The organism is Actinoplanes sp. NPDC051470 (assembly GCF_040682035.1).
In the GTDB taxonomy this organism is placed as follows: Bacteria; Actinomycetota; Actinomycetes; order Mycobacteriales; family Micromonosporaceae; genus Actinoplanes.
The window spans coordinates 165,768-221,890 of the sequence record NZ_JBFBAA010000014.1 but is presented as its reverse complement, the minus strand read 5'-3'; the positions used below and the strand labels follow the sequence as shown (position 1 = coordinate 221,890).

56 protein-coding genes (2 of these 56 cut by a window edge) are annotated in these 56,123 nt (G+C 71.3%); 31 read left to right on the top strand and 25 right to left on the bottom strand.

Annotated elements, in window-relative coordinates:
• Positions 1–863: the 3' portion of a restriction endonuclease gene (locus AB0M54_RS25210; protein WP_364474085.1), read on the top strand. It extends 736 nt beyond the left edge of the window; the window shows 863 of its 1,599 coding nt (coding positions 737–1,599); the start codon falls outside the window, past its left edge; the stop codon is at positions 861–863.
• Here the strand turns inward: AB0M54_RS25210 and AB0M54_RS25205 are convergent.
• Together AB0M54_RS25205 and AB0M54_RS25200 are read right to left on the bottom strand one after the other, a co-directional pair.
• Positions 835–4,941 carry an AAA domain-containing protein gene (locus AB0M54_RS25205; protein WP_364474083.1) on the bottom strand — a complete coding sequence of 1,369 codons (4,107 nt, stop codon included), beginning with the start codon at positions 4,939–4,941 and terminating at the stop codon, positions 835–837. The genes AB0M54_RS25210 and AB0M54_RS25205 overlap by 29 nt on opposite strands.
• A 175-nt stretch (positions 4,942–5,116) precedes the next feature.
• On the bottom strand, positions 5,117–5,863 hold the full coding sequence (locus tag AB0M54_RS25200; RefSeq protein ID WP_364330367.1) for an SDR family oxidoreductase: 747 nt from the start codon (positions 5,861–5,863) through the stop codon (positions 5,117–5,119).
• A gap of 167 nt (positions 5,864–6,030) precedes the next feature.
• Between AB0M54_RS25200 and AB0M54_RS25195 the strand changes: the two genes are divergently transcribed.
• On the top strand, positions 6,031–8,232 hold the full coding sequence (locus AB0M54_RS25195) for a glycoside hydrolase family 9 protein (RefSeq protein WP_364474081.1): 2,202 nt from the start codon (positions 6,031–6,033) through the stop codon (positions 8,230–8,232).
• A gap of 314 nt (positions 8,233–8,546) precedes the next feature.
• Here the strand turns inward: AB0M54_RS25195 and AB0M54_RS25190 are convergent, their stop codons facing one another.
• Entirely contained in the window at positions 8,547–9,215 is a 669-nt protein-coding gene (locus tag AB0M54_RS25190) for a hypothetical protein (RefSeq protein WP_364330373.1), read from the bottom strand.
• A gap of 280 nt (positions 9,216–9,495) precedes the next feature.
• Here AB0M54_RS25190 and AB0M54_RS25185 point away from each other — a divergent pair, with 280 nt between their 5' ends.
• Positions 9,496–9,696 (top strand): hypothetical protein, encoded by a 201-nt coding sequence (locus AB0M54_RS25185; protein WP_364474079.1) that lies wholly within the window; start codon positions 9,496–9,498, stop codon positions 9,694–9,696.
• A 41-nt stretch (positions 9,697–9,737) separates the two neighbouring features.
• Here AB0M54_RS25185 and AB0M54_RS25180 read toward each other — a convergent pair whose 3' ends face one another.
• The 6 genes from AB0M54_RS25180 to AB0M54_RS25155 all read right to left on the bottom strand — a co-directional run bounded on the left by AB0M54_RS25180 (position 9,738) and on the right by AB0M54_RS25155 (position 13,798).
• The gene (locus tag AB0M54_RS25180) at positions 9,738–10,187 is read right to left on the bottom strand and encodes a hypothetical protein (protein ID WP_364474077.1); all 450 of its coding nucleotides are present in this window, start codon (positions 10,185–10,187) and stop codon (positions 9,738–9,740) included.
• A gap of 43 nt (positions 10,188–10,230) precedes the next feature.
• On the bottom strand, positions 10,231–11,457 hold the full coding sequence (locus AB0M54_RS25175) for a WXG100 family type VII secretion target (RefSeq protein WP_364474075.1): 1,227 nt from the start codon (positions 11,455–11,457) through the stop codon (positions 10,231–10,233).
• A complete protein-coding gene (locus AB0M54_RS25170; RefSeq protein ID WP_364474073.1) occupies positions 11,457–11,804 on the bottom strand; it encodes a type VII secretion target in 348 nt (115 codons plus the stop codon). The genes AB0M54_RS25175 and AB0M54_RS25170 overlap by 1 nt, the downstream gene beginning before the upstream one ends.
• The gene (locus tag AB0M54_RS25165) at positions 11,797–12,162 is read right to left on the bottom strand and encodes a YbaB/EbfC family DNA-binding protein (RefSeq protein WP_364474071.1); all 366 of its coding nucleotides are present in this window, start codon (positions 12,160–12,162) and stop codon (positions 11,797–11,799) included. Before AB0M54_RS25165 ends, AB0M54_RS25170 begins: the two co-directional genes overlap by 8 nt.
• 91 nt (positions 12,163–12,253) lie before the next feature.
• Complete coding sequence (locus AB0M54_RS25160; RefSeq protein ID WP_364474070.1) at positions 12,254–12,928, bottom strand: activator of HSP90 ATPase; 675 nt, start codon at positions 12,926–12,928, stop codon at positions 12,254–12,256.
• Positions 12,929–12,955: 27 nt separating this feature from the next.
• A complete protein-coding gene (locus AB0M54_RS25155) occupies positions 12,956–13,798 on the bottom strand; it encodes a bifunctional DNA primase/polymerase (protein WP_364474068.1) in 843 nt (280 codons plus the stop codon).
• 84 nt (positions 13,799–13,882) lie between these two features.
• Between AB0M54_RS25155 and AB0M54_RS25150 the strand changes: the two genes are divergently transcribed.
• Positions 13,883–15,181, top strand: coding sequence for an AAA family ATPase (locus AB0M54_RS25150; RefSeq protein ID WP_364474097.1), 1,299 nt, complete (start codon positions 13,883–13,885; stop codon positions 15,179–15,181).
• Here the strand turns inward: AB0M54_RS25150 and AB0M54_RS25145 are convergent, their stop codons facing one another.
• The 4 genes from AB0M54_RS25145 to AB0M54_RS25130 all read right to left on the bottom strand — a co-directional run bounded on the left by AB0M54_RS25145 (position 15,182) and on the right by AB0M54_RS25130 (position 18,981).
• A complete protein-coding gene (locus tag AB0M54_RS25145) occupies positions 15,182–15,739 on the bottom strand; it encodes a hypothetical protein (protein ID WP_364330393.1) in 558 nt (185 codons plus the stop codon).
• Between the two features lie 4 nt (positions 15,740–15,743).
• Positions 15,744–17,156 (bottom strand): hypothetical protein, encoded by a 1,413-nt coding sequence (locus tag AB0M54_RS25140; protein ID WP_364330396.1) that lies wholly within the window; start codon positions 17,154–17,156, stop codon positions 15,744–15,746.
• Entirely contained in the window at positions 17,153–18,199 is a 1,047-nt protein-coding gene (locus AB0M54_RS25135) for a hypothetical protein (protein WP_364330522.1), read from the bottom strand. Before AB0M54_RS25135 ends, AB0M54_RS25140 begins: the two co-directional genes overlap by 4 nt.
• Positions 18,200–18,276: 77 nt before the next feature.
• Complete coding sequence (locus tag AB0M54_RS25130; RefSeq protein ID WP_364474066.1) at positions 18,277–18,981, bottom strand: hypothetical protein; 705 nt, start codon at positions 18,979–18,981, stop codon at positions 18,277–18,279.
• A 152-nt stretch (positions 18,982–19,133) separates the two neighbouring features.
• Between AB0M54_RS25130 and AB0M54_RS25125 the strand changes: the two genes are divergently transcribed.
• A complete protein-coding gene (locus tag AB0M54_RS25125; RefSeq protein ID WP_364330401.1) occupies positions 19,134–19,418 on the top strand; it encodes a DUF427 domain-containing protein in 285 nt (94 codons plus the stop codon).
• A 47-nt stretch (positions 19,419–19,465) separates the two neighbouring features.
• On the opposite strand, the gene AB0M54_RS25120 is transcribed toward AB0M54_RS25125, so the two are convergent.
• Positions 19,466–19,846: a hypothetical protein gene (locus tag AB0M54_RS25120; protein WP_364330404.1), complete on the bottom strand. Its 381-nt coding sequence runs from the start codon at positions 19,844–19,846 to the stop codon at positions 19,466–19,468.
• A 61-nt stretch (positions 19,847–19,907) separates the two neighbouring features.
• Positions 19,908–20,387, bottom strand: coding sequence for a hypothetical protein (locus tag AB0M54_RS25115; protein WP_364474064.1), 480 nt, complete (start codon positions 20,385–20,387; stop codon positions 19,908–19,910).
• Positions 20,388–20,634: 247 nt separating this feature from the next.
• Between AB0M54_RS25115 and fxsA the strand changes: the two genes are divergently transcribed.
• The 3 genes from fxsA to AB0M54_RS25100 all read left to right on the top strand — a co-directional run bounded on the left by fxsA (position 20,635) and on the right by AB0M54_RS25100 (position 24,107).
• Positions 20,635–20,820: an FxSxx-COOH cyclophane-containing RiPP peptide gene (gene fxsA / locus AB0M54_RS25110; RefSeq protein ID WP_364330410.1), complete on the top strand. Its 186-nt coding sequence runs from the start codon at positions 20,635–20,637 to the stop codon at positions 20,818–20,820.
• Positions 20,821–20,899: 79 nt separating this feature from the next.
• Positions 20,900–22,387, top strand: a complete 1,488-nt coding sequence (locus tag AB0M54_RS25105; RefSeq protein ID WP_364474062.1) for an HEXXH motif-containing putative peptide modification protein — start codon at positions 20,900–20,902, stop codon at positions 22,385–22,387.
• A gap of 52 nt (positions 22,388–22,439) precedes the next feature.
• Entirely contained in the window at positions 22,440–24,107 is a 1,668-nt protein-coding gene (locus AB0M54_RS25100) for a bifunctional diguanylate cyclase/phosphodiesterase (RefSeq protein ID WP_364474061.1), read from the top strand.
• Here AB0M54_RS25100 and fxsT read toward each other — a convergent pair.
• Positions 24,093–26,510, bottom strand: a complete 2,418-nt coding sequence (gene fxsT / locus AB0M54_RS25095; RefSeq protein ID WP_364474059.1) for an FxSxx-COOH system tetratricopeptide repeat protein — start codon at positions 26,508–26,510, stop codon at positions 24,093–24,095. The genes AB0M54_RS25100 and fxsT overlap by 15 nt on opposite strands.
• Positions 26,511–26,578: 68 nt before the next feature.
• On the opposite strand from fxsT, the gene AB0M54_RS25090 reads away from it, so the two are divergent.
• Entirely contained in the window at positions 26,579–26,881 is a 303-nt protein-coding gene (locus AB0M54_RS25090; RefSeq protein ID WP_364474057.1) for an STAS domain-containing protein, read from the top strand.
• Positions 26,882–26,921: 40 nt separating this feature from the next.
• Entirely contained in the window at positions 26,922–27,455 is a 534-nt protein-coding gene (locus AB0M54_RS25085) for a GNAT family N-acetyltransferase (protein ID WP_364474095.1), read from the top strand.
• An 80-nt stretch (positions 27,456–27,535) separates the two neighbouring features.
• Here AB0M54_RS25085 and AB0M54_RS25080 read toward each other — a convergent pair whose 3' ends face one another.
• Complete coding sequence (locus tag AB0M54_RS25080) at positions 27,536–28,801, bottom strand: ATP-binding protein (protein ID WP_364474055.1); 1,266 nt, start codon at positions 28,799–28,801, stop codon at positions 27,536–27,538.
• A 118-nt stretch (positions 28,802–28,919) separates the two neighbouring features.
• Complete coding sequence (locus tag AB0M54_RS25075; RefSeq protein WP_364474053.1) at positions 28,920–30,281, bottom strand: MFS transporter; 1,362 nt, start codon at positions 30,279–30,281, stop codon at positions 28,920–28,922.
• Positions 30,282–30,300: 19 nt separating this feature from the next.
• Between AB0M54_RS25075 and AB0M54_RS25070 the strand changes: the two genes are divergently transcribed.
• From AB0M54_RS25070 to AB0M54_RS25010, 13 genes are all read left to right on the top strand, one after another.
• Positions 30,301–31,281, top strand: a complete 981-nt coding sequence (locus tag AB0M54_RS25070) for a helix-turn-helix domain-containing protein (RefSeq protein WP_364474051.1) — start codon at positions 30,301–30,303, stop codon at positions 31,279–31,281.
• 49 nt (positions 31,282–31,330) lie between these two features.
• Positions 31,331–32,998, top strand: coding sequence for a GspE/PulE family protein (locus tag AB0M54_RS25065; protein WP_364330431.1), 1,668 nt, complete (start codon positions 31,331–31,333; stop codon positions 32,996–32,998).
• A 119-nt stretch (positions 32,999–33,117) separates the two neighbouring features.
• Positions 33,118–34,248, top strand: coding sequence for a type IV pilus twitching motility protein PilT (locus tag AB0M54_RS25060; protein WP_364330530.1), 1,131 nt, complete (start codon positions 33,118–33,120; stop codon positions 34,246–34,248).
• Positions 34,249–34,254: 6 nt separating this feature from the next.
• Positions 34,255–35,487, top strand: a complete 1,233-nt coding sequence (locus AB0M54_RS25055) for a type II secretion system F family protein (protein ID WP_364474049.1) — start codon at positions 34,255–34,257, stop codon at positions 35,485–35,487.
• 104 nt (positions 35,488–35,591) lie between these two features.
• Complete coding sequence (locus AB0M54_RS25050; RefSeq protein WP_364330437.1) at positions 35,592–36,083, top strand: prepilin-type N-terminal cleavage/methylation domain-containing protein; 492 nt, start codon at positions 35,592–35,594, stop codon at positions 36,081–36,083.
• A 54-nt stretch (positions 36,084–36,137) separates the two neighbouring features.
• Positions 36,138–36,926 (top strand): prepilin peptidase, encoded by a 789-nt coding sequence (locus AB0M54_RS25045; protein ID WP_364474047.1) that lies wholly within the window; start codon positions 36,138–36,140, stop codon positions 36,924–36,926.
• A gap of 12 nt (positions 36,927–36,938) precedes the next feature.
• Entirely contained in the window at positions 36,939–37,964 is a 1,026-nt protein-coding gene (gene pilM, locus AB0M54_RS25040; protein ID WP_364330443.1) for a type IV pilus assembly protein PilM, read from the top strand.
• Positions 37,964–38,671 (top strand): hypothetical protein, encoded by a 708-nt coding sequence (locus AB0M54_RS25035; protein WP_364474045.1) that lies wholly within the window; start codon positions 37,964–37,966, stop codon positions 38,669–38,671. The genes pilM and AB0M54_RS25035 overlap by 1 nt, the downstream gene beginning before the upstream one ends.
• Positions 38,671–39,270, top strand: a complete 600-nt coding sequence (gene pilO, locus AB0M54_RS25030; RefSeq protein ID WP_364474044.1) for a type 4a pilus biogenesis protein PilO — start codon at positions 38,671–38,673, stop codon at positions 39,268–39,270. Before AB0M54_RS25035 ends, pilO begins: the two co-directional genes overlap by 1 nt.
• 155 nt (positions 39,271–39,425) lie before the next feature.
• The gene (locus tag AB0M54_RS25025) at positions 39,426–41,114 is read left to right on the top strand and encodes a putative Ig domain-containing protein (protein ID WP_364474042.1); all 1,689 of its coding nucleotides are present in this window, start codon (positions 39,426–39,428) and stop codon (positions 41,112–41,114) included.
• On the top strand, positions 41,114–41,749 hold the full coding sequence (locus tag AB0M54_RS25020) for a prepilin-type N-terminal cleavage/methylation domain-containing protein (RefSeq protein WP_364474040.1): 636 nt from the start codon (positions 41,114–41,116) through the stop codon (positions 41,747–41,749). The genes AB0M54_RS25025 and AB0M54_RS25020 overlap by 1 nt, the downstream gene beginning before the upstream one ends.
• A complete protein-coding gene (locus tag AB0M54_RS25015; protein WP_364330462.1) occupies positions 41,746–43,254 on the top strand; it encodes a ricin-type beta-trefoil lectin domain protein in 1,509 nt (502 codons plus the stop codon). Before AB0M54_RS25020 ends, AB0M54_RS25015 begins: the two co-directional genes overlap by 4 nt.
• On the top strand, positions 43,251–43,448 hold the full coding sequence (locus tag AB0M54_RS25010; RefSeq protein WP_364330465.1) for a hypothetical protein: 198 nt from the start codon (positions 43,251–43,253) through the stop codon (positions 43,446–43,448). Before AB0M54_RS25015 ends, AB0M54_RS25010 begins: the two co-directional genes overlap by 4 nt.
• On the opposite strand, the gene AB0M54_RS25005 is transcribed toward AB0M54_RS25010, so the two are convergent.
• Positions 43,445–44,770: a PQQ-binding-like beta-propeller repeat protein gene (locus AB0M54_RS25005; protein ID WP_364474038.1), complete on the bottom strand. Its 1,326-nt coding sequence runs from the start codon at positions 44,768–44,770 to the stop codon at positions 43,445–43,447. The genes AB0M54_RS25010 and AB0M54_RS25005 overlap by 4 nt on opposite strands.
• Before the next feature lie 60 nt (positions 44,771–44,830).
• Here AB0M54_RS25005 and AB0M54_RS25000 point away from each other — a divergent pair, with 60 nt between their 5' ends.
• Positions 44,831–45,478 carry a GntR family transcriptional regulator gene (locus AB0M54_RS25000; RefSeq protein ID WP_364330471.1) on the top strand — a complete coding sequence of 216 codons (648 nt, stop codon included), beginning with the start codon at positions 44,831–44,833 and terminating at the stop codon, positions 45,476–45,478.
• Here AB0M54_RS25000 and AB0M54_RS24995 read toward each other — a convergent pair.
• The 3 genes from AB0M54_RS24995 to AB0M54_RS24985 form a co-directional block, all read right to left on the bottom strand.
• Complete coding sequence (locus AB0M54_RS24995) at positions 45,475–46,365, bottom strand: LLM class flavin-dependent oxidoreductase (RefSeq protein ID WP_364474036.1); 891 nt, start codon at positions 46,363–46,365, stop codon at positions 45,475–45,477. The two genes, AB0M54_RS25000 and AB0M54_RS24995, sit on opposite strands and share 4 nt — an antisense overlap.
• 64 nt (positions 46,366–46,429) lie before the next feature.
• The gene (locus tag AB0M54_RS24990; protein ID WP_364330477.1) at positions 46,430–47,170 is read right to left on the bottom strand and encodes an ABC transporter permease; all 741 of its coding nucleotides are present in this window, start codon (positions 47,168–47,170) and stop codon (positions 46,430–46,432) included.
• Between the two features lie 11 nt (positions 47,171–47,181).
• Positions 47,182–48,084: an ABC transporter ATP-binding protein gene (locus tag AB0M54_RS24985; RefSeq protein ID WP_364474035.1), complete on the bottom strand. Its 903-nt coding sequence runs from the start codon at positions 48,082–48,084 to the stop codon at positions 47,182–47,184.
• Positions 48,085–48,251: 167 nt separating this feature from the next.
• Between AB0M54_RS24985 and AB0M54_RS24980 the strand changes: the two genes are divergently transcribed.
• Entirely contained in the window at positions 48,252–49,523 is a 1,272-nt protein-coding gene (locus AB0M54_RS24980) for an ABC transporter substrate-binding protein (RefSeq protein WP_364330481.1), read from the top strand.
• A 13-nt stretch (positions 49,524–49,536) separates the two neighbouring features.
• On the opposite strand, the gene AB0M54_RS24975 is transcribed toward AB0M54_RS24980, so the two are convergent.
• Entirely contained in the window at positions 49,537–50,580 is a 1,044-nt protein-coding gene (locus AB0M54_RS24975; RefSeq protein WP_364474033.1) for a substrate-binding domain-containing protein, read from the bottom strand.
• A 158-nt stretch (positions 50,581–50,738) separates the two neighbouring features.
• Here AB0M54_RS24975 and AB0M54_RS24970 point away from each other — a divergent pair, with 158 nt between their 5' ends.
• From AB0M54_RS24970 to AB0M54_RS24945, 6 genes are all read left to right on the top strand, one after another.
• Positions 50,739–52,649, top strand: coding sequence for an EAL domain-containing protein (locus AB0M54_RS24970; RefSeq protein WP_364330484.1), 1,911 nt, complete (start codon positions 50,739–50,741; stop codon positions 52,647–52,649).
• Positions 52,650–52,816: 167 nt separating this feature from the next.
• Positions 52,817–53,470, top strand: coding sequence for a Crp/Fnr family transcriptional regulator (locus tag AB0M54_RS24965; RefSeq protein WP_364330486.1), 654 nt, complete (start codon positions 52,817–52,819; stop codon positions 53,468–53,470).
• An 88-nt stretch (positions 53,471–53,558) separates the two neighbouring features.
• On the top strand, positions 53,559–54,254 hold the full coding sequence (locus AB0M54_RS24960) for a hypothetical protein (protein WP_364330487.1): 696 nt from the start codon (positions 53,559–53,561) through the stop codon (positions 54,252–54,254).
• A gap of 83 nt (positions 54,255–54,337) precedes the next feature.
• On the top strand, positions 54,338–54,529 hold the full coding sequence (locus AB0M54_RS24955; RefSeq protein WP_364474031.1) for a hypothetical protein: 192 nt from the start codon (positions 54,338–54,340) through the stop codon (positions 54,527–54,529).
• Between the two features lie 171 nt (positions 54,530–54,700).
• Positions 54,701–54,949 carry an Arc family DNA-binding protein gene (locus AB0M54_RS24950; protein ID WP_364474030.1) on the top strand — a complete coding sequence of 83 codons (249 nt, stop codon included), beginning with the start codon at positions 54,701–54,703 and terminating at the stop codon, positions 54,947–54,949.
• Positions 54,949–55,374: a type II toxin-antitoxin system VapC family toxin gene (locus tag AB0M54_RS24945; protein ID WP_364474093.1), complete on the top strand. Its 426-nt coding sequence runs from the start codon at positions 54,949–54,951 to the stop codon at positions 55,372–55,374. Before AB0M54_RS24950 ends, AB0M54_RS24945 begins: the two co-directional genes overlap by 1 nt.
• A 190-nt stretch (positions 55,375–55,564) precedes the next feature.
• Here AB0M54_RS24945 and AB0M54_RS24940 read toward each other — a convergent pair whose 3' ends face one another.
• Together AB0M54_RS24940 and AB0M54_RS24935 are read right to left on the bottom strand one after the other, a co-directional pair.
• Complete coding sequence (locus AB0M54_RS24940) at positions 55,565–55,987, bottom strand: type II toxin-antitoxin system VapC family toxin (RefSeq protein ID WP_364474028.1); 423 nt, start codon at positions 55,985–55,987, stop codon at positions 55,565–55,567.
• Positions 55,977–56,123, bottom strand: partial view of a type II toxin-antitoxin system prevent-host-death family antitoxin gene (locus AB0M54_RS24935; RefSeq protein WP_364474026.1) — the 3' portion only. The gene runs 123 nt beyond the window's last position; the window shows 147 of its 270 coding nt (coding positions 124–270); the start codon falls outside the window, past its right edge; its stop codon occupies positions 55,977–55,979. The genes AB0M54_RS24940 and AB0M54_RS24935 overlap by 11 nt, the downstream gene beginning before the upstream one ends.

Genomic DNA, 56,123 nt, shown 5'->3' with positions numbered 1-56,123 from the left:
TGCTGGTCGAGTACCACCTGCCGCCGGTCGAGGTGATCCCGGTGGTCAAGGACTACCGGTACGACCGGGTGCGCGACGACGTGACCGCGGTGCCGCGCGACGAGGCCGAGATCCGCCGCCGCTACACCGAGATCATCGCGCAGGTGTCGCTGCGGACCGTGCACGAGATCGTCGAGGCCGACCGCGGCGGACTGGTCCAGAACGTGTCCTTCAACGGCATCGTGGACACGATCGACCGGCGTACCGGCGAATTCGTCCGGCCCTGCCTGGTCTCCCTGCGTACCCAGCGCGAGGTTTTCGCGGCGATCAGGCTGCGCCGGGTCGATCCGGTGGCGTGCCTCAAACACCTGCAGGCGAACCTCTCCGAGTCGCCCGACGCGCTGGCCGGCGTGACCACGATCCTCGACTTCGACCGCGAGGCCGACCAGGACCTGACCGGCGAGTTCAACGTGCTGGCCGAGATCGACGAGCGGCCCAACCTGCTGGCCATGAGCGACGACGAGTTCGGGCAGACGCTGGCCGACCTGTTCGGCAACATGGGCCTGGAGATGGGCCCGGCCGGGCGGGAGGGCGCGGGGTCGCGCTGGTGGGTCGCGGTCGATCCGCGACCGGTCTTCGGCGGCACGATCGTGGTGTACGCGACCCGCGGCGTCCCGGCTGACGGCGAGACGGCCCGGGCGCTGGCCGAGGAGATGACCGCCACCGGCGCCACCAAGGGCATCCTGGTCACCACCGCCGGTTACGAGCCCGACGCGCTGGAGGTGGCCGCCGGTCGCCCGCTGGAGCTGATCGACGGCACGGCGCTGCTCACGCTGCTGTCCGAGTACAGCCGGCTCAAGGCGCGGCTGGAACCGCCGGACTGATCTCGAGCTCGGCGATGCGCTGCCAGACCGGGCGCATCGCCGCGTCCGGCTCACGGGCGAAGATGCTGCCCCGGATGCGGACGAAGACACAGTTGCCGACCCGCTCCAGCACGGCCTGCCGGCGCATGTCGCTCTCCCACTGCTCCGGCCCCTGGTACGCGTCCCCGTCGCACTCGATGGCCAGCCGCCGGCCGTCCGGCGCGTTCAGGACGAAGTCGATCCGGTACGCCCCGAGCCGGAACTGTGGCGTCGGCCGGTAGCCACGCTCGGTGAGCCGCCGGTGGACGTCGCGTTCGAAGTCGTTCTCCGGCTTGGCCTCCTGGACGGAAGCGGCGGCCGGCTCGTAGTTGAGCAGCAACGCCCGGGCGTCGTCGGCCACGAGTTGCGACGCTTGCACCGAGTGGTAGATCCACAGCTGGTCGCGGGCCCGGGACGCGGCGACGTTGATCCGCCGGTGGTACTCGCGCCGGGTGAACGCGGCCACCCGTCCGTCCTTCGCGGACACCACCATCGACACCAGCACCACGTCGCGCTCGTCGCCCTGGAACGTGTACGCGTCGCCGACCCGCAGCCGCCGCGCCTCCATCTCGTCCTCGCCGATCGCCTCGCGGATGCGCTCCAGCAGCAGGGCCGCCTGCCCGCTGGTGGACAGCAGGCTGATCACGCCGAGCGACTTGCCGCGGTAGGCGGGGTCGGCGACGATCGCGGCGACCTGCCCGACCAGCGCCTCGGCCTCGGCGAGATTCACCTCTCCGTACGGCTGAAGGGTCTGTCTCGTTCCGTCGACGGCGATCTTCCTGATCGGCGCCAGGGCCGGCCGGTCGGCGCGCAACGGCATGATCTTGCCGTCGTAGTAGTGCTTGGACGAGAACTCGATGATCTGCGGTACGCAGCGGAAGTGCTCGGTCAGCAGGATGCGCTCGGGCGAGCGGCGCACCGCGTGGTCGTACAGCGACGACTCGGGGTCGAAGTGTTCGGCCGACGGCACGTCTTGAAGATGACTGTGGATCAGGCCGGTCACCGAGCCGACGAAGCCGAGCTGCGGTCCGATCTGCTGGTCGTCGCCGACCACCACGGCCCGCTCGGCCAGCGCCAGCACCGGCAGCGCGAACAGGTCGGCCTGCGACGCCTCGTCCACGATGACCACGTCGAAGTGAGCCCCGCCGGCGAACTGCTCGATCGCCCGGTCGACCGACATGACCCAGACGGGCACGGCTTCGACGGCCGACTCCATGGCCCGCTGGGCGTGCGCCTGCCACGCCGCGGCCGTCCGGCCCGTACCCTTGCCGATCTTGCGAAGCGCCGTGGTCCAGTCGGCGAGGGCCGCGCGGCGCCGGTCGTCCAGCGCCCGGGACACCTCCAGCCAGGCCGAGGCGACCACCAGCTCGCCGGTCAGCAGGCGGATCTTCTCGCGCGCCGCCTCGACCCGCCGGCCCAGCACCGCCGGGTCCACGCTGCCGGCCACCACGTCGAACCAGGTCTGCGCCCGCCGCCAGGCCCACGCCCGCAGGCACGCGTCGCCGGACACCGCGGGCACCTCGCCGGCCTCGATCAGGTCGGCCCACTCGGGCGCGGCCTCGGCCAGCCGATTGCGCAGGCCGATGTACTGCTCGACCTCGGGGCGCAGGTCCAGCCGGCGCTTGATCTCCGCGCGCTGCTCGTCCCAGCCGTCGAGCTCCCGGAACGTGTGGCTGAACCGCGGCCAGCGTTCCAGCGCCCGGCTCGTCCCGGCGATCCGGGCGTCGACCTCGTCGAGATCAAAAACCGCGGGCCCCTCGCTGAGCAGGCTCTCCACGGCGGCCAGACGTTCGGCGTCCCGGTCCAGCTCTTCCTGGGGTACGAGCAGACGGAGCCGTGCCGACAGATCCGGCCAGTGCTTGGTGTCCCAGTCCAGCGACTGCGCGGCGTCGGCAAGCAGCGTGCCCGCCCACGACTCGGCGTCGGCGCCCTGCTCCGGGATGGCGAGCCGCTCAATCCACTCGGACCAGTGATCGGCCAGCCGCCGCCTCGCCTGCAGCCGCCTGACGTGATTTGTCGCGATGTCCACATCGTCGGTCGTGCGCAGCGGCTCGTCGTCCACCCGGGTTTCCGCCGCCAGCTTGTGCAGGCCCGGTTGCATCAGCCGGCTCACCGCTCGACCGGTCGCGAAACGCTGCCGTAGTTCGGCGAGCTGCGACAGCAACTGCTTCGGGGCCGCGACCTGCGCGGTCACCCGATGGCCGGCCAGGCCCCGGGACAGCTCGGCCAGCTCACCGAGCAGCACCGAGGTGGCGGCCACATGGTCGGACCACAGGCGCTGCCAGTGCGGGTCGTCGAGCAGGCGGCCGAGGCGGCCGGTCCACGAACCCTCCCGGCGGCGCAGCCACAGGACGGCCTCGTGCAGGTCGTTCAGCAGGTCGGCGTACGCGTCACGGCCGTGCTCGCGTACCGCATCGGGGTCGAGCCCTCGGGTCTCGAAGCTCTCGGTCTCGGCCAGGGCCGCGTCCCGCCGGTCTCGATCGTCCCTGGCCTCGCCCGCCGTCGGCAGCACCGCGACGTCGGGCAGGGGCCGCATGGCGGCGGCGCGATCACCCGCGTCGAGCCGGTTCGCGAGCTCCAGCAAGGTGGCGAACTCGTCGGCCCCCAGCGGCGGATCACCCGCGACCGGATCCGGGATGCCGCCGTCGGCCGGCGCGCGTTCCCGCAGCCAGGCGCCGACCTCGGCCGGCGACAGATCGGCGCCGTCGATCACATAGGTGGCCGCCTCGTTCTCGGCGATCGCGCGCAGGTTGCCCAGCGTCCGGGCCAGCTCGTCCTCGGCGTCCTCGAGCTTCCCGGTGAGCCGCTCGACCCGGGCCGCCTCGGCGCGTTTGTCCAGCGTGGCGGCCCGGTCGGAAAGCTCGCGGGCGGCCAGTTGCAGCTGCACGAGCTGGTCGGTGGTCCGCCCCAGCACGGCCAGGCACAGCGCGCGGATGCCCTCGGGCAGGCCGTCCCGCAGCACCCGCAGCGGATCCTCCTTCTGGGCCACGACCAGCACCCGCTTGCCGTTGGCCATGAGGTGGCAGATCAGGTTGCGGATGGTGTGCGTCTTGCCGGTGCCCGGCGGCCCCTGAACCGCCACGTTGCGGTGCTGGGCCAGCCGGCGGGCGATCGACTCCTGCGCCTCGTTGGTGGGCAGCGGCATGAGCAGCCGCTCACCGACCCGCGTCCAGTCTTCCGGCTTGTCGTCGGGCAGGACCAGTTTGGACGGCTCGTGCGCGACGATCGCGGACAGCGACCCCGGACTTCCACCGTTACGCAGCCGCTCACGCAGGTTCTCCAGGAACCCGCGAAGCTGCCGCTGCTTCGGCCGGGCGAAGATCACGCCGGTGTCGACGATCCGCGTCGTGCCCGCCGGCCCGTCGATCCTCTTGTCGTATCCCAGCCGGGCCATCGCCCGTTCGAAGAGCTCGCGGCGGTCCAGGTCGTTCCAGAGGTCGGCCTCGACGATGCCGCCCGGCCCCGCGATCGCGAGCAGCTGGGCCAGGTAGCGGTCGTCGGTCCCGGTCAGCGCATCCGTCTGGAGCCGGCTGGGCCCGTTCGGCGACACCGTGATCAGCGACCGGTCCGGCTCGTACTCGATCATCACCGGCGTGGCGACCAGCGGATAACGCACCTTCTGGTCACCGATCACGGTCTCCAGCACACCGTGCCCCCACACCAGTTCGGTGGTGGCGGCGCTCATGTCCAGCAGGTGCATCAGGTCGAACAGCCGCCGGTGCAGCACCCGGGTCTGCTCGATCTCGGCGGTCAGCTCCCGCCAGGGCCGCCAGTGCTCGTCCTTCCACCGCTCCAGCAGGGCGTCATCGGTGTCATTGCGCTCGAAGCCGTCGCGCAACTCAGCCGGCACGTCCACCGGCCCCGGCAGTTCCGGCAGCCCCACCCGCAGCCAGCTGGCCGTGCCCTCGGCGGGCCCACTCTCGACCCGCCCCGGCAACGCGTCGATCCAGACGGTGTCACCAGGCACAACGCGAGCCGGCCGCTCCATCGACGCCCGCACGGCCAGCAGGTAGTCGGCCACCGAAACGGCACGATCCCGAATGACCTGCGGCGACTCCATTCCCCCGAGGCTAGCCGACCGGGTCAGCCGCCTTCGCGGTGCCGGAGGCGGCCCGGCGGGCGCGGTTGACGTCGATCAGCTCGTCGAGGGACCCGAGCGTGCGGGTCAGCCCCGCGACATGGGTGGTGAGCCGTTCCTCGACCAGCCGCTCGAACGCCGCGTCCGACGAGGCCCGCTAGAGATCTTGTTCGTTCTCCTCCGGGTCGCGACCGACCGCTGAACGGCCGCCGTCGACCGGGAGCACGGCGCCGTTCAGGAACGAGGCGGCGTCGGACAGCAGGAAAGCCACCACCTCGGCGACCTCGGCCGGCGTGCCCATGCGGCCCAGCGGCTGGAGCAGGCGGATCTCGCGCTCGAAGGACGACCGGTCGGCGGCGCCCAGGGACGCCAGGTGGGAGTCGGAGCGGTCGGTCGCGATCGAGCCCAGGGCCACCGCGTTGGTGCGGATGCCGGACGGGCCGTAGTCGACGGCCAGCGCTCTGGTCAGGCCCTCGATGGCGGCCTTCGCGGTCGCGTAGGGCAGGGCGCCTCGGACGGGGCGCTGCGCCTGGTGGGACGACACGTTGACGATCGCGCCGGGGGTGCGCTGGGCGAGGAAGGCCTGGATCGCCGCGGCGCTGCCCACGGCCACCGGCGTCAGGTTGCGGGTGATCAGGTCCAGGACCGGGCCGGCGCCGTCGTGGAGCCAGGCGTCGTGAAAGACCGCCGCGTTGTTGACCCAGCCATGCAGAGGGGTCGCTGATCCGGCTGCGCGTGCGGCCACGGCCGGGTCGGAGGCGTCGCCGATCACCGGGGTCATCTGCTCGTGGTCCCAGTCCAAGGGCGAGACGTCGAGTACGACCACCGGCGCGCCGGTCTGCAGGAGGCGGGTCGCTATCGCTCGGCCGATACCGCGACCGCCGCCGGTCACCACGTATGCCATGGCGGCGGATTGTCGCAGACGCGTAGCGCCCGCGGGCCGGTTCGGCCGAAGACCGCCCTCCCTGGCGGCTGCCGTCACTGCGGTTCGTGCTCACCTCATGCCCTAGCGCTATATTGTGCCGGATCAATGGAAGCGCTCCCAAACCTCACTCGTCCTGAGGAGCAACTGTGATCCGGCATCTTCTTCTCGCCGCGGCCCTCGTCGTGGCGCCCGCCTCTCCCTCCACTCCGGCCTTCCTCGCCGCCGAGTCCGAGCTGGTCGTCAACGGCGCCTTCGACGGCACCGTCGCACCCTGGTATTCCAGTCCACCGAACGCCATCGACCTCTCCTCGGGGCACGCCTGCCTGGCCGCGCCCGGCGGCACGGCGAACCGCTGGGACGTCTCGATCGGACAGAGCGGGCTCGGCCTCGTCGAAGGCACCTGGTACCGCCTCCGGTTCTTCGCCAGCGGCACCTACGTCGCCCGCGCGATGGTGGGCCAGTCGGCCTCGCCCTACACCACCTACTTCGAGGAGAACGCGCTGCTCACCGAGGGCGGCGGCACGTTCGAGTACACGTTCCGGGCGCCCCGGATCCTCGACGGCGACTCTCAGGTCGCCTTCCAGGTCGGCGGCAGCCCGGAGCCGTGGCGGTTCTGCCTCGACGACGTGTCCCTGGTCGCCGGCGTGCCACCCGCGCCGTACGCTCCCGACACCGGCCCGCCGGTTCGCGTCAACCAGGCCGGCTACCTGCCCTACGGTCCGAAGAACGCCACCCTGGTCACCGAATCGACCACGCCGGCCACCTGGGAATTGCGTCGCGGCCGCGCCATCGTGGCCAACGGACGCACCAAGCCGCGCGGCGTCGACGTCTCGAGCGGCCAGAACGTGCACTCGATCGACTTCAGCCGCTTCCAGGGGCGTGGCACCGGCTTCACCCTGACGGCCGGCGGCTTCACCAGCCGGCCCTTCACGATCGACCCTTCCGCGTACGACCGGCTGAGCACCGACGCGCTGAAGTTCTACTACACGCAGCGCTCCGGCGTAGAGATCCGTGCCGACCTGCGCCCCGGCTACGCCCGCCCGGCCGGCCACGTCGACGTGCCCCCGAACCAGGGCGACGGCAACGTCCCCTGCCAGCCCGGCGTCTGCGACTACCGGCTGGACGTCACCGGCGGCTGGTACGACGCCGGCGACCACGGCAAGTACGTCGTCAACGGCGGCATCTCGGCGTGGCAGCTGATGAACCAGTACGAGACCGGGGCTTCCCGGGCCCGCTCCCTGGCCATTCCGGAGAGCGGCGACGGCGTACCCGACCTCCTCGACGAGGTGCGCTGGGAACTCGACTTCATGCTCGCCATGCAGGTGCCGGCCGGGCAGCCGCTGGCCGGCATGGTGCACCACAAGATCCACGACCGGAACTGGACCGGTCTCCCGCTCTGGCCGCACCTCGACCCCGAACTGCGCGAGCTGCACCCGGTGTCGACCGCCGCCACGCTGAACCTGGCCGCCACCGCCGCCCAGGCCGCCCGCCTCTACGGTCGCTTCGACCGCCCGTTCGCCGCACGGTCGCTGGCTGCCGCGCGCACCGCCTTCGCCGCCGCGGTCGCCAACCCCGACCGTCTCGCCTCCGACCAGGACGGCGTCGGCGGCGGCACCTACAGCGACGCGCAGGTGGGCGACGAGTTCTACTGGGCCGCGGCCGAGTTGTACCTGACAACCGGCGAGCAGCAGTACGCCGACCGGGTGCTCGCCTCGCCGTACCACACCGCCGACGTCTTCGGCCCCGGCGCGTTCGACTGGGGCAACACGGCCGCCGCCGCCCGCCTCGACCTGGCGCAGGTCCCGAGCCGGCTGCCCGGCCGCGCCCGGGTGGTGCGCTCGGTGGTGCAGGGCGCCGACAAGTACGTGGCCACGCAGAAGGCCCACCCTTACGCGGTCCCGTACGCGCCCCCGAACAACTCGTGGGACTGGGGTTCGAACAGCCTGGTCCTCAACAACCTGGTGGTGATCGGTTCGGCCTACCACCTGACCGGCCGCCCCGCCTACCGCGACGCCACCATCGAGGGCATGGACTACATCCTCGGCCGCAACGCCCTGAACATCAGCTACGTCACGGGGTACGGCCAGGTCAACGCCCACAACCAGCACAGCCGCTGGTACGCCCACTCGATCGAGCCGACCATGCCCAACCCGCCCGTGGGCACCCTGGCCGGTGGCCCCAACAGTTCCCTGCAGGACCCGTACGCCCAGAGCAAACTCACCGGTTGCGTGGCCCAGTTCTGCTACATCGACCACATCCAGAGCTGGTCGACCAACGAGCTGACCATCAACTGGAACGCCTCCCTCTCCTGGGTCTCCGCCTTCGTGGCCGCCCAGAACGGCGGCTGACCCCCGCACCACCCCGGGCGGTGGCCTCGCGCCGCCGCCCGGGCCGGCCCTTCCCTGCGAGCTCTTCGCGCTCTTTCCGCCGCGCCGCTCATCGCTCACCCCGGCGCTGGAACAGGACGCCCGTCGTCACGTAGGCGCCTACCAGGATTCCGCCGAACCAAGCTCGCTGGGCCGGCTCCTGGACAGCGGCGTGATCGACGCTCCAGCCGGGTACGACGAGGACGCGGGCCTGGGCTTCGGCCTCGAGAGCATGCTCGACGGCATGTCCCGCCTGGTCGACGGGATCACCGCGAAACAGTCCTGAGCCTTGCCCGTCAGGGGAACTGCATGCGCCGCGGGCGCGGGATCACCGGCGGGGGCAGCGGCAGGTCGTCGAGGTGGCTCCAGTTGAGGATGCCGTTGTCGGTCGACTTCACCTCGCCCAGGCAGGCGCGGAGCAGGCCGACGTGTGGCGCTCCGGCATAGCCGGCGATGACCACCTCGGGCTTGGGGTCGATGCCGGCGATGGCCGCGCAGATCTTGGCCACCTCACGCTCGTCGACCGCGTCGAGCGGCAACGGCGTCTCGGCGGGCGGCCGGCGCCACGGCGGACCGAAGCGGCGGAGCAGCTCGCGGGCGAGCCGGCCGAACGAGCGGCCGACCTCGGCGTCACGCATGGACTCACGAGCCGACTGGCCGTAGCACCAAGGCACCACGACATGTCCGTTGATCACCACGAGCTGGTAGATCGACTTCGGGACACTGATGATCTCGGCGCCCGGCAGCGTTCCGAGGAAGAGGACAAGCTCTTCGTACGGAAGCGGCCAACGCGGGTTGGCGAGGATCCGTTCGGTGGTCTGCGTGGTGTGGGGGTGAGCGTTCACTTCACGGTCGATCGCCGTGCTCAGCGCCTCGGGAACCCGGGTCCAGAGTTCGGCGGCGACCTTGTCACCGAACTGCTCGACCACCCATTCGCTCGGACCGACCAGAACGTCTGGACGCATTCCGTACCACCACCGTCCGTGTCGCTGGCGCTACTGCTGGCTAGAAGAGTTCCACCTCCGGTGATCGACTGGAAGAGGGAACCTGCGGCTTCCCAAAAACGCTCGTGAATGAAATCCAGTCGATCGCTCAATCCGCTGTTTCGACACTGGATCAGCAGGCCCCAGGGCCGCGAAACATGCAACTTGCACGGCGAACCGCTCGTGCAAGTTGCATGCCGGCTTCGCTATTCGCCCCAGCAGATCTATCCAACCGCACCCATATTTCACCATGGTGTCCAGCATGCAAACAAAGCTTCACCACCACTCTGCGCAGCACCAATGCTTCCACTATGCAATGATCACGAATCACTCAACCACCACAGTGGACAATGATCAAGGCGCCCGCGAGATCGCCGACCCACCGACGACCGACATCGACCGCTGTCACATTCCTGACACTGTGCATTTCCGGGCCGACATCACGCTCGCCAAGATCACTTGATAAGGCAATCAATTTCGGTCAGCCACAAGGCCCGGCAGCCATTAGGAAGGGTTCTTTCCGACCGGTAGATACGGCAGCCACAAGTCGCGGTCCTCCTCGTAGGGACTGGTGCCCGCCGGCATCGTGACCACCCCGGTACCGGGAATGCTGATGGCGAGGACGAAGTCGACCGCCTGGATCAGCGCCAGCAGCAGGGGCGCGGCCGTCAGCTCCCCGAAGAGCAGTCGCGCCTCGGCCAGTTGGACGTCCTCGTCACGGCCCGTGTACTGCACCTCGAACACGGTGGGGAAGGCGTCGAACATCGAACGCAGCGGGTTGGTGCGCCAGTCCGGCTCGCCGGTGTTGTCGAGGAGCAACTCGCCGCCGACGCGACCCGGTCCGAGCCGGGCCGACCGGCCGAGTATCAGCTGGTCGCGGCTTCCGCGCTGGATCTCCAGGCCGGCGAGCGGCGCGAGCACGGCGGCCGTCTCGGCCGGCGGTCGGTCGGTCATCACAAGGATGTTCTCCCACGACGACACGTGCCACACCCCCTCGTCACGGAAGCTCGATCATGGTGCCGTCGCCCAGAATGACACGGACCCGGTCGGGCATGGCGATGCCGTGCGCGGACTGCCGGCCGAGCGCGCGGGCATGGCCCAGCCTGGCCGTCTCCTCGGTCAGACCGACGGCTCGGCCGTCGATCACCACGTCGCCCCCGCCGGCGAACGCCACCTGCTTCCCGGCGTCGGTGATCCGGTGCGACACGGCCCCGCTCGACGCACTCTCCATGGTCTTGAACTCGGTCACCGTGCCGCCATCCCCGGGACCGGTGCGCACCATCGCATCCGGACTCTTGTCGCCTTCGACCTGACTGCGTACACGAGCGTGGACCATCTCGCCCTCAGCGGCGAGCCGCTCCGCCACCGCCGCCTCCTTCGGTTTGAAGCGTCCGTCCGGATCGCGAACGCCGGGTGCGAAGTCCTCGCCGAGTGGCGCCTTGTGCAGGCCACCGTCGAAGCCCGGATCGCCGGGACGCGGCCCCTTGGCTCCGCCCGACCCAGCGTCACCACCGAGCGTGCGCTTCAGGAAGTCGATCAACCCGCGTAACCGCTCACCGTCACCGATCAGCTTCCGCAGACTGGCCAACAGCCCTCGCAACCACCGAGCGATCCGCGCTCCCCACGCCGCGCAAAGGGTCGCCACCTGCTCGGCCACCAGCGGCGTCGCCAGCCCGCCCGTGGCGATCACCTCACCCGCGTACACCACCAGCCGCGACACCACGGTCGCCACCGCATCGCGGACCATCAGCCGAACCGTGCCGATCAGCGCCCCCGCACCTTCGGTGAGCAGCGCCATCGTCTCGGACGCCCGGCCCAGCGCCCGCAACGCCTGCTGCCGGCCCGAGGCCCAGCTCCGGTACGCGTCCCCCGCCGCGCCGGTCCACTCGGCGACCTCGTCCCGCACCGCCCGGCCGAGCGCCTCCGCCTCCCCGCCGAGCTTCGCCGCCACACCGCGCCACGCCTCCGCCTGCGCCGCGATCGCGACCGGGTCACCGGCCAGCCAGTCGAGCGCCTCAGAGAGCGGCTTGACGTGTTCGATCAGCCACGCGATGCCGTACTGGAGCAGCGCGCCGGCCGGATCCGACATCAGCGCGAGCCCGTCCAGCCCGGCGCTGACCACGCCGATCGTGCCGTCCACCCAGCTGCCGTCGCGCACACCCCGGGCGATCAGCTCGATGTCCTCGGCGATCCAGACACCGGCCCACGGACTCGGCTCGCTCATCAATCCGACCCGGCCGGCCCCACCGAGCGCGACCGGGACCACGTGCCCGCCGATCGCACCGCCGACGCGTTCCCGACATCTGCCGCCCGGTAGTCGGCGGCCGTCGCCCGCAGCCGGGAACCGGTGTCGCGCAACGACTCCGCCGCCGCGTCGATGCCGTCGACCAACGTGTCCCGCATGACGTTCAGCAACGCGGGCACCATCACGCAGAGCTGCCCGTACGCGTCATCGCCGACCCGCGTGGCCGCACCCGCCCGCGCCGCCGCGCCCACCTGCCCCGCGATCGTCTCCACGCGGCCGGCGTGGGCCACGAGGTCGCCCGGACGCACCCCGAACCGCTCAGACATCGCGCGCCGCGTACGCCCCGAGCACAGCCCGGCCGGTCTCCGAGTCGGCGCCGACCGTCTCCTCGGTGCACTCCGTGACGAGCGTGGCCAGCCTCGCCCGCGCCGCCCGCATGGTCTCGACGATCGCCGCCGCGGTCTGCGCCGCCGGCCGCTGCCGGATGCCCTCGGCCAGCTCGAGCGCGGTCACGCCGGTCGCGTTCACGGTCACCGTGATCAGCTTGTCGCGGCTCGCCGCCGATGCCGTCAGCCCGGTCAGCCGGGACGCCAGATCACGCGCCTCGGCCGCCCGTCTTTCCAGGCCGGCCTGCCACTCGTCCACCCGCCGCTCCGCGGCGTCCAGGTCGTCTCCGTCAAACATGCGCTCACGGTATTGAGCAACCATCCGACGTTCCGGTGCCCTGTGGACAGAAGCTGCCTGTGGACAACCCGCCCCCGCCGCGGGCGCCGTGCTATGCCGGGTCGGGCGAGCCGGCCACCGTGACCTTGGTGTTCTCGGCCGTGGCCGACCAGCGCTTGGCCCACCCGTCCCGGCAGGTCGCGAACTCCGCGTCGGACAGGCCATAGGTCGACACGATGACCTGCACGGCATTCGTCGTGGCGGAATCGAGCGGCCGGTTGCCCGCCGCCACGACCAGATGCCCATCGGGGTCGACGGTCCAGGCCACGCGGGCGCCGACCCGCTGCCAGTCCGTGTCGGCCAGGCCCAGGGCCTCGCGGCCGGTGCTCTCGCCGGTCAGGTAGATCGTCCGGCGTACACCCGGCGGGTGGTGTTCGAGCAGGAAGCGCAACTGCACCAGGAAGGCCTTCCAGCCCTCCTCGATCGCGTCGAAGTGGTCGGGCCCGGTCGCCGCCGGGCCCTCCCGCACCGCACGCACCACGCTGCCCGCGCCGTCCGCGACGATCTCCAGATAGGACCCGTCGGCCCAGCCCATCCGCTTCTCGCGGGCGACCTTGGTCACCGCTTTCACGAAGATCTGCTGGATCTCGGCGCCGAGCCCCACATAGTCCCAGCCGAACCACCGGTGCAGCACGGGCGGCTTGGTGACGGCCTCCCACACCCGGTCCCGACCGGCCCGGATCGGCATCTCGACCTCGTACGCCTTCAGTCTGCGCTCGTGAGTCACCCACCCATCCTGGCCAATCTCGATCGGTCACGCCACGCCGCGGCGGCCGGCGTCGATCGGCGAGCGCATCCCCGCCCGCAGCCCGGAACTGATCGTGGCCCGCGTCTCGACCCGCCCCAGGCCGCATCGCCACGCCGCCGTCCCCAGCTCGCGTCGCACGTCGGCCGCCGGCAGCAGCCCGGCGCCGACCAGCCGGCCCAGCCCGAACGCCGCCCGGTTGAGGGTGTCGTTGCGGGTGCCGATGGGAGCGTTGGCCACCCGCTCGACCGCCGCCGCCAGCGCCGCCTCGGCATAGCGTTCCGGGTGGCCGATCGCCTCGCCGGGCGGCTCGTAGGCCGGGCCCCGAACCAGATCGCGCAACGCCGCTGACGCCTCGGGCAGCGAGCCGCCCGGCCGCCGCAACCAGGTGTAGGCGGAGCCACTCGCGTGCCGCGACGGCGGCGCCACCACATAGCCACCGGCGCCACGCCAGTCGAGACCGGGCAACAGGCGCACCCGGTTCCCGTACCCCAGCGGCCGGAACCAGAAGTGCCAGCCGCCACCGCCCGTGCGGACCTGGGGACCCGGTGGCATCGCGCCGCCGAGGAGGTGGCGCAGCGCGTGCCACCCGGTCACCGAGTCGACGTCGGCGACATCCATCACCACGCCCGTGACCAGCCCGAGATTGGCTTGCGGCCAGCGCGAGAACCACAGCTCGATCTGGCGCGGGTCGGTGCTCGCGTCGCGCAGCCCGTGGCGCGGTAGCGGGTGCTTCCCGGGCCGGTCGCAACCGGGTCGGCCACATGAACAGCCTCCATCCGCGGCAGGGTTGTACACCGGCAGGACCGGGACGCCATGCCGGGCGTAAGCGAGAGCCGCGGTGAGGGACATTAGAACAAATGTACGACGCCGACAAGTTGTCCACAGGTCCAAGGGGAACTGTCGGACGTACGAGTTACGGTCTCGTCCGTGCCCATCGCAACGCTGCCCCTGAGCCCATCCGTCGAGGCCAACCAGGTCGTCGGCGCGGTCCTGGCCGACCTCGCCACCGGCGACCACCGCGGCGTGGTCGTCGACTCGCCACCCGGCGCCGGCAAGTCCACCCTGGTCGTCCGCGCGGCCGCCGAGCTGGCCGCGGCCGGTGAGCCGCTGATGATCGTGGCGCAGACCAACGAGCAGGTCGACGACCTCATCGACCGGCTCGGCGCCAGGTCGCCCGAGACCCCGGTCGGCCGGTTGTCGGCGGTCGACTACGCGCCATCCGACCGGGTCCGCGACCATCCGCGCTGCCGGGTGGGCGCCAAGGTCACCGACCTGGGCAGCCCGGCGGTGACGATCGGCACGGCCGCCAAGTGGGCCACGGTCACCGAGGGGCTGTGGCCGTGGGCGATCGTCGACGAGGCCTACCAGATGCGGTCCGACGCCCTGCTGAGGGTGGCGCCCCGGTTCGCGCGGGCCTTGTTCGTCGGCGACCCCGGCCAGCTCGACCCGTTCTCCACGGTCGACGTCGACCGGTGGACCGGCCTGTCGTGGGACCCGATGCAGAGCGCGGTCGCGGTGCTGCTGCGACACAATCCCGATCTTCCGGTGCACCGGCTGCCCGTCTCGTGGCGGCTGCCGGCGTCCGCGGCGCCCGTGGTGGCCGAGGCGTTCTACCCGTTCACCGGCTTCCGCTCGGGCACCGGGCCGGGCGACCGCACCCTGTCCTTCACCCGGCCGGCCTCGTCACCGCTCGACGAAGTGCTCGACACGGCCGCGGCGACCGGTTGGGGATTGCATGAGCTACCGGCCCGATTCACCGTGCGCACCGACGCCGAGGCCGCGGCCGCCTGCGCTCAGCTCGCCGCCCGGGCGTTGTCGCGCGACGGGCACACCGAGGCCGCTCCGGTGACGCCGGCCCGGGTGGCGATCGGGGCCGCCCACCGCGACCAGGCCGCCACGATCCGCGCGCTGCTCCCGCCCGAGGCCGCGGGGGTCACGGTCGACACCGCGAACCGGCTTCAGGGCCGCGAGTACGACCTGACGATCGTCCTGCACCCGCTGTCCGGCCGGCAGGACGCGACCGCCTTCCACCTGGAGTCCGGCCGGTTGTGTGTGCTCACCTCGAGACACCGCAACGCGTGCGTGGTCGTGGCCCGGGCCGGCATCGCCGACCTGCTCGACGCCCACCCCTCGACGGAGCCGGTCCACCTCAACGTCCCGGTCAAGTTCCCCGACGGCTGGGAGGCGAACCAGGCGATCCTGGCCCACCTCGCCGCCGTGGCGCGGGCCTGATCATGATGCTCGTGGCCGCGGCACCGTCGACCTCACCCGAACCCCGGTCTCGGTGATGGTCGCCGTCCACCGGCCGTCGCCGGAAACGATCGCCGCCTCGGGATCGCCACCGGCCACCGGGCGGGCGCCGTCGAAGCTCAGGCGGGTTGTCCGGGCCGTGCAGGCGTGGGGCGTCTGGTCGGTCAGCTCGCCTCGGCGCGACCAGATGCGCAGCGTGCCGTCGGTGCAGGCGGTGGCGATCCGGGTGCTGGTCTCGTCGATCGCCACGGCGGTCAGGTCGGCCGGGTGCTGGCGCTTGAGAATCAGGCGGCCGGTGCGCAGGTCGCGAACCTTCAGGTGCTCGCCGCCGACCGCGGCAAGCAGCGTGCCGTCGGGGGCGAAGGCGACCGCGCGAACCGGGCTGCCGAGCAGATCGTGCACGAAGTGGCGCAGCGGCCGGCCGGTGTCCACGCGCCACAGACCGACCAGGCCGTTCGAGCCGCCGATGGCGAGCAGGGTCGCGTCGGGGCTGAACGCCAGGCTCTCGCAGCGGCAGTCCTCGAAAGTGACGGCGAACACACCATCACTCAACCATCGCGCCGCCGTGAGTCCAAGGGGTCTGTGCCGGATCGGGGAAGGCGGCGCCGGGGCGGAAGGCCTCGCTGAGCGTCGTCAGCAGCAGGCGCTCGCCGACCGCGGGGACGCTGCCCGGCTCGGCCACCAGCTTGCGGCCCATGCCACCGGAGAGCTCCAGCAACACCTCGGCCCCGTCGGGCGTGTGCCTGACCGAGACGACCTTGGCCTTCTGGGCGGGCCGGGCCGGCGAGGTGAGCGTGGCGCCGGCCTCGACACGCACGGGCTCGGTGCTGGCGACCATGATCCGCGGCCGCAGCACCGGGCGCTTGCCGGTGTCGTCGACCCGGTCGTCCTTGGCCATCGTCACGACCGCGACGAAGGCCGCGCCGGTCAGCCGGTGCTCGGCCATCACCAGCGGATCGTCGAAGGCGCGCTGGACGGCGTAGCGGGTGGCCGCGTTCTCCAGGCGGTGCAGGCGCGACGCCGCGGCCACCGCCCCGTCCCGGCGGGGCTGGGGCGGGAGGCCCTCCTCGATCCCGGCGACGAAGGCGGAGTAGCTGTCCCGGTCGGCGTCCCAGCGCGAGGCCACCCGCGCGCCCGGCGGCAGGGCCCGGAGCAGCGACAGCGCGAGCCACATCTGATCCCACGTCGGCTGGAGCACGTCACGCAGCGCCTCGGTCAGGCCCGGCACGTCGTCCGCCTCCATCAGCGGCGCGAGCACCTTGTTGTCGAACTCGGGGTCGGTGGCCGGGCCGGCCGCAGCGCCCTCCGCGGCCCGGGCGGCATCCCGGCCCGACATCCCGCGGGGCGGGGAGATCCAGGCGAGCTGGGCGGCCAGTTGCGCGTCCTCGGCGCCGCTCTGCCCGGTGGCCCAGTGCAGTCCCAGCGCCTGCACGGCGTTGAGCAGCATCGACGCGCCGGGCACCTCGGCCGACTGGGCGAGGAAGGTGAGCCATCGCCCGAGCAACGGCACCCCCGGCGGCACCGGATAATCGCCGTCGATCTGCCGGAACCGGGTAGACCGGCCGAGCAGCCGGACGAAGTCGACGCCGCCGGTGTTCGGCACCCAGACCTGCGGGGCGTCGACGAAGCGGTACCGCACGTCCCGCCCGCGATCGACGGCGATCGGCTCGGCCATGCCGGTGAACGAGTCCAGGTAGGGCAGGAGCACCTCGGCCAGCTCGCCGGCGAAGCGGAAGCGCTGGTCCCGGTTGCGCGGCTGGGGCACGACGAGCAGGGTCGGCGACATCTGCGAGGCCCCGGCCAGGGCGGCCAGCGGCGCGTTGGCCTCGCCGGCCATGGCCAGCGGGACGAAGACGAACGGCCGCCGGTGCATGTGCAGGTGGCGCACGGTGGCGATCGGCTCGGCCTCACCCGAGGCGGCGGCCTGGGCCCGGGCCAGGGCGGTGAGCGTGCTCAATGGCCGAGTGCCTCGGCTCGCAGCCGTGCGGCGGTGCGGAGCAGGGCGGCCGCTTCCTCCTGGTCCTCGTTCGCCGGGCGGGCGCCGCCGGCCAGGGCCAGCGCCTCGGCCACCGTCGCGACGCCGCCGAGCGCGTCGCGGACCGGGCGGCCCAGGGCGGCCGTCGTTCCCGCGGCCTCGTGCCGGCAATAGGCGGCCAGCTCGCACGCGGAGAGACACTCCGGCGCATAGCGAGCCGACACCTGAGCCAGGCCGGCCGCCAGCGTCTCGGGCGGCAGCGCGAGGTCGAACGACACTCCCGGGGGAAGCGCGGCGACCAGCGACGCGGCCGAGGCCATGCGGGTGAGCTGGCGGCGGAGCGTGGCGAGTTGCTTGCGCACGTCGAGCACGACCGCCACCGGGCTGAACGAGAAGTTCTCCGGGCAGACCAGCACGACCTCGTGACTGACCAGGTCCGGGTCCTGACCGAGCGAGGAGAGGAGGTCGCGAAGGGCGAGCACATAAACAGCGGCCTGGGTGGCCGCGGCGGAGACCTTCGCGCTGTCCGCCTGGCCGTCGATGATCGAGAACGACTTGATCTCGACGACCTGGAGGCGGCCGGCCCGCTGGAAGGCGATCAGGTCCGGTTCGAGGAAGACGGTCTGGCCGGCCACCTGCAGCGTGAGCAGGGGGTGGTCGATCAGGGCGGCGCCGGCCGCGTCGCCGAGCAGCGCCCGGGTGCGGGCGTGTCGCTGGGCGAGCGTCTCGTCGGCGTCGGCGCCCAGGTCGTCGTAGCCGACCTTGAGCGACGGAAAGCCGAGCGCGGTGAGCAGCAACGCGCCGTCGTCGGCCTTGAGCATGGCCTCGAAGCCGTTGCCGCGGGCCAGCGCGAACCGGGACTGGCCGAACTGGCCGGGGAAGCCGACCCGCTCGGCGAGCCGGGGCTTGTCGATGCCGGCCGCGTCCAGCACGGCGCGCCGGTTGCAGCCGGGGTTGCCGGTGAGCGCGGCGATCGTGCGGGCGTTGTGCCGTTTCCGGGGCGACGAGCCACGGAGCTGCTCGATGGCGGGGTCGGTCGAGGTGGCGGCGCCCTGCCGCTGGATCTCGGGCTTCGGCGCCGGCGGGCGCGCTCGGGTGTCGGTCACGCGCCGCCCCGCTGGTGCGGCACCGACGGGACGCCGAAGAGGCGGCGGTGCTCGTCAAGGTGGTCGGCACGCGCGAGGGCGGCGGTGCGGGCCGGCTCTTCGGCAGCGGCGGCCGCGGCCAGGGCGGGGTCGTCCAGGGCGGCGCGCGCGGCCTCGGCGAGGTCAAGTGCCTCGGGACCGCCGGGCACCTCCAGGGCGAGGCGTTGCAGCAGCTCACGGGCGCTGGCACCGGGGCGGGCGGCGGCGAACTCGGCGATCCGCGCGGTCGCGACCAGGGCATGGGCGCGCGCGACGGCCGGCGTGATCAGCCGCTCGTCGAGCGACCAGGTCGACAGCGTGACGGTCCCCCCCGCCGGCGCGAGATCCGGGTGCAGAGCAGGACAGATGAGGTACGGGCGCAGCACAGTCCCGCCGTCGAACCCGGCCGAGTGCGTGGGCACGGCCGTAGCGGAACCATCCGGCCCGGCGGGTGATTCCGCGCGGGCGAAGAGACCGGAATCAAGCCCGGACGACGGGTCGGGGCCGGCTGCGAAGCGTTCGTCGTCGCGCATCAGGGCGGCCAGCGCCGGAACCGACAGGTCGCCGTCGAAGAAGGCCGCGTGCACGTCGACCACCAGCCGGGCCGGCGCGGGCACGCCCAGCAGGAGCAGAGCGTGCCGCGCCTGCTCTCGCAGGCCGGGCAGCGTGCTCTGGCGGGTCATCTCGGCAGCCTTCGTCGGGGGGTACGCCGGTCGACACTAGATCTTCGCGCACCGGACCGCCAATGTCCGTGCGACGCACCGCGATTCACCCCGCGGAGCTGAATAGACCCCGCATATCGGACCGCGGGCGTCGCACGCGCTACGTTCGAGCCATGCCGAAGGCCATCTGGAACGACGAGATCATCGCCGAGAGCGACGACACCGTGGTTGTCGAGGGCAACTACTACTTCCCGCGCAGCTCGCTTCGGGAAGACGTGGTTCGCCTCTCCGACACGCACACCGTCTGCCCGTGGAAGGGCAAGGCGTCCTACTACACGCTCGAGTCGGGCGACCACGTCACGCCGGACGCGGTCTGGTTCTACCCCGAGCCGAAGCCCGACGCCACGGCCGTTCGTGACCGGGTCGCCTTCTGGAAGGACGTCAAGGTCGTCGCCTGACGACCTTCGGCAGACCCGCCCTTGGACAACAACGACCGGAGGCCCGCTCACGCTATGCGCGGGTGGGCCTCCTCGATCTTGGTCACCTCGAGATAGTCGAGCATGTCCTTCTGCTCGGCCAGATCCAGCGCGTAGAAGGCCTCGTACGCCGAATTCCGCGCGTGTGGCGTCTCGGCCGCGAGCAGCGCGATGATTCCCGACCAGGCCAGTGACACCCGGTCGAAGAGCCGCGCCGCCCGCAGCGACGTCAGGCGGCTGAGCATCGCCACCTTCGTCGCCGCATCGTCGTCGTGGGCGATCCGGTCGGACAGCTCGAAGAGCGCCTTGCCCCGGTACGGATGTTCCGACTCGATCAGCCGGGCCAGCTCCGCGTTGTTCATGTGCTCGACCGGCGGCGCCGGTCCACGGCTCGGCAGCGGTGTGCTCACTGCTTCCCGTCCCCTCTCACGATGTTCCTCCCCCTGGACACCGACCGTATCGGTCGGAAGCTCAACGTGCTCGGCTGTCGCGCCCGCTCTCGAAGCCGTTGCCGGGCACCTGATGGGGCAGCGACGGCTGGTTGCGGAAGGTCGGGAACGGCTTGGCCGGGGGCATCACCGGCGCGGCCGGGCCGTCGTCGGGGACCGCCGGGAACCTCTGCGAGAAGCTCTCCAGGACGGCGCGTCCCGTTTCTGACTCGGGCCCGACGGTCTCGTTCACCGCCACCTCGACCTGCTCGGCCAGCCCGGCCTGGGCCCGGCGGATGGTCCGCAGGATCTCGGTGGCGAGCCCGGCGTCGGGCAGCTCGAGCGTGGTGATGGCGCCACCGCTGTCGACCCCGACCCGGATCACGCCGTCACCGCCGGTAGCCGAGGCGGACAGCCGGGCCACCCGGTCGGCCAGCGTGGCCGTCGCCTCCGCGCGCCCGGAAGGCGGCGAGTTCCAGGAACGCTCCGCCGCCTCCACGTCGTCCAGATTGCGACCAAGCACAGTTTTGTCCTCCGTTGCCGACTTTCTTCTGTGTTGGCGTCCTATGAGATCACGGACGCGCAACTCAGCGTGACCCGGTGTGCGGGCGCGCCACGAGGTCACCCGACCTGGCGACCGTCTCGTAATGTATGCGTGGTTTCACATCCACATTCGAGGCGCTCGATCTGAGGCCGAATTCGAAACCAGTCCGGGCGATACATTAACGGTTGCCGGTGGGCAAACATCCCGACCGGCAGGAGGAGCCGCGTTGACCGACGAGGAATACCCCGCGCAATGGCGGTCGGAGATGGTCGATGTCTCCGGGCTGACGCTGACGGAACTCGCCGACCTCACCCAACGTGACGACTCGGTTCTGAGCCGTACGCTTCGCCGCCTGTCCCACGACCTGACCGACCCGGACGAGCCGATCGCCGGCTTCAACTCGGCGCTCTGACGTGCGGAGGCACGCTCTCACCGACCGCGATTTCGCAGCGTTGGGAGCGGGCCGGCCGTCACCATCCGTCATCGATGAGTTGCGGCGTGGTCAGCACGGCCGGAATCTCCTGCTGCTGCGCGCGCTGCCCGGCGACCACGGCGCCGAGGCCGATCTCACCGATCCCCTGTTCGGCGCCTGGGCCGCCGCCCGCCTCCGCGACCGCGTCACCGGCCCGCCGCCGGCCGATCGCCCCGACGTCAGATTTCTGACCGCCGAGCACGACACCATCAGCTTTTCGGTACGCCTGGAGGACCGCGACGACCGCCGAGGCCTGCTGGGCCTCACGCCGTCCGCGCCGCTGACCGACGCCGAGGCCGCGCACTGGCAGGAGTGCTTCACCGACGCGTGGCGCCTGCTGGTCACCCGGCACCGGGCCGCCGCGCTGCTGCTGGCCGACGTGCTGACCTGCGTCGTCCCGGTCGAGTCGGACGCGGGCGCGGCCGGGATCAGCGCGACGTCGGCCGACGCCTTCGGTGCGGTCGCGATGTCCCGCCCGGCCGACGCCACCGGCCTCGCGGTCGGCCTGCTGCACGAGGCGCAACACAGTGTGCTGAACGCCACCTCGTACCTCTTCGACCTGCACCTCGACCCGCGCGACCGGGGCTATTCGCCGTGGCGGGACGACCCGCGCCCGGCCTCCGGCGTGCTGCACGGCGCGTACGCCTATCTGGCCGTGACCCGCTTCTGGCGCACCGAGGCCGGCACGACCGGCGACCCGCTGGCGACCTTCGAGTTCTGCCGCTGGCGCGAGGCCGTGGCCGGCACCGCCGAACGCCTGCTCAGCACCGGCCGCCTCACCGCCGCCGGCCGCCGCTTCACCGGCGCGCTGCTCGACGAGGTCCGCCCGTGGCCGGCCGAGCCCGCCGACCCGCGCATCGTCCACCTGGCTCGCCTGGCCAACGACGACCACTACGTCCGCTGGCGCCTGCGCAACCTGCGGCCCGACCCCAGCCCCCTGGTGGCCGCCTTCCACCGTGGCGACCCGCCCCCACCCCCGACGTCCCAGCTGCGGACGGACAGCCGCCGCGCCCTCTCCCACTCGCCCCGCCTCAAGGCGATCCACGACCTGCTCCGCCGCGGCGAAGTGGTCGCGAGGTTGTCCACAGGCGCGCCGGCGCCCGACAGCCCTGTGGACAACTCCGCGGAACTGTCGGACCCACGCGCTACGTTGCCGCCCACCCAGAGGGGTGGGGGAGGTGGCGGTGGCCGCGCCGATTTCAAGATCGAGAGGAGCGGGGGAGACGGCGGTAGCCGCACCGACTTCACGATCGAGAGGGACCATGAGCGCGGCGCGCGCCACCCGAGCTCCGAGCAGACACGCGAAAGTCGCCTCGCGGCCGTCGAGGCCGCTCTGCTCGCGGGTGATTACGGGACAGTTCGGCGCGCGTACACGGGCAAAGATCTTGATCTTGAATTGACGCCGTTGATCATCGCGGGTGGGGTGGGTGCGCGGGCCGAGGATGTTGCCGCGCTGGTGCGGGCCGGGTGTGCGCCGGGCCGGGTGATCGAGTGGATTGTCGGCTGACATCTCTCAGGTGAGCGCGACCGGGACCGATCTGGTCGCCTGGAGGTGAGCCATGGGGCAGAGCACGGGTATGAACCGGGTCCGGCGGGTGGTCGACGCCGCGATGGTCTTCGGCTCGTTGCTGGTGCTCACGTGGCCGGTGCTGTTCGCCGAGCGCACCAACCTGGCCGTACCGGTCGGTGTCGTGGCGTTCCTCGGGATCGGCGTGATTCTGCTGGCCGAGCGGTGGCCGCTGCTCCAGTACGCCCCGATCGCGTCCGCGGTGATCTGCGCCGGCTGGTGGCACTATCGGGACGGCGCGATCACGCCGGAGCTGACCGGGCTGCTCATCGCCGTGTCGGCGGTCATCCTGGTCCGGCAGTTCCTCGGCGCCCGCACCAACGACCGGCTGATGCGCGACCTCACCAAGCAGCGCGCGATCCTGACCCGGCAGGCCTACTTCGACCCGCTGACCGCGCTGGGCAACCGCAAGCTCTTCATGAACCACGCCACCGACGCGCTGTCCGACGCCGACGACACGATCACCGCGATGATCCTGGTCGACCTGGACGGCTTCAAGGAGATCAACGACACGTACGGCCACGCGGCCGGCGACGAGCTGCTGGTGAGGACGGCCGAGCGGCTCAACGCGAATGTTCGGGGCAACGACACCGTGTCCCGGCTGGGCGGCGACGAGTTCGTGGTGCTGCTCCCCCGGCTGGCCGACGACACCATCGCCGACACCGTGGCCAACCGGATCCTGCGTGACCTGGCCGTGCCGCTGACCGTCGGCGACACCGTGCTCAGCATCCAGGCCAGCGCCGGCATCGCCTTCGCCCGGGGCGGCGGGTGGGCCGTGGACGCGGTCATGCGTGACGCCGACGTGGCCCTCTACCAGGCCAAGGCGGACGGCAAGGGTGTCGCCCGGCGGTTCGACCCGGCCCAGTTCGCGATCGCCGAGCAGCAGCGCCGGGACGAGGCCGAGCTGCGCCGCGCCGTGGACGAGCACGAGTTCGAGGTGCACTACCAGCCGATCGTCGACCTCGACGGCGAGCACACGGTCGGCGTGGAGGCCCTGGTCCGCTGGCGGCACCCGTCGCGTGGCCTGCTCGCCCCGGCCGCGTTCCTGGATCTCGCCGAGGAGATCGGGCTGCTGCCGCGGCTCGGCGGCTGGGTGCTCGCCGAAGCCTGCGAGCAGGCCGCCGCGTGGCAGCAGGCAAATCCCGGCTTCGAGCTGAACGTCAACCTCTCCGCCTCCCAGCTCGGCCAGCCCGACCTGATCGACGAGGTGCGCGGTGTGCTGGAGCGCACCGGCCTGCCCCCGCACCTGCTGGTGCTGGAGCTGACCGAGTCGGTCGCGCTGACCGACCTGGCCGAGTCGGCCCGGGTGCTGGGCGCGCTCAAGACCCTCGGCGTACGCATCGCGCTGGACGACTTCGGCACCGGCTTCTCGTCGCTCAGCCACCTGGGCGCGCTGCCGGTGGACGTGGTGAAGATCGACCGCTCGTTCGTGGCCACGATGCAGGACACGGCCGGCGCCTCGGTGGCCGAGGCGGTGCTCCAGATCGCCCGCACCTTCGACCTGTCCCCGGTCGCCGAGGGCGTCGAGGACGCGTTGCAGGCGGCCCGGCTGCGCGAGCTCGACTGCGGGCAGGCGCAGGGCTACCACTTCGCCCGCCCGATGCCGGCCGCCGACCTCACCGCGCTGCTGACCCGCCAGGAAGCCCTACAGGGGCGGTAGGTCGATCTCGGTCTCCAGTCGCAGGCCGGCGGCGGCGCGGGCCAGGATCGGATGATTCTCCCCGTACGCCTTCGTCAGCGCCGTCATCTCCTGTTCCTGGGCGGTCTCGTCACCCGCGTCCAGCGCCACGTTCCAAGCGCAGGCGGCGGTGTCCGGATGGTCCGGGCCGCGCACCGTACGGGAGCGCATCAGCGTGTCCGCCGCGATCTCCCGCGCCTGCTGCCCCTCGCCGGTCTGCAACAGGTCGGCGACCATGCCGTTGGCACAGGACAGCGTGAACGGGTGGTCGGGCCCGACGCTGCGCCGCAGCCCGACCAGCGCCTCGGTGTCGATCGTGCGCGCCTCCGGGAACCGGCCGGTCGCCCGCACCACGCCGGCCAGGTTGGCCGACGCGGCCAGGGTGAACGGGTGGTCGTCGCCGAGCACCGCGTGGTAGCGGGCCACCACCCGTTCCAGCAGCCGGTGGGCCCCGTCCAGGTCGCCGTCGGCCCGGGCGCAGTTGGCCAGGCCGACGATCGCGCCGAGCGTTTCCACGTTCAGGTCGCCGAACCGCTGCCGGAACCGGTTCACGTTGGCCTCGGCCAGCTTGCGGGCGTGCGCGAGGCCGCGGCGGCGGGCGGCCAGCGCCACGAACCGGCGCAGCAGCAGCACCATCGGATGGTCGGCGTCCAGGGTGTGCGGCAGGACCAGGATCTCGGCCGCGCCACCGAAGTCGCCCATCCCGATCAGGTCGAAGGCCAGCGCGCCCCGCGACGAGATGATCTCCGGGTGGCTCTCGGCCAGCACCGCCGAGCGGTGCTTGAGGGTCTGCTCGTCGAGCGCCTTGGCCCCCCGGAAGTCGCCGAGCAGCCGCAGGTCGGCGGCCAGGTTGTTGGCGCAGCGCAGGGCGGTCGGATAGCTGTCGCCGTAGAGCCGGCGGTAGCGCACCAGGTTGTCCGTGTCGAGCAGCCGGGCCTGTTCGAAGTGGCCCTGCATGCGCAGGTCGGCGCCCACGCTGTTGGCCGTGGCCAGGGTGGTCTCGTCGTCGCCGCCGAGCGCCTCGCGCTGCAGCCGCAGCGTCTGCGAGTTGAGCGTGCGGGCGTCCGGGATCCGGCCCACCGCCCGCAGCGCGTTGGCCAGGTGGAAGGAGACCAGCAGGGTCTGCTCGTCGGCCTCGCCCACGGTTTCCCGCCACCGGGTGACCGCCTGGGTGGCGAGGTCGCGGCTGGAGTCGTAGTCGCCGCTCGCGTACAGATAGCGGACGCAGTGCACGACCAGCTGGCGGGACTCCTCGGAGGATCCGCCCAGGGCGTCCGAGTGCACCAGGTGCGGGACGATCTCGGCGTACCGCGGCCAGGCCGTGGGCGTGTCCGGGTCGCCCGGGTCGGCGGAGGCCAGCATCCCGCGGACGGCCCGGAGCTGCGCGGCGTGCCGGTCCGAGCTGAGCTCCTGGCTGAGCATGCCGCGGATCAGCGGGTGCACGAGCAGGCGTTCGCCGGACGGGTCGAGGTCGGCCAGCCCGTACCGGCCGATCAGCCGCATCGCGGCCCGCAGCCGGCGCTCCAGCCGGATCGTCGGCGCCAGTTCCTCGGGCAGCTCGCGCCCGCGCGCCGCCCAGAGCAGCTGCCACGAGACCGGCGCGCTGGCCAGGAACGCGCACAGCTCCAGCAGCTGGGCGGCCGGCGCCGAGGCGGCCCGCAGCGCGTCGGTGGCCAGGCCCCAGGCCACCCGGATCGGGGTCGGGAAGGCCAGTTCGGCGGCGCGCTGGTCGTACCTTCGCAGGTATTCCGCTGTGGACCAGCCGGCCGCCACCCGCACCGCGGCCGCCTGGTGCAACGCCATCGGCACGTCCTGGAGCCGGTCGGCCAGGCGCTCGGCGTCGGCCACGGAGGCCTCGGGCAGGCGCCGGCGGAGGAAGTCCACACTGTCGGCCCGGTCGAACACCGGCACCGGCACCGCCTGCGCGATCTCCGACGTCCAGCGCGGGTTGCGCGAGGTGACCAGCACGTGACCGGCGCCGCTGGGCAGGTACGGCTTGATGTCCTCGGGCCGGTTGGCGTTCTCGAAGACGACCAGCCAGTTCCGGTACGGCTCGCCTCGGCTCAGCGCGTCGCGCACCGCGCCCAGGGTGCGGTTGATGTCGCGGGCCTCGGGCAGGCCCAGCCGCTGCGCCAGCCCGACCAGCGAGGCGCGCATCCCGGCGGTCTGCTCCGCGGGAATCCACCAGACAAGGTCGTACGTGTCGGCGTACCGGTAGGCATACTCAATCGCGAGCTGGGTTCGTCCCGTGCCGCCAAGCTGGTGCTCCGGCGCCGGCAGCAGCGCCACGGGACCGTTGCCGAGCAGGCCGCGAACATCGCTGAGCAGGTCTTCCCGCCCGGCAAAACGCGGGTTGCGCGGTGGCAGTCCACCACGGATAGGCACGGCAGCCCCTCTCGCACAGGAATATTGTCACTACGAAAGGTAAGGCCTCTCCGTTGTCCGAGGAAGTAGTGGCCAGACTGGACCGTACGACCGACACCGTGACCGTGGTCCTGACCGGCGAGGTCGACGTGCTCACCGTCGACCAGGTGCGGTCGGCTCTGGCCGAGGCGATCGCCGCCCTCCCCCGCTCGATGACCGTCGATCTGTCCGACTTGTCGTTCATCGACTCCACCGGTCTGGGCGCCCTGGTCTTCGGCTTCCAGCGGGCCCGGGACGCCGGCATCACGTTCCGGCTGTCCCGCCCCACCTCCGGTGTTCGTCAGATCCTGGTGGTCAGCGGCCTGCTCGAGGTCGTCGAGCTGGAGGACTGACGTGCCGTCCCTCGTCGACCCGGTCGTCCGCCCCGGCACGATGAAGTCCCGCCTCCAGCCCGACATCCACGGCGCCGGCCTCACCCTGCGCCCCTGGCTCCCGTCCGACCGCGCCACCGTGGTCGGCGCCTACACCGATCCCGGCATCCGCCAGTGGCACGCCCGCTCGATGACCAACGAGGAGGCCACCGACTGGATCGCCCACTGGCCCGGCCGCTGGCGAGCCGAGTCCGGCGCCGGCTGGGCCATCCTCGACGAGGGCAAGGTGGCCGGCCAGATCAGCCTGCGCCGCCTCAACCTGCCCCTGGGCCTGGGCGAGGTGTCCTACTGGGTTCTCCCCGCCGCCCGCGGCCGCCGCATCGCCCCTCGAGCCCTGGTCACCGTGTCCACCTGGGCCTTCGAAACCCTGGGCCTGCACCGCATCGAGGTCGCCCACTCGACCGTCAACCAGCCGTCCTGCCGGGTGGCCACGACCGCGGGTTTCGCCCTGGAGGGCACCAAGCGCGCCGAGATGCGGCACGCCGACGGCTGGCACGACATGCACCTCCACGCCAAACTCTCCACCGACCCTTAAATCAAGATCAAATTCTGGATTTTCCCACGTCCGTCGTGGTCCAGACCGCTTGCTCCCGCGGGCTCCAGGTCCGTGCGTGGTCAGGCCGCCACAGGCGGCAGACCCACTTCCCAGAGCGCGCTGACCGGCACGGCCCGCAGCTTCTCACCGAACGGCAGGGTCGACGTGCCGGTGTGGAGCACCACGCCGGCGACGAAGTCGTCGCCGAGACGGCCGGCCAGCCGGCGCAGGCCGCGGAAGTCGTCCGGCCCGACGGTCGTGGCCGCCTTGACCTCGATGCCGACGACCTGCCCGGACCGGTTCTCCAGAACGGCGTCGACCTCGAACTTGCTGTGGTCGCGGTAGTGCGACAGGTCGACGGCCGACGCCGACCAGGTGAGCTGGCGGGCAAGCTCGGAGATGACGAAGGACTCGAGCAGCGGCCCGAACGGCGCCCCGGGCCGGAGCAGGGCGCGGGCGTCCACACCGACCTCGTTGGCGGCGATGCCCGAGTCGACGAACACCAGCTTCGGAGCGGCGGTGGCCCGGGTGCCGAGATTGCGGGACCAGCCGGGAATCCGCTTGATGAGGAAGATCTCTTCCAACGCCTGGAGGTAGCGCGCGATCGTCGACCGGCTCAGGCCCAGTGCCGACTCGAGCGCGTTGGCCGCGATGATCGTCGCCGACCGGGCCGCGAGCAGCCGCACGAGCTTGCGCAGCTCGCCCTTGTGGTGGATGTCGGACAGCTGCCGGACATCGCGCTCGATGAGCGACTGCACGTAGGCGTCGAGGAATCGCCGCCGGCGCTTGGCGTCGTCGCGGGACGTGGCCTCCGGCAGGCCGCCGCGCACGATGCGGGCGGCGTAGCCGGCTCGCGTGACCGTCGACTCATGCCGGAGTTCGGGTCCGAGCGTGAAGATGGCGTCGACGAAGCCGTCCGGCTGGCCATCGAGCTCGCCCTGGGAGAACGGCCAGAGCTCGACGGTCTCCATCCGGCCGGGCAGGGCATCCGGAGCGGCGACCATCCCGAACAACCGCGACGAGCCGGTGAGCAGGAACCGGCCGGGCCGCGGATCGGCGTCGACCGACGCCTTGATGGCGAGGAGCAGGTCGGGGGCTCGCTGGATCTCGTCGATCGCCAGGAGCTCGGCGGAGTCGACGAAGCCGACCGGGTCGGCCAGAGCGGCGGCACGGTCCTGAGCTCGGTCGAGGTCACGCCGCTCGGCCACGCGGTCCCCGGCGACCACTCGCACCAGAGTGCTCTTGCCGGCCTGACGCGCCCCGCTCACCAGAACGACACGTGTGTCGGCCAGGGCGGCGGCAATCTGCGACTCGACGCGGCGAGGGAGGAGATCAAGCGTGGACACACCCGATCCTAACTGTCGCGACCGCCAAACTTTACATATGCGGCGGCGTAACTCTACATATGCGGCGGCCTGATGCTACATATGCGGCGGGACGGCGCTCGATCTGCGGCGCCGTTTCTCAGGCCGGCTTGGCCGGGACGGCCAGGCCGATGCCCGGGGCGACCGGCTTGAGGTGGCGGCCGGCCAGGAGGGCGAGGCTCAGCAGGGCGGCGAGGATGGCCAGGGCGCCGGCGCCGTACCAGGCCAGGTCGTAGTCGCCGAGGCGGTCGCGGAGGGTGCCGGCCACGACGGCGGCGATGGCCGCGCCGACCTGGTGCGAGGCGAAGACCCAGCCGAAGACCACGGCGCCCCGGTCGCCGAAGTACTCGCGGCAGAGGGTGACGGTCGGCGGGACGGTGGCCACCCAGTCCAGGCCGTAGAACAGGATGAACACCACCATGCTGGGGTGGGCGGTGGCCGCGAACAGGGACGGCAGCACCAGCAGGGACAGGCCGCGCAGGGCGTAGTAGCCGCCGAGCAGCAGGCGGCTGTCGACGCGGTCGGTGAGCCAGCCCGAGGCGATGGTGCCGACGATGTCGAAGAAGCCGACCAGGGCGAGCAGGCCGGCGGCGGTCGTCACGGCCATGCCGTGGTCGTGGGCGGCGGGGATGAAGTGGGTGCCGACCAGGCCGTTGGTGGTGGCGCCGCAGATCGCGAAGCCGCCGGCCAGCAACCAGAACGGGCCGGTGCGGGCGGCCTGGGTGAGGGCGCTCAGGGCATTGCGGGCGGCGTTACCGGCGGGCGCGGCCGGCGGCGGCGAGGCGGACGCGGGCGGAGGCGGCGGGGCGACCGCACCGTAGGCGAGGACGCCCAGCTCGGACGGGCGGTCGCGCAGGCGCCAGACGACCAGCGGCACGACGGCCAGCGCGGCGAACGAGACGGTCAGGGCGGCGGTACGCCAGCCGCTGTGCGCCGACAGGTTGGCCAGGACCGGCAGGAAGATCAGCTGGCCGGCCGCGCCGCCCGCGGTGAGGATGCCGGTGACCAGGCCGCGGTGCTTGACGAACCAGCGGCCGGTGATGGTGGCCACGAAGGCCAGGGCCATCGAGCCGGTGCCCAGGCCGACGAGCACGCCCCAGCAGAGGATCAGCTGCCAGCTCGTGGTCATGAAGACGGTCAGCCCGGAACCGGCCGAGACCAGGAGCAGCGCGAACGTCACCACGCGCCGGATGCCGAACTGTTCCATCAGGGCGGCGGCGAACGGCGCGGTCAGGCCGTAGAGCAGCAGGTTCACCGAGACGGCGGCCGAGATCGTGCCCAGCGACCAGCCGAACTCGTCGTGCAGCGGGGTGAGCAGCACGGACGGGGTGGCGCGGAAGCCGGCCGCGCCGACCAGCGCGACGAACGCCACGACGCCGACGAGCCAGGCGGGATGGATACGACGAGTCACCAGGGAAGTCTGCGGAACCCGGCGACCAAAGACGAGTGGCCCGGAGGACATCATGCGCAAGAATCAGGCCATGACTCGTCATCATGTCGCCGTCCTCGCCCTCGACCAGGCCGTCACCTTCGATCTGGGCGTGCCCGGCCAGGTGTTCACGTCGGCCCGGGACGACCAAGGTCAAAGTCACTATTCGGTACGCGTGTGCGCGCCGCACCCGATCCGGACGACGGCCGGCTTCACCGTGACGGCCGACCACGGGCTCGAGGCGCTGGACGACGCCGACACGGTGCTCGTCCCGGGCGTCGGCCGGTCGTCCGATCCGGTGGAGCGCGGCTTTGTCGCACCTGAGGTGGCCGAGGCGCTCCGGAAGGCGTACGAGCGCAAGGCCCGGATCGTGTCCGTCTGCACCGGCGCGTCCGTGCTGGCCGCGGCCGGCCTGCTCGACGACCGCCCGGCCGCCAGCCATTGGGCCTACGCGGACCGGCTGCGAGAGCACTACCCGCGCGTCAAATGGGACTTCGACGCGCTGTTCCGGGACGACGGCGACGTGCTCACCTCGGCCGGGGTCGCCGCCGGCATCGACCTCTGCCTGCACATCGTCCGAAGCGACCAGGGTAGCGAGGTGGCCAACCGGGCGGCCCGCAGTTGCGTGGTGCCGGCCTTCCGGGACGGCGGGCAGGCCCAGTTCATCGAGCGCCCGGTGCCGGTCACCGCGGGCGCCGGCACCGCGCGCACCCGGGAGTGGGTGACCGGACGGCTCGGCGAGACGGTCGCCCTGGAGGAGATGGCGGGCCACGCGCGGATGAGCGTGCGCACGTTCACCCGCCGCTTCCGGGAGGAGACCGGACTGAGCCCGGCCCGATGGCTGCTCCAGCAGCGGGTGGCGCACGCCCGGCTGCTGCTGGAGTCGACCGACCTGCCGATCGACGTGGTGGCCCGGCGCGCGGGGCTGGGCAGCGCCTCCGCCCTGCGGCAGCATCTGCACACCGCGATCGGTGTGTCGCCCTCGGCGTACCGCCGGACGTTCCGGCTATCCACCACGCAAACGTCCGAATAACGGCAAGATTGAGCTAAGTACGCCGTATCGGCCGCCCGAAAAGGATGTCGTGGATCAGACCTTTCGCCCGCTGCTCGACGCCCTGAAGCAGATCGGCGTCGACCCCGTGGCGGTGGACGCCGCCGCGGAGGAGGCCCAGCGGAGCGGCCGGTCGGTGCGCGCGGTCCTGATCAACGACCAGGTGGTCACCGAGGAGCAGCTGACCGAGGCGGCGGCCAAGGCGTTCGGCATCAACACGCTCGACCTGGTCGGCTACAGCCCGGACCCGGTCGCGCTCAAGCGGATCCCGCTGCCGGTGGTGCTGCGGCACCGCGTGCTCGGCCTGTCGATGACCGACGGCGAGATCGTGGTCGGCGTGACCGACCCGGGTGACGTGGTCGCGCTGGACGACGTCCGGGCCGCGACCGGCCTGACCGTCCGGCCGGTGGTGGTGGCCCGCAGCGAGGTCCGGCGGATCATCGAGCGGCTCCAGCGCGAGGACAGCGACCTCGGCGACCTGGGCGACAACCTGCAGGACGACGCGGCCGGGATGGCCGCGCAGGCGGCCGGGGCCGACGACGTCCCGATCGTCCGGTACGTGAACAACCTGATCGAGCAGGCCGTCCAGAACCGCGCGTCCGACCTGCACCTGGAGCCCACCGAGGACGACATGCGGGTGCGCTACCGGATCGACGGCGTGCTGCACGAGGTGGACACGGTCCCGCGCAACGTCATGGCGGCGCTGATCTCGCGGCTGAAGATCATGTCGGGCGTCGACATCACCGAGAAACGCATCCCGCAGAACGGCCGGATCACCGCCCTGATCCGGGACCGGACGGTCGACCTGCGGACCGCGACGCTGCCCACCGTGTGGGGCGAGAAGATCGTGCTCCGGGTCCTGGACACCGGCGGCATCGACCTCGACCTGGCCAAGCTCGGGTTCACCGAGCACAACCTGAGCCGGTTCGCCGAGTCGTTCACCAAGCCGCACGGCATGCTGCTGGTCACCGGGCCGACCGGATCCGGCAAGTCGACCACGCTGTACGCGACCCTGGGCAAGATCAGCCGCCCCGAGGTGAACGTGATCACCGTGGAGGACCCGGTCGAGTACCGGCTCCGCGGCGTCAACCAGGTGCAGGTGAACGCCAAGGCCGGCCTGACCTTCGCCGCGGTGCTGCCGGCCATCCTGCGGTCCGACCCGGACGTCGTGCTGATCGGTGAGATCCGGGACGGCAACACCGCCCAGATCGCGGTCGAGGCGTCGCTCACCGGTCACCTGGTGCTCTCCACGCTGCACACCAACGACGCGCCGGGCGCGGTCACCCGGCTCACCGAGATGGGCATCGAGCCGTTCCTGGTCGGCTCGTCGCTGGACTGCGTGCTGGCCCAGCGGCTCGCGCGCCGGCTCTGCGACTGGTGCAAGGAGGCGTACTACCCGACCGAGGAGGAGCTGGTCGGCGCGCGCTGGCCGTTCCAGGACCTCAAGGTGCCGGACACCCTGTACCGCCCGGTCGGCTGCCGGAACTGCGCCAACACCGGCTACCGCGGCCGGATCGCGCTGCACGAGGTGATGCCGGTGTCGGCCGAGATCGAGTCGCTGACCATCCGGCGGGCGTCGTCCAACGAGATCCGCGAGGTCGCGGTCAGCCAGGGCATGTACGACCTCCGCGCCGACGGCCTGGCCAAGGCGTCGGGCGGCCTGACCAGCGTGCGCGAAGTCTCCCGCGTCGCGATCTGACGACGTTACCCGCTCGCTCCCGGTACCGCGCAAAAACGGCGGAATAGCTCCTAAACCTCGGTTCGGCCGTGCCGAATGAGGGGGGCGTCAGAACCCGCGAGAGATTGTCGGTGCCGCACATGTACCAGCTCGACCACGACGTGCCCCAGCAGGCGGCACCGGTGGACGCCGTGCCGGCGGACGACCTGGCCGTGCTCGACCAGATGCTCGTCACGCTGGTCGAGTCGCGTGGTTCCGACCTCCACCTGACGGTCGGCTCGCCGCCGATGATCCGGGTCGACGGCAGTCTGCGCCCGCTCCCCGGCTACGGCAAGCTCAACTCGGCCGACACCGCGCTGCTGGCCCGGGCCGCGGTCAACGCCGAACAGTGGGAGACCTTCCAGCGCGAGCACGAGATGGACTTCGCGCACAGCATCGTCGGCGTCTCCCGGTTCCGTGGCAACCTCTACATCCAGCGCAACTCGTGCGGCGCCGTCTTCCGGGCCATCCCGCACAAGATCAAGCCGCTGGACGAGCTGGGCATGCCCGATTCGGTGTCCCGCTTCGCCCATCTGCCGCGGGGCTTGGTGCTGGTCACCGGACCGACCGGTTCGGGCAAGACCACCACTCTGGCCTCGTTGCTCGACCTAGCCAACCGCAGCCGCGCCGCGCACATCATCACCATCGAGGACCCGATCGAGTTCCTCCACCCGCACAAGCGCAGCGTGGTGAACCAGCGCGAGGTCGGCACCGACACCGAGACCTTCGCCCAGGCCCTGAAGCACGCGCTGCGGCAGGACCCGGACATCATCCTGGTCGGTGAGCTCCGTGACCTGGAGACCACCGCGACCGCGCTGACCGCGGCCGAGACCGGTCACCTGGTGCTGGCCACCCTGCACACGCAGAGCGCCACGCAGACCATCGACCGCGTCATCGACATCTTCCCCCCGCACCAGCAGTTGCAGATCCGGGCCCAGCTCGCGGCGTCGCTCCAGGGTGTGGTCACCCAGGCCCTGGCGCCGAAGGCGGACGGCAAGGGCCGCGTGGTGGTCAGCGAGATCCTCACCGCCACGCCGGCCATCCGGAGCCTGATCCGCGAGGGCAAGTCCCACCAGATCCCGTCGTTCATGCAGGCCGGCGGCAGCGACGGGATGTTGTCCTTCGATCAGCACCTGGCCGAGCGCGTCCGGGAGGGGCTGGTCTCGATGCCGCACGCCCTGGAGATCTGCCACTCCCAGGAAGAACTCAAGCGCCTCATCGGACGGATGTGATCCGAAGTGCCCGCCACCAAGACGTTCCACTACAACAGCATCGACGCGACCGGGCGTAAGACGAAGGGCACGGTCGAGGCGGCCAACGAGGCCGCGGCGATGCACATGCTCAAGACCCGCGGCGAGGTCCCGCTCGAGCTGAGCGTGGCCGGCCAGGGCCTGAACATGGATCTGAAGATCCCCGGCCTGGGTGGCAAGACCAAGCTCAAGGACCTGGCGGTCTTCGCACGCCAGTTCGCGACCATGACCGCTTCCGGCATGTCATTGCTGCGGTCGCTGTCGATCCTGGAGGAGCAGACCTCGGCGCCGGCCTTGAAGAAGGCGGTCGCCGAGGTCCGCAACGACGTGGCCGGCGGTGTCTCGCTGTCGTCGGCGATGTCCAAGCACGACCGGCAGTTCCCCCGCCTGATGGTCGCCATGGTGCGGGCCGGCGAGGCGGGCGGCATGATCGACAAGGCTCTCGAGCAGATCGCGGACAGCCTGGAGAAGGACGCGGCGCTCCGCGGCAAGATCAAGAGCGCGCTGACCTATCCGGCGATCGTGCTGAGCTTCACGTTCGTCCTCATCGCCCTGGTCCTGATCTTCATCGTCCCGATCTTCGAGGCGATGTTCAAGAGCCTCGGTGGCGAGCTGCCGGGGATCACCCAGTTCCTGGTCGACACGAGCCACAACATGTGGTGGATCGGCCCGCTCTTCCTGATCATCACGATCGGCGGCTCGACGATCTTCAAACGCCGGCTGCGGTCGAGTGCGGAGTTCCGGTTGGGCTTCGACCGCTTCAAGCTCAAGATGCCGGTCTTCGGGCCGCTGCTGCGCAAGCTGGCGATGAGCCGCTTCTCGCGGAGCCTGGGTCTGCTGCTGAACGTCGGCGTGCCGGTCATGCAGGCGCTGTCGGTGGTCGGCGAGACCACCGGCAACGAGGTGATCAACGCCGCGATGAAGGACGTCCAGGCCGCCGTCCGCGAGGGCCAGCCGATGTCGTCCGCGCTGCGCCACCACAAGATTTTCCCCGAGATGGTCACACAGATGATCGAAGTGGGCGAAGAAAGCGGCCAAATCAGTCAGATGCTGGACAAGGTTGCCGATTTCTATGACAGGGAAGTCGACAGCGCCGCCGAGTCCCTGACCGCCTCGATCGAACCGATCATGGTCCTCGTCATGGGAGCCGTGGTCGGCGGAATGGTGATCTGTCTCTACCTTCCGATGTTCACCATCTACCAGAACATCCAGAGCAACTGACGCGCTGGAGCAGTGAAACGACCGGTCCCTCCGGTCGACGTCGGGCACCCGAGCCCGGAAGGTTTATCCCCGCCCACCCTGACGCCACACTGGAGGCACCCCCAATGCAGGACATCATCACCCGGCTGCGCGCCAAGAAGGACGACGACGGCTTCACGCTCATCGAGCTCCTGGTCGTCGTGGTCATCATCGGCGTGCTGGTCGCGATCGCCGTGCCGGTCTACCTGAACTACCGCCAGGGCGCGGCCGACAAGTCGGCCCAGTCGGACGTTCGCGGCGCCATCTCGGCCGTCGAGCAGTGGTACACGGACAACAACAACACGTACCCGGCCGGCCCGACCGCCAAGCAGAGCACCACGTACAACCTGAGCACCACCACCGCTGCCGGCGCCGCCGGCGCCGCCGGCAAGGTCACGTTGTCGGACAAGACCGAGATGGTGTACATCCCGCCGTCGGGCACGGTCACCTCGTACAAGCTCTGCGCCACCAACACCGGCGGCAGCGGCAAGTACTACATCTACGACAGCGCGTCGGGCGGTTCGGTGAAGTCGGCCACCACCATCACCGCAACGAACTTCACCACCTGCGGCCCCTGACCCGGCACGCCGCCGACGGCGTCCATCCACCCAACGCGAGCCGAGGAGGTCGACATGCCGCAGCCCATGCTGCTCTGCATCGCCGGCCTCCTCGGTCTCGCGATCGGCTCGTTCCTGAACGTCGTCATCCACCGGGTGCCCGAGGGCCTGTCCCTGGTCAAGCCCGGCTCGCACTGCCCGCACTGCGGCCACGAGATCCGTAACCGGCACAACGTCCCGGTGCTCGGCTGGGTGCTGCTGCGCGGGAAGTGCGCGGACTGCCGGGCGCACATCAGCGTCCGTTACCCCTTGGTCGAGGCGGGGACCGCGGCCCTGTTCGTGGCCGTGGCGGCTCGCTTCGGGCTCTCCTGGGAGCTCCCGGCGTATCTCTATCTGGCCGCCATCTCGATCGCGCTCGCCGCGATCGACCTGGACAAGCTGCGGCTGCCGGACGCCATCGTCAAGCCCTCGTACGCCGTCGCGCTGGCCCTGCTGCTGCCGGCCGCCGCGCTCGGGCACGACTGGCGCGCGATCGTCCGCGGGCTGATCGCCGCGGCCGCCATGTGGATCTTCTTCGAGATCGTCGCCTTCTTCGGCGCGATGGGCGGCGGCGACGTCAAGCTCGCCCCGCTGCTCGGCTTCTACCTGGGCTGGCTCGGCTGGAGCGCGGTGGCGATCGGCGCGTTCGCCGCGTTCGTCCTCGGCGGCCTGGTCGGGGCCGGCCTGATGGCGGCCCGGCTGGCCAAGCGGAAGACGCGCATCCCGTTCGGCCCGTACATGCTCGCCGGCGCGTTCCTCGCCGTGTTCGCCGCGGCGCCGATCGCGGACTGGTACCTGAACCTGCTCTCCACCCCCATCGCCTGAGAAAGGGAACCGATGGCTGGCATCACTCCGATCGGGCTGGACATCGGCTCGTCGTCCATCCGCGCGGTCGAGGTCCGCCGCGCCAAGGACGAGCACACCCTGACCAACTTCGGGCAGGTCCCGCTGCCCCCGGGCACCGTCCAGGGCGGCACCATCCAGGACCCGGTCGTCGTCACCACCGCGCTCAAGCAGCTCTGGGCCGCCTGCCGGTTCGACACCAAGAAGGTCATGCTCGGCGTGACCAACCCGCAGCTCGTGGTGCGGGAGATGTCGGTGTCGAACCTGCCGCCCAAGGAGATGCAGAAGTCGCTGCCCTTCCAGGTGCGCGACGCGTTGCCGCTGGCGGTGGAACGGTCGGTGCTCGACTTCCACCCGCTGGAGGATCCCGGAACCAATCCGACCGTACGCGGCCTGCTCATCGCCATGCCCAAGGACGCCGTGCTCAGCTCGGTGCAGGCGGTGGAGAAGGCCGGCCTGCACGTGGTCGGCGTGGACCTGGCCTCGCTGGCCCTGCTGCGCGCCGCCTCCCGGCTGGACGCCCAGGTCGAGGCCATTGTGGACATCGGCGCCGACGTGACCAGCGTGGTGGTGCACGTCGACGGCGAACCGCTGATCGTGCGGACCGTCCCGCGCGGCGGCGCCGAGGTGACCGAGAGCATGGCGACCCGGCTGGGCATCCCGGTGCCCGACGCCGAGGTGCTCAAGTGCCGCTTCGGCCTGCACGGCGACGGCACCCCGGACAGCGCGACCGCCGCCGCCGACGCGATCCGGCCGCTGGTCAACGAGCTGCGCAGCTCGTTCACCTATCTCGCCTCGGGCGAGCGGCAGAAGCAGGTCACCCGGATCTCGCTGTGCGGCGGCAGCGCGCTGATGCCCGGCCTGGCCGAGCACCTCCAGCAGTCGCTGAACGTCTCGGTGATGTACGCGGACAGCGCCGGCCGCCTGCGCGACACGCGGCGGGCCCGCCAGCGCGGCTTCGACAGTTTTGTGCCGTCGGCCGCCGTGTCGATCGGCCTGACCCTGGGAGCGGCAGCCTGATGGCCCAGACCACCCTGATGCCCCTGGACCCCGCGCTGTCACCGCAGCAGGTCACCCGGGTGCTCACGATCACCGCCAGCCTGCTGCCCGAAGAGGTCGTCGCGGCCCGCCGGGCCCGCCGGACCCGCGGCTGGGTGCTCGCCGTGGTCGGCGCGGTCATCCTCGCCCTGGCCGGCTGGTACGTGGTGGCCGACCGTGGCGCCCTCGACGCCTCGACCGAGCTGGAGTCGGTCACCGCCGAGCAGTCCCGCCTGCAACGCAAGCAGGCCGGCTACGGCGAGGTGGTGAACACCCAGAGCGAGAACATCACCATCACCAAGCAGCTGAAGACGCTGATGGCCAAGGACCTGCAGTGGGCCGGCCTGATCGAGACCCTGCGTGACACCGGCCGGCCCTCGAGCGTGTCGCTCCAGGGCATCACCGCCACCCTGGTCGCCGACAAAGCCGCCACGACCGCTCCGGTCCTGCCGAGCACCAGCGGCGCGGCCACGATCGGGACGATCACGCTCATCGGCACGGCGCCCGACAAGCCGTCGGTCGCCCGTTACGTGGAGACCCTGACCCAGGTCAGCACGCTGGCCAACCCGTACGTGACCACCGTGACCCAGAGCGGCAAGACGGTCACCTTCGTGCTGACCGTCGACGTCACCACCCGGGCGCTCTGCGGCCGGTTCACCACCAAGTGCAAAACCTCCGGAGGCAACTGATGGGTGCCCGCCACGCCGACCGGCTGTGGATCGCCGGCGGCGCCGCCGTCATCGTCGCCCTCGGGCTGATGACCTGGTTCTTCCTGGTCAGCCCGAAGTACGCCGAGGCCGCCGAGCTACACCAGACGACCGAGGACACGCAGGTCCAGATCGCGGTGCTGAACAAGCGGATCGCCGACCTGGAGCACGAGAAGTCGAAGCTCCCGCAGTACCGCGCCGCGCTGAAGGTCAGCCAGAACGCGCTCCCCTCGGGCTCCGGCGTGCCGGACCTGCTGCGGCAGCTGCAGAAGTCGGGCGACTCGCTGAACGTGACCGTGGGCGGCGTCAGCGTGAACGCCCCGGCCGCGGTCGAGGGGATGACCGACATCTACTCGCTGCAGATCGCGCTGACCCTGGACGGCACCGCCAGCAACCTGGGCAAGTTCCTCACCCAGCTCCAGACGACGCAGCCGCGGGCCGTCCTGATCGACTCGGCCACGGTGACCGGGACCGGGGACGGCGCCACGACGAAGACCACCATCTCGCTGTCCCTCCACGCGTTCGTCGCCGTGCCGACCGGCCAGGGTGCTCCGTCGATCACCACGACGCCCGCCAAGTAGCGCCGCCCGACGTCGAAACGCCGCGGCAACCGCTCAAGTCCGACCAATCGCGGCCGATGGGGCCGCGGACGGCTCCACCCCTCGCAGCCGCGACCCAGACGAATGGAACGGCCATGGCCCACCGACTCGTGTCGTACCGACCGGCACGCCGCCGCATGAGGCGGCGTGACGGCGGCTTCTCGCTGATGGAAACGCTGGTCTCGCTCGCGGTGATCGGCACCGTGATGGCCGGGACGGCACCGTTCCTGATCAAGTCGGTGGGCGTGGTCGCGCAGCAGCGCACCCAGCAGGTCGCGGTCGAGGTCGCGAACGACGCGATCGAACGGGCCCGCGCCCTGTCGCCCACGTCGCTGCTCGCCGGCCGCAGCCTCACCAGCGCGAAGGCCCAGCTGGCCTCCGCGCCGGCGCAGGTGCAGTCGGTGCTGGACGTGACCCAGATCGACGCCAACGTCCTGCTCACGACCCTCCTGGGCAGCTCACCCGACGTGACCGCGCCGCTGCCCCTGACGCCGCTGCCGGTGACCGTCGGCAACGTCACCTACCAGCAGAACTGGTACGTCGGCAGCTGCTTCCAGAGCAAGGCCGCCCCAGCCTCCCCCACGCTGCTGAACACCCTGGTCGGCCTGGGCGACTGCATCGGCACCAAGCCGGGGCTCGGCCTGATCGCGGTCCCGTACTTCCGGGTCGTGGTCGCCGTGACCTGGAAGCACAACGGCTGCAAGGACGACGCGTGCACGTACGTCACCTCGACGCTGGTCAGCCCGAGCGCCGACCCGGTCTTCGACCTCAAGCGGCCGCCGCCGGCCATCGTCGCCCCGCTCAAGCAGTCCCACTACGTCGGTGACAAGGTCGACCTCCAGCTCGTCGCGGCGGGCGGAACCCTGCCGCGCACCTGGACGCTGACCAACCTGCCGCCCGGCCTGACCGCCACCAGCGCCGGCGTCATCTCGGGCAAGCCGACGGCGGCGGGCACGTACACGGTGACCGCCCACGTGGAGGACCGTGACAAGAACAGCGACGACGCCACCTTCACCTGGGTGGTGGCCGACCTGCCGGTCCTCACCTCGCCCGGTGCGCAGGTGTTCCGCACCCTGACCGCGGTCTCGCTGCCGATCACCCTGACCGGCGGGCTCGCCCCGATGGTCTGGACGGCGACCGGCCTGCCCGCCGGTCTGCTCATCGACGCGGGCACCGGCGTCATCTCGGGCACGCCGCTGACCACCCAGTCGACGGCACAGACGGCCACCGTCAAGGCGGTCGACAGCCTCGGCAAGCAGACGGCCACGACCACCTTCACCTGGCGCACGTTCACGCCGGTGAACCTGGTCAGCCCGGGTGTGCAGAACGCCACCAAGGGCGACAACGGCGCCTACAACCTGGGGGCGGCGGCCTACGGCGGCCTGGCTCCGTACACCTTCTCGGCCACCGGGCTCCCGGCCGGCGTCACCATCCACCCGAACAGCGGCCAGACCACCGGGATCATCACCGCGGGCACCCGTTACCTGGTCACCGCCAAGGTGACCGACAGCCTCGGCGGCTCCGCCTCGGTCGTCGTCCTGGTCAACGTGGCCAACCGGATCGGCACCGACCTGCGGGTGACCGCGCCGGCCCCGGGGGCCCCGGACCAGACCACCGCCCTCAACGCCACGGTCTCGCTGACCGCGCAGGCGGCCGGGCAGTCCGGGCTGTCCTGGACCGCGACCGGGCTGCCGACCGGCCTGACCATGAGCGCCGCCGGCGTGGTCACCGGCAAGCCGACCGTCGCCGGCAAGTACACGACGACGTTCACCGTCACCGGTGGCGGCCAGTCGGCCTACCTGATGTTCACCTGGACGGTGAACTGATGCGGCGCCGGGAGCGGACCGACGACAGCGGCTTCTCGCTGGCCGAGGTGATGGTGTCGATGAGCGTGATGAGCGTCGTCATGGTCGTCTTCACCTCGGCGATCCTGCAGGCCTACAAGACCAGCGCCAAGTCCGAGTCGATCTCGATCGTGCAGGCCCAGCTGCAGAACGCTTTCCAGCGCATCGACCGGGAGATCCGGTACGCGTCCTGGATCAGCCAGCCGGGCCAGGTCGGCACCGCCTGGTACGTGGAGTACGCCGGGTACGACGGCAGCAGCTGCGGCCAGCTCCGGCTGGAGACCTCCGGGACCGCGGAGGGCCCGAACAACGCCGGCGGCGTGCTGCAGTGGCTCACCTGGCCCAAGGCGGCGCCCCCGGCGGCCGGCGCGGCGGGCCAGACGATCGCCTCCAACGTGGTCGCCCCGGACAGCGCCGGACCCTTCGAACGGCAGGCCGCCGGCACCGCCACGGGCACCGGCGCCACCGCCTTCACGCCCGACTACCAGCGACTGCGGGTGCGCCTCTCGGCCCGGCGCGGCGACAGCGTCGCGGCCGTCGACACCACCTTCACCGCGCTGAACACGTCCCGCGACACGCCCGCCACGAACGACTGCAGCAAGGGGAGGCCGTCATGATCGGCACCGGATTCTGGCGGAGCCGGCGGCGGGCCCGGCGATCGGACGAGGGCTCGATGCCCGCGGCGATGATCATCACCCTGGTCGGCATGACCCTGAGCGCCGCCATCGCGCCGCTCGTGGCCAACCAGATCGTCAGCACCCGCACGATCACCACGCGGACCGACGCGCTGCAGGCCGCCCAGGCCGGGATCGACGTCGCCCTCGGCCAGCTGCGGGCGGCCGGGACCGCCGGGTCGGGCGACCTGGAAGCCTTGCCGGCCTGCACGTTGACCGGCGCGTCGGAGACCGGCTCGAAGTACAAGGTGACCATCCTCTACTACAAGCTGTCGGCCGCCGGCGCGCCGGCGCCGCAGGACTGCCCGCCGACCGACGTGCCGGTGACGGCCAAGCTGACCGCGACCGGCGGCCCCGACGGGGTCACCCTGGCCCAGGGCACCCTCGGCACCCGCACGCTCGAGTCCACGTACACGTTCAAGACCAGCAACGAGAACATCAGCGGCGGCGCCGTCCAGCTCGCCTCGCCGGCCGCTCCGCTCGCGCTGTGCATGGACTCCGGCGAGGACTCGTACCCGGCCGCCGGATCGACCGCCAAGGCGCAGCTGTGCAAGAGCGGCGGCGCCAGTGACCAGCGGTTCGCCTACACCGCCGACCTGAATCTGAAGGTGGTCAGCTCCGAGACGGCGGGCGCGCCGGACGGCATGTGCCTGGAGGCGGCCTACCCGCGGGCGATCGGCAACGTCGTCAAGTTCCAGCCCTGCCTCAAGCTGACCGCCCGCCAGCAGTGGAGCCTCAACGACTCCTCGGAGTTCTCCGGCACGCGGGAGAACGAGGTCGTACTGAACGAGTTCTGCCTGAGCCTGCTGAACCCCGGCATCACGGGCAGCGACATCGTGCTGGGCTCGTGCGCCGCGGTGTCGAACAAGAACGTATGGCGTTCGCAGCCCGGCGTCGGCGCCGGCATGTCCTCGGCGGCGACCAACCAGCTGGTCAACTTCAAACAGTTCAGCCGGTGCCTGGACGTCACCAACTTCACACCGGGCTGGCCGTACATGATCGTCTGGTTCTGCAAGCAGGCCCCGAACGGTGTCCCGCCCTGGAACCAGGCCTGGTACATGTCGCCGGCCGGCAGCAACATCCTGCAGAAGCGGATCCGGACGATCAACACCAACGACGGTCAGGGCTACTGCCTGACCACGCCGGGGTCGACGGCCGCGGCGACCTACGTGACGCTCACCGCGTGCGCTGCGACCGGGATCCTCGACGACAAGATGGTCTGGACCGTGTACGGCGACACCGGGGTGTACGCCAGCAGCTACCGCATCGTCGACAAGAACGGCTTCTGCCTCACCCCCACCGACCTGACCGCCACGCCGGCCGACACGCACACCGACGGCACGGCCAAGGTCAAGCTGGCCGAGTGCACCAACTCGGAGCTCCAGAAGTGGAATGCCCCGGCCGACTTCAACAAGCCGACCGTGCTCACCAACACCCAAGAGAAGTGACGCCGGCCGACGAGGTCGAGGGCGCGATGCGGACGCCGGACGGGCAGTGGCGGGTGGAGATCGTCCGCCGCGGCCGCACGCGCTGGTACCGCGTCGTGCACGGCGACGAGGTCATCGACTGGTTGTCGATCGCCTCGGTGGAACGGATCCTGCGGGACGCCGGCGTCGACCGCGACCAACTGATCGAGGGCTAACGGCTCGGAACCCACCAGACCTTGGTCGGGCCGTTCAGGGTGGGGCAGGCCAGGTAGCGGTCGCGCTGTTCGCAGCCGTACGCGGCGCCCACCTCGACCACGCCGACCGGGCGCACCCGGCCGGCGTGGTCGTGGATCTCGACCCAGGTCCAGCCGGGCGCACCGGTGTCGGGGCGCAGCAGCAGGTCGCCGGCCCGGATCACGGGGCCGAGCCGCTGGGTCAGCCGGCCGGTGCGGGGGTCGCGCAGGGTCACCTCGGGCATCTCCTGGTCGTCACCGGCCAGCACGGTGTGCTCGTCGAAACGGAACGCGAAGGAGAGCTCCCGGTTCGTCCAGAGCGGGGCCCCGCTTCCCGGGTCGATCGCGCTGACGCCGACCGCCGACGGGTCGCCCAGGGCGCTGATCCCGGGCACCGCGCTGGACACGCACCAGACGTCGCCGCAGTCCTCGGCCAGCCCGGTCGGCCCGGAGGTGCGCTGCCACAGCCGGGCGAACGGCACCAGGGAGAAGGCGGTCATCGACGCCTCACCGGCCGCCTTGCGCCGGACCACCATCCGGTTGTCGCCGACCGTGCCGATCACCGTGCCCTCGATGTCCGGGAACTGGGCCGGGTGCAGCGGGCCGCCCAGGTCGCCGCGGGACAGCTCGCGCCCGGTCGCGTAGTCGAGGATCAGCACCGTGCCGTCGGCGCCGGCCAGCACCACCCGCCCGGGCTCGCCGTCAGCCGGCACCGAGGGTCCGAAGTAGACCCGGAAGCCGGCCGGTCGTTCCCAGATCGTCCGCCCGGTCCGCGGATCGGCCAGCCGCAGGACGGTCCCGTCCGGCCGGTCGGCGGTGAACAGCACACCCGCGCCGGCGATCATGATCGCCGCGGAGTTGGCCTCCTCGTGCGTCCACAGCATCTTGCCGGTGGCGGCGTCCAGGAAGCTGATCCGCGGGTCGCTGCCGGATCGGGCCATCAGCACGCCGGCCGCGTCGCTGATCACCAGGTTCTGCACACCCTGGATCAGGGCGGCCGCCCACACCTCCCGGCCGGCGGTCAGGTCGTACCGGCGTACCGCGGACTCGCTGTTGGGGTTGTTGATCCCGTAGTGGGCGGTATAGAGGGCGTCGCGGCCCAGCTCGAACGCCGCCGCCGCCGAGCCGCCGGCGGTCAGCACCTCGCGCAGGGCCCGGGGCGCCGGCCCGTCGGCGGTGAGCGCGGCCAGCAGGAGAGCGGCGAGGAGCAGGGCGATCAGCGAACGACGCGAACCACCGGCCCGGGAGCGTTCGGACGCCCGCGGCGGGTCCGCATCCAGGTCGATGACCGCCACGCCCACCATCGCCTCATCATGCTCCTGCCCCAACCGACACGGGTAGGTCACCGTGAGTAGGCTTACCGCATGTCTTATGCGGTACCGCCGACAAGAACGGCGGCCGTCGTCCGGCAGCTGCGCAACGAGATCGTCTCCGGTGAGCTGCCGCCCGGCACGCTGATCAAGGACGCCGAGCTGGCCGCCCGTCTGGGCGTCAGCATCACACCGGTGCGCGAGGCGATCGCCCAGCTCTCCGTCGAGGGCCTGATCGACATCGCGCCGAACCGGACCCGGCACGTCACCAAGGTGACACAGAAGAACGCGCTCGAGCTGATCGACGTGATGGGCGTGCTCGCCTGCGCCGGCTTCGAATGGGGCGTCGACAACCTCACCGAGACCCACCTCGACACGCTGCGCCAGCGGCAGAAGGAGTTCGTCGAGGCGCTGGCCGCCGGCAACGTGCTGGCCGCCGGCGCGGCCGGCGCCGACTTCAGCACCACGGTGATCCTGGCCAGCGGCAACCGCGAACTGCAGTCGATGGTCGACCTGGTGGTCGCCCGCACGATGCGCATCCTCGCGATGTCGGCCGAGAGCAACCTGTGGAGCACCTGGATCGAGGGCCACGACGCGATCATCGACCTGCTGGAAGCGGGCGACCGGCCGGGTGCGGTCGCCCGCTACAAGCAGATCTACGTCGACTACCGGGCGAAGGTCGAGCAGGAGCTCTTCGACTAGCCCAGGGCCTTGATCAGGGCCGGCAGGTGGTCGAGGGCGGTGCGGCGCAGGGCATATCGGGTGATGCCCCAGCGCCGCTCGTGTTCGCGGATCTGCGCCGCGATCTCCTCGATCGTGCCGACCAGGATGAACGGCACCTGCCGCAGCTCGTCGACGCCGAGACCGACGTCGTCGGCCATCTCCTCGAGCGCGGCCTCCGCGTCGTCGGTGACCTCGAACTGCTGCACCAGCGCCTCGAGCACCTTGCCGCGCAACGGCTCCACGTGCTCGTCGATCTGGTCGAGCCGCCAGCGAACCTCGTGATTGCGCCCGTCGGGCCTGGTCCTCCCGAGCCCGGACAGCCCGATGACGTCCGCCTCCTCGGCGGCCCAGCGCAGCAGCCGGGAGTTGCCGCCGCCGAACAGCAGCGGCACCTTCGCCTGCACCGGGCGCGGCTTCTCCAGCCTCGCCCCGGTCATGGTCAGCGCCGGAGTGTCCACTGTGACCTCCTCGCCGGCCAGCAGCCGCCGCGTCGCCTCGGCCACCGCGATGCATCGGTCGACCCGGCCGCGCACATCCGGCCGGGTCTGCCCGACCGACTCCCACTCGGCCGGGTTGTGCCCGGCCCCGATGCCGAGCAGCGCCCGGCCGCCGGACACCACGTCGAGCGTCGCCACGTCGGCGGCCAGCAGCATCGGCTCGCGGACGCCGGCGTTCACGACGTACGCGCCGAGTTTGATCGTGGTGGTCACCGCGGCCGCCGCGGCCAGGGCGACATGGGGCGCCGCGCACTGGCCGGGATGGTCGGGCGTGAGCAGCGTGTCGAAGCCGTTGGCCTCGGCCGTGCGGGCGGTCTCGAGCCATTCGGTGGCGTTCTGCGGTACGGCCTGGAAGGCGAATGCGGTCATGCCCAGCACCCTGCCCGCCGCGGCCCGGGGCGGGTAACCCCATTTCGCGGCGGGCGAAGGTTGTTCACAGCCAGCGGAAAAACCGGACGGCTCCGCCGGTGAAGACGCCGATGTACGCGAGGAGCGCGATCACCGGGAGCAGGGCCGGCCAGTGCCCCACCGAGGCCGCCTGCATCGCCGCCTGCCCGGCGCCGAGCGGGCTGAGCTCGCCGATCCGCTGGAGCCAGTCCGGCATCACCTCGCGCGGCGTCCACAGCCCGGCCAGGAACATCAGCGGGAAGAACAACGCCATGCCGATGCCCGACGCGGCCTTGCCGCTCGGCGCGACGGCGGCCACGAAGATCCCCAGGGCGAACACCGCCGCGCCGCAGAGCAGGAAGGCGACCAGGAAGAGCAGAAGGTGCCGGGGGAACGGCACGTCGAAGGCGAACCGGCCGACCAGCACGGCCAGCACCCCGGCGACCAGAGCGGTGACCGCGTTCATCACGAGTTGCGCGCCGAGCAGCATGACCGGCGAGGCCGGGGTGGTGGCCATCCGGCGCAGCACCCCTCGCTCCCGGTAGGTGGCGAGGACCTGCGGCGTGGACTGCAGGCCGAGCGAGGCCAGGGCCAGGACGAGCGCGATCGGCACGTACAGGTCGATCACCCGCAGGCCGCCCAGCTCGGGGCTGACCTCGCGGAAGGCCGGGATGGAACCGAGGATGCCGACCAGCACGACCGGGAAGAGCAGCCCGAAGAAGGAGAGCATCGGCTCGCGGAGGAAGAGCCGGAACTCGGAAGCGGTGAGTTTGCCGAAGGCGTTCATGGCGGTTCCTCTCAGGCGTCGGTGGGGCGGCCGGTCAGCTGGACGAACGCGTCGTCCAGAGTGGCCTGTTCGAGGCGCAGGTCGGCGGCGACGATCTGGTTCGAGGCGAGCACGCTGGTGACGGCCTGCAGCAGGGCGCCGGTGCCGACCACCTCGACGGCCGGCCCGTGCCGGCGCACCTCGCGGACCTCGGGCAGGGCCGTGAGCAGCTTCTCGTCCAGCGGCGCGGACGGCCGGAACCGGATGCGCTGCTCGACGGCCACCCGCTCGACCAGGCCGGCCGGGGTGTCCAGGGCGACCACGGCGCCGTGGTCGATCACCGCGATCCGGTCGCAGAGCCGCTCGGCCTCCTCCATGAAGTGGGTGACCAGCAGCACCGTGACCCCGCGGTCGCGGATCCCGGCGATCAGGTCCCAGGTGTCCCGCCGGGCCTGCGGGTCGAGGCCGGTGGTGAGCTCGTCCAGGACGGCGATCTCGGGCCGCCCGACCAGCGCCAGCGCGATCGACAGCCGCTGCTTCTGGCCGCCCGAGAGCTTGGCGAACGGGGTCTTGAGCTTGTCGCCGAGACCGAGGTCGCGAACCAGCTCACGCCACTCGACCGGGTTCGGGTAGAACGCGCTGAACAGCTCCAGGGCCTCGCGGACGCGCATCTTGTCGGGCAGCGCCGACTCCTGCAGCTGCACCCCGACCAGGCGGCGAAGGTCCGGGTCGCCGGGGGTACGCCCGAGCACCTCGATCGTCCCGCCGTCCGGCTTGCGCAACCCGGCGATCGCCTCGACCGTGGTGCTCTTGCCGGCCCCGTTCGGACCGAGGATGCCGAAGATCTCGCCGCGCTCGACGGAGAACGTCACGTCGGCGGCGGCGACGGTCGGCCCGTACTCCTTGCGGAAGTTTCTGACCTCGATGACTGGCATGCGTTCAGCGTCGCGGCGCGGCGGCCGGGTTCCATCAACCAGCGGCAGGCGACCGCGGTCCACCGATCGGTGGATGGGGATGAGCCAACCGGTTTTGGGGATCTCCGGCGCGGCGTACGCCTATTTTGCTAGCTTTCACCCGATTAGCGAGACCAGGAGGGCATGTCGTGCGAGTCCGGCGCAGAACCCTGCTCGGCGCCGTCGTCGCGGCCGCCGGGCTCTCCGCCTGCGGCGACACCGCGGAGAGCGGCGACGATGGCGGCACCACGACCATGTGGATCTGGCCCGGCGGGCTGGACGACGCCATGGTGGCCGAGGCGGTGCGGCATTTCGGCGGCACCACCAAGCTGAGCGTCAGCACGGTCGAGGGCAACTACCTGGAGCAGCTCACGCCGGTGCTCAACGGCGCCGGAGCGCCCTCCGTGGCCGGGATCAAGGGCGAGGACATCAGCTCGGTCCTCCCCCGCGCCGACCTCTTCGTCGACCTGAACACCCTCGGCGCCGGCGACCTGAAACCCGACTACCTCGACTGGAAGTGGCGGCAGGGCAGCACGCTGGACAACCGGCTGGTCGGCTTCCCGATCGACACCGGGCCGACCGCGCTGTTCTACCGGCACGACGTGTTCCGCAAGGCCGGGCTGCCGGCCGAACCGGACGATGTCGCCGACGCCGCCAAGGACTGGCCCGGCTACCTCGCCCTCGGCCGTCGACTGGTCCGGAAGCTGCCCTCGGTCCGGCTCTTCTGCAACGCGGCCGACCTGTTCAGCAGCTGCGTCGGGCAGAGCACCCGCCGATTCGTGAGCGAGACCAACAACTACATCGGTGACAGTGACGCGGTGCGTGGCGCGTGGGACATCGCGGTCGAGTCGGTCGGGATGGGCGTCAGCGCCGGCATCTTCAACGACGACACCAAACGATTCCCGGCGTACGAGGCCGGCACGGTCGCCAGCGACACCGGTCCGGCCTGGCTGGCGCAGGACCTGGCCGGCTCGGCCGCCGGATCGGCCGGCAAGTGGCGGGTGGCCAACGGCTGCGCCGACGGCGCCAACCAGGGCGGCTCGTTCCTGGCCATCCCGGCCGCGGGCGGCGGGCACGAGACCGCGTTCGAGGTGATCCGGTGGCTGTTGTCACCGGCCAACCAGGCCAAGATGTTCGCCGGCGCCAAACTGTTCCCGTCCGCGCCGGCCGCGTTCCAGATGGCTGAACTGCTCGCGCCCGACCCGTTCTTCGGCGGCCAGCGCACCACGAAGGTCTTCGCCGCCTCGGCCGGCCAGGCCAAGCTCTCCTACGAGGCGCCGTCGGACGCCGCCATCGAGCAGATCTTCCTCGGCCACCTGCAGAAGCTGGAGGCCGGCACGACGACCGCGGCCGCCGCCTGGACGGCCGCCGTCGACGAGGGCCGCAAACTGGCCGTCAGCAAGGGTGTCCTGGCCGACTGACCAAAGGCGTGTCTCAACGGGCGGCGCTGAGCGGCAGCAGGTGGCCGGCCAGGTCCGAGACGACGTCGCGGACGACCACGCGGGCGTCGTCGGCCCGCCGCTTGGTCGACGCCTGCCGGGCCATGATCATCTCTGCGTTCGAGGGCGTGACCGGGATCGCCGGGGTCGGTATCCAGCCCGCCGGCAGCGGGAAGTTCCGCTTGGCGTGCTCGGCCAGCAACCATCCGGCGATCGCGCCCTGCACGTACGGCTCCGGCGAGACCAGCGCGTACCCGCCGTTCCGCACCGCTTGCACGGCGATGTCGTCCAGCCCGAACCCGCCGGCGATCCAGGTGCCGGCCGACTGGTTGCGCAGCCGGGCCAGGCTGCGGGCGTCCCGGTCGCCGGTGCCGACGAAGCCCAGCGCGCGCGGGTCGGACCGCACCAGCAGCTCCCACGACTTCAGGTTGGCCGCCGGGTCCTGCTTGGTGTCGAACGGCCCCAGCAGCCGCACCCCGGGCCGGACCCGCGGCAGCCGGGAGCGCAGGCCGGCGATGCGCTGGTCGAGCGCCTGCACGCCGGGCACCGCCGTGCCGAGCACGACCACGCCGGCCGCGTCCCGGGGCAGCAGGGAGGCGACCTGATCGGCCAGCATCTCGCCCAAGGCGAAGTTGTCGTTGCCGACATAGAGCTTGACGCCGGAGCCCTCGGCCGGCGGGGAGTAGACGGCGATCACCGGGGTGCCGGCCTCGCCGGCCGCGGCCATCGGGCCGGACAGCAGCTCCGGCGTCCAGGTGAACACGGCCAGCCCGTTCCGCCCCTCCCGGCGCAGGTCCTCCAGCATGCCGAGTTGCCGCGCGGTGTCGCCGATCGGCGGGCCGGCCTCGGTGTGCCGCACCCCGGCCTCGGCCACCGCGGTGGCATACCCGGCGGTCATCTCGCGGACGTAGCCGAGACCGGCGTCCGCGGTGAGGAAGGCGACGGCCGGGTCGGGAGCGGCGTAGCCGGCGCTGTGGCCGCCCAGGGAGAGGACCAGCGTCACGGCCGCCACCCCGGCCACTGCCCGGCCGACCCGCATCGCGTCCTCTCCTCCCGTACCCGTCTCGGAATTCTCTTCGGCAGCACCCGAGCCGCTCTACAGCGTTTCGGTGACGAACCTCAAGCTCAGCCCGGCCCGGCCGAATCTGTGGCGAGGAACGACAACGGACGAGGGGCGGACTGATGCGGGCAGGCTGGATGCGGCGCAGGGCGGTGGCGCGTACCGCCATCGCCGCGCTCGCGGCCGGTCTCACCCTGCTCGCCGCCCTCGCCGTCTTCAGCGCCCGCAACACCGCCCAGGCCATCACCGGGATCGCCGGAGCGGAACAGGTCACCCAGCAGTGGGGCCAGGTCTACCTGCGGATCGGCATCGAGTACGAGCAGCTGGTCGACTTCGTCCGGGCGGACAGCGAGGTCGGCCGTGGCCCGCTGATCTCCTCGATCGGGTCGGCCGAGGAGAACCTGCGCTGGCTGAACGCCAACGGCGGCCCGTCCGACTCGTTCCAGGCGCAGACGCTGCAGAACACCTACGGCGGGTACAGCTACACGCTGCGGGACCTGGTCGACGCCCAGGCCGAGGGCGACCGCGCGCGGATGGAGGACGACGCCAAGAAGGCCGCGCTGAGCGCTTCGGCGCTGCGCAAGCAGGCGTCGGTGAACATCGCGCGGAACAACCTCGAGACGAGCGGCCTCCTCCTCGAGACGCAGCTGGACAACCGTCGGGTGCTGCTGGCGGTGGAGATCATCTCGGTGATCGACCTGCTGCTGGTGGTGTTCTGCGCGCTGGTCCTGGTCGCGTACCAGCGCAGCACCGAGCGGCAGGCCCGAGAGAGCCGGTACCAGGCCATGCACGACAGCCTGACCGGCGTGGCCAACCGCAGCCTGCTGGTCGAACGGCTGGACCAGGCGGTGGCCACCGGCGGCGGCACCGGACTGTTGCTGCTCGACCTGGACCACTTCAAGGAGGTCAACGACACGCTCGGCCACCTGGTCGGCGACCGGCTGATCCAGGAGGTGGCGGCCCGGCTGACCGAGTCGGCGCGGGCCGATGACACGGTCGCCCGGCTCGGCGGCGACGAGTTCGCCGTGGTCCTGCCGGACATCGGCACGACCGACGACCTGATGCGGGTGGGCCGGCGCATCCTGGACGCGCTGTGCCGCCCGGCCGACCTGGACGGCTTCGTCGTCGACGTCAGCGCGAGCATGGGCGCCGCGCTCTACCCGGCGCCCAGCGACAGCACCACCGACCTCATGCGGCACGCCGACGTCGCCATGTACACGGCCAAGCGCGGCCGGCTCGGCGTCGCCCTCTACGACCCCAAGCACGACGGCAACACCACCGAGAAGCTGACCGCCGGGGCCGAACTGCGCAACGCCATCGAGCACGGCGAGCTCGAGGTCCATTACCAGCCCAAGGTACGGGTGAGCGACCGCACGCCGTCCGGGGTCGAGGCCCTGGTCCGCTGGCGGCACCCGGCCCGCGGCCTGCTCGGCCCGGACGCGTTCATCCCGGTGGCCGAGCAGAACGGCCTGATCCGGCCGCTCACCGACGTGGTGCTGACCGCCGCGCTGGAGCAGCTGCGGACCTGGCGGACGGCCGGCCTGACCCTGCCGGTCGCGGTCAACGCGGGCGCCGACTGCCTGCACGACGCCGGCTTCCCTGCGCATGTCCGGGCCCTGATGGACCGGTACGACGCCGGCCCAGGCGAGCTGACCATCGAGATCACCGAGAGCATGGTGATCACCGACCCGGAGCGCGCCGCGACCATCCTGGCCGAGCTGCGCGCGATCGGCGTCCGGGTGTCCATCGACGACTTCGGCACCGGCTACTCGTCGATGAGCTACCTCCAGCAGATGCCCCTGGACGAGCTGAAGATCGACCGCCGGTTCACCGCCCGGATCGAGCAGGAGGGCAGCGGCCGGGCCATCGTGGCCGCGATCGCCGACCTGGCCCACGCCTGCGGCCTGCACGTGGTGGTCGAAGGCGTCGAGCACGAGGAGACGGTCGCGATCCTGGACGAGATCGGCTGCGAGGCGGCCCAGGGATACCTCTTCTGCCGTCCGATGCCGGCCGACGAGATCACCGCCTGGGCCCTCGCGCCGGTCTGACCGTTCGCCGGGAACCAGCTCTCGGTCACTTTCCGCACCTCCGCCTCGGGCAGGGTCGCCGCCCGGTCCTCGACGGTGAGGTGGAGGCCGCCGGCCGATCACGCTCTTCGGCGTGGTCTCGCAGGGCGCTCCTATGAGGGCGTCACCACGGCGCGTAGTCTGATCACGTGAGTCAGCCGGTCCCGATCGGACCCTTCGGTGAGATGCTGACGCCGGCCGAGCGCCAGGAGCTCCTCACACTGTCCCGCCCGACCAGCTATCGGCGTGGCGAGGTGCTGTTCCGCGAGGACGACGTGACCAAGCACGCCATCCTCATCGACCGCGGCTCGGTCAAGATCGTGCGCCGCCGGCCGGACGGCGCCGACCTGATCCTCGCGGTGCGGGGCGCCAACGATCTGATCGGCGAGATGGCCGCCATCGACGGCTCCCCGCGTTCGGCCGGCGCCGTCGCCGTGGGCCAGGTCGACGCCTACGTCATCGAGGCGCAGACCTTCGAATCGTTCGTCCGGTCGCACGACAACGTCGGCTGGATGCTCATCCGGTCGATGGCCGAGCGGCAGCGCGACGCCGACCAGCGCCGGCTCGACCAGGTGTCCGCCTCGGTCGCCCACCGCGTGGCGGTCGAGCTGCTGGACATGGCCGACCGCGACGTGGCGCTCGAGCCGGACGGCTTCGTGCTGTCACAGACCGAGCTGGCCGAGACCGTGGGCGCCACCCGCGAGGCGGTGTCCAAGGCGCTCGGCGAGCTGCGCCGGCGAGGCGCGATCGAGACGTCCCGCCGTCGCATGAAGATCCTCGACCGTGCCAAATTGGTATTCTGACTCCCCCACACCGGTACTTTTTCACTCTCGTCCCTGAACTTCCGCTACGCTCTGTGAATGACACAGTGTCCGGAAAGGGGGTGATCATGTGGGATCCCGGGTCCTCGGCATCGCCAGGACACAACTGGTCATCCTGACCAGGCGCTTGCACGGGCGGCTCATCAGAACCGTCCTGCGCAGCGAGCCTTCGCGGGCCGTGACCCTGGTCGCCTTCGACATCGTCGGGTTCGGCAAACGCCAGTCCGACGAGCAGGCTCGGGTACGCCGCCGGCTCTTCGCCACCGCCAACCTGATCAAGAACCGGCTCGGCGGCCGGCTCGCCTACGGCGTTCTCGACCGTGGCGACGGCGTGCTGGTGGTGCTGCCGACCAGCGTCGACCCGCTCCACCTGCTCGGCGAGGTGCTGCCCGACGTGGCCGAGTCGATTGACGACGACAACCGCGTGAGCGGCGGCGACACGATGATCCTCAGGTGCGTGATTCACAAGGGAGAAGCGGAACGCGACCGCTGGGGCTGGGTCGGGCAGGACGTGAACCTGGTGTTCCGCCTCCTCGACTCGCGAACCCTACGGCTGCGGCGCAAGGAGCGGGGCCGGCGGTCACCGGTGACCGTCGCCCTCTCGGAGGCGATCTATCGCGACGCCTGCGAGCGCCTCGGCGACCGGACGGCGCTGGAGAACGAGATCGGGAAGAGGTGGCACGACTCGCTCGAGAAACACCTCTTCCGGGTGAAGGACTTCAAGCAACACGCCTGGGTCGCGTCGGTCGGCGCCCCGTCCCACTGAGGGGCCCGGCACAAATGTGCGGCCCGCGTCTTGCAGGACGCGGACCGCGGGTCACGAATACGCTCCGGCACAAGGAACATGTCATGACTAAACGCAGGGTACCCCGCAAGGACTCCGAGCACAGCACCCAGAACCTATTCGACCTGCGGCTTTTCGTGCTCGTCACGGTCGCCGGCATGATCACCTGGCTGGCCTTCACCCGGCCGGCGCTGGCCACCGCGATCGGCGTGGGACTGGGCACCCTCTACGCCCTGCACCGCATGGTCGGCCGCTAGGTGGCGCATCGAGAGCGACCCGCGTTCTGCTCACGCAGAAGCGGGTCGCGATCAAAACGGGGTGGGGCGGACGTTGCACCATGCGAACCGCCCCACGCTGGTCGCCGGTGATCCGCTGAAGGGACCTGCGCTAGCATTGCTATCAACGCCGAGTGACGAGGAGATGCGGCAATGGCAGCCCTCAGCATCCGAGACCTGGACGACTCAGTCAAAGAGAAGCTGCGTCTCCGAGCCGCCCGGCACGGCCGGTCCATGGAGGCCGAGATCCGCCTGATCCTCACCGCGGCCGCCACCGAAGACGAACGCCCCCGAACCGACCTCTTCAGCGCGCTGACCGAGCGGTTCGGACAGATCGGCGGAGTCGAACTCGACGTCCCGGCCCGGACCACCCCACCCCGAGCGGCGGACTTCAGCGAGTGATGATCGTCCTCGACACCAACGTCGTCTCGGAACTCATGCGTGCCACACCCGCTCCGGCCGTACTTGCCTGGCTCCAGCAAACGTCCACCACCGGTCTCTACACCACGTCGGTCACAGTCGCTGAGATCCGCTACGGCATCGCGCGGCTATCAGATGGCCGCCGCAAGCACGACCTGCACCAGTCAGCCGACGAGATCTTCGCCGCCTTCCCCCGCCAGGTCCTGCCCTTCGACCTCGCTGCCGCCACGGCCTACGCCGACCTGGTCGCCGGCCGGGAAGCGGACGGCATCCCGATCAGCGGATTCGACGGCCAGATCGCCGCCATCTGCCGATCGCAGGTCGCGACCCTCGCCACCCGCAACACCAAGGACTTCGCCGACACCGGAATCTCCCTCATCGACCCTTGGCAGCAGACAACCGCGTGACGCCACCAGCTTCGACTCTCGCAACCACAGCAAGAACACGGCTCCCCGCCGGTGCGGTTCGCGCAATGCCTCAACCGACCGGAACGGCCGCGCAGGTCAGCGAATAGATGGACCGGACGCTGCACCATACGAACCGCCCGATCGCCATCGCGGGCGACCCACTACCTGGACGCCTGGTCAGCGTACGGCTTCATTCATCAGCCGGCCGGGGTACAGCAACGAGCTCGACCAGCTGGTCGAGTCCGGCAAAGTCACGGGGGTTTGTGGTGTAGAGCGGAAGCCGGTTGGCGGCGGCGATCGAGGCGATCATCAGGTCCGCGACACGACGGCGCGGCGTGCGTCCGACGGCCAGGAGAGCGGCCGACACCATGCCGTAAGTTCGGGCCGCCTCCGCGTCGAAGGGCAGTGGATCGAAAGTCGCCTCGGTGTGCTGCAACACGCTCATCCGCTTAGCCCGCTCCACCGGATCGTCAGTGTGATGCGGACCGGCGGACAGCTCAGCCAGCGTCACCGCGCTGATGACCATCTCGTTGGGTAGTAGCGCCGGATCAAGTACGGCCAGATGCACAACGATGTTGGTGTCGATCAGGCCGCGCGTGGCGTCACCACTCACGGTCGAACGGGTCCTGGTCGATGCCGTCGTCGAGATCGGCACGCAACCGGTCGGGATCAACGACAGCAGCGGTGGCGAAGGTGGCCATCACTTGCTCACGGGCGACGAAGGTGCGCCGCCGCAGCGGAATCAGGCG

Coding starts and splice junctions, on each gene's coding strand:
- AB0M54_RS25205 (WP_364474083.1), bottom strand. CDS start 4,941: ATGGAGTCGCCGCAGGTCATTCGGGATCGTGCCGTTTCGGTGGCCGAC.
- AB0M54_RS25200 (WP_364330367.1), bottom strand. CDS start 5,863: ATGGCATACGTGGTGACCGGCGGCGGTCGCGGTATCGGCCGAGCGATA.
- AB0M54_RS25190 (WP_364330373.1), bottom strand. CDS start 9,215: ATGCGTCCAGACGTTCTGGTCGGTCCGAGCGAATGGGTGGTCGAGCAG.
- AB0M54_RS25185 (WP_364474079.1), top strand. CDS start 9,496: ATGCAAACAAAGCTTCACCACCACTCTGCGCAGCACCAATGCTTCCAC.
- AB0M54_RS25180 (WP_364474077.1), bottom strand. CDS start 10,187: ATGACCGACCGACCGCCGGCCGAGACGGCCGCCGTGCTCGCGCCGCTC.
- AB0M54_RS25175 (WP_364474075.1), bottom strand. CDS start 11,457: ATGAGCGAGCCGAGTCCGTGGGCCGGTGTCTGGATCGCCGAGGACATC.
- AB0M54_RS25170 (WP_364474073.1), bottom strand. CDS start 11,804: ATGTCTGAGCGGTTCGGGGTGCGTCCGGGCGACCTCGTGGCCCACGCC.
- AB0M54_RS25165 (WP_364474071.1), bottom strand. CDS start 12,162: ATGTTTGACGGAGACGACCTGGACGCCGCGGAGCGGCGGGTGGACGAG.
- AB0M54_RS25155 (WP_364474068.1), bottom strand. CDS start 13,798: ATGTCCCTCACCGCGGCTCTCGCTTACGCCCGGCATGGCGTCCCGGTC.
- AB0M54_RS25130 (WP_364474066.1), bottom strand. CDS start 18,981: ATGACCCGCCAGAGCACGCTGCCCGGCCTGCGAGAGCAGGCGCGGCAC.
- AB0M54_RS25125 (WP_364330401.1), top strand. CDS start 19,134: ATGCCGAAGGCCATCTGGAACGACGAGATCATCGCCGAGAGCGACGAC.
- AB0M54_RS25100 (WP_364474061.1), top strand. CDS start 22,440: ATGGGGCAGAGCACGGGTATGAACCGGGTCCGGCGGGTGGTCGACGCC.
- AB0M54_RS25085 (WP_364474095.1), top strand. CDS start 26,922: ATGAAGTCCCGCCTCCAGCCCGACATCCACGGCGCCGGCCTCACCCTG.
- AB0M54_RS25075 (WP_364474053.1), bottom strand. CDS start 30,281: ATGTCCTCCGGGCCACTCGTCTTTGGTCGCCGGGTTCCGCAGACTTCC.
- AB0M54_RS25070 (WP_364474051.1), top strand. CDS start 30,301: ATGACTCGTCATCATGTCGCCGTCCTCGCCCTCGACCAGGCCGTCACC.
- AB0M54_RS25060 (WP_364330530.1), top strand. CDS start 33,118: ATGTACCAGCTCGACCACGACGTGCCCCAGCAGGCGGCACCGGTGGAC.
- AB0M54_RS25050 (WP_364330437.1), top strand. CDS start 35,592: ATGCAGGACATCATCACCCGGCTGCGCGCCAAGAAGGACGACGACGGC.
- AB0M54_RS25045 (WP_364474047.1), top strand. CDS start 36,138: ATGCCGCAGCCCATGCTGCTCTGCATCGCCGGCCTCCTCGGTCTCGCG.
- pilM (WP_364330443.1), top strand. CDS start 36,939: ATGGCTGGCATCACTCCGATCGGGCTGGACATCGGCTCGTCGTCCATC.
- AB0M54_RS25035 (WP_364474045.1), top strand. CDS start 37,964: ATGGCCCAGACCACCCTGATGCCCCTGGACCCCGCGCTGTCACCGCAG.
- pilO (WP_364474044.1), top strand. CDS start 38,671: ATGGGTGCCCGCCACGCCGACCGGCTGTGGATCGCCGGCGGCGCCGCC.
- AB0M54_RS25025 (WP_364474042.1), top strand. CDS start 39,426: ATGAGGCGGCGTGACGGCGGCTTCTCGCTGATGGAAACGCTGGTCTCG.
- AB0M54_RS25020 (WP_364474040.1), top strand. CDS start 41,114: ATGCGGCGCCGGGAGCGGACCGACGACAGCGGCTTCTCGCTGGCCGAG.
- AB0M54_RS25015 (WP_364330462.1), top strand. CDS start 41,746: ATGATCGGCACCGGATTCTGGCGGAGCCGGCGGCGGGCCCGGCGATCG.
- AB0M54_RS25005 (WP_364474038.1), bottom strand. CDS start 44,770: ATGGTGGGCGTGGCGGTCATCGACCTGGATGCGGACCCGCCGCGGGCG.
- AB0M54_RS25000 (WP_364330471.1), top strand. CDS start 44,831: ATGTCTTATGCGGTACCGCCGACAAGAACGGCGGCCGTCGTCCGGCAG.
- AB0M54_RS24995 (WP_364474036.1), bottom strand. CDS start 46,365: ATGACCGCATTCGCCTTCCAGGCCGTACCGCAGAACGCCACCGAATGG.
- AB0M54_RS24990 (WP_364330477.1), bottom strand. CDS start 47,170: ATGAACGCCTTCGGCAAACTCACCGCTTCCGAGTTCCGGCTCTTCCTC.
- AB0M54_RS24985 (WP_364474035.1), bottom strand. CDS start 48,084: ATGCCAGTCATCGAGGTCAGAAACTTCCGCAAGGAGTACGGGCCGACC.
- AB0M54_RS24975 (WP_364474033.1), bottom strand. CDS start 50,580: ATGCGGGTCGGCCGGGCAGTGGCCGGGGTGGCGGCCGTGACGCTGGTC.
- AB0M54_RS24970 (WP_364330484.1), top strand. CDS start 50,739: ATGCGGCGCAGGGCGGTGGCGCGTACCGCCATCGCCGCGCTCGCGGCC.
- AB0M54_RS24955 (WP_364474031.1), top strand. CDS start 54,338: ATGACTAAACGCAGGGTACCCCGCAAGGACTCCGAGCACAGCACCCAG.
- AB0M54_RS24950 (WP_364474030.1), top strand. CDS start 54,701: ATGGCAGCCCTCAGCATCCGAGACCTGGACGACTCAGTCAAAGAGAAG.
- AB0M54_RS24945 (WP_364474093.1), top strand. CDS start 54,949: ATGATCGTCCTCGACACCAACGTCGTCTCGGAACTCATGCGTGCCACA.